The organism is Gelidibacter algens, from assembly GCF_001678675.1.
Classification (GTDB): domain Bacteria; phylum Bacteroidota; class Bacteroidia; order Flavobacteriales; family Flavobacteriaceae; genus Gelidibacter; species Gelidibacter algens.
The window spans coordinates 1-57,671 of sequence record NZ_LZRN01000015.1 but is presented as its reverse complement, the minus strand read 5'-3'; the positions used below and the strand labels follow the sequence as shown (position 1 = coordinate 57,671).

Below are 57,671 nucleotides of genomic sequence, written 5' to 3'. Positions count from 1 at the left end.
AATTGCAATGATGAAAGATGAACATGAAGCTGAAGGCGAACGTTTTGAAGTGATAGCGAAATTGACTAACAACTACACGCCTCCCGCTGATGCTTGTAATACGTACAAAGTAACCTATGCTATGTTGGACGAATTTGAAAAAGACCTGCATGTGCACATTCACCTAGAAAATAACATTTTGTTCCCAGGAGCTATCAAGCTGGAGCAATCTTTTAAATAATTTTTATTTGGTTTTGATTGTTGAAGTTACACTTCCTTTTCGTTACTTAATCTGCTGCGAGCTCTTATCTATTTCTATGAGGGAAAAATTAGCATCAGTATATTGAGAAACGATGGGAAGTGTTCTTTCTATCAATAATTAGTAACTTTGTACTGCCAAATCTAAATTAGATGCAAAAGAAACTCATTGGTGTATGTCTTATCAACTTTTTGATAGCCGCTTTAATGGGTTTAACATTGCGTTACTTCTTTGTACACCCGGTAGCATTTAATTTCAGGTATTTGACGCATGCACATTCTCACGTTGCAATGCTGGGCTGGGTATATTTAATGTTGTACCTTCTGATTGTACATTATTTCATTCCCGAGAAAAAACCCATTTACAACAAGTTATTTTGGTTGACTCAATTTACCGTAGTCGGCATGATGATTAGCTTTCCTTTTACAGGATATGCGGCCGTTTCCATCACTTTTTCATCCCTCCACATTTTCTGTAGCTATTATTTTGTGAGCCTGGTCTGGAAAAACCATAAGGTTACCTCCCCTCTTGTCCGCTATTTACTCAAGTCGTCTTTGGTATTTATGGTCGTATCGACTATCGGTGTTTGGTGCCTCGGTCCTGCAGCAGCAATTTTGGGACAGGCTTCGGCCTTTTTTCAAATCGCGATTCAATTTTTCTTGCATTTTCAATTTAATGGTTGGTTTATGTTGGCCGTATTGGCCGTGTTTCTGCACCAATTCCCTATCGATAACCAAGCCTTGTTCAAACGGTTTTTCAATACGCTTATCGCCGCTACCGTTCTTACCTTTGCCTTGCCAGTTAGCTGGTTTGCATTTCATCCGCTATTGCTTTATATCAACGGACTGGGCGTTTTATTGCAACTCTTGTCCGGCTATTATTTCATACTGTTGCTCAAACCGTATTGGCCAAAATTTTGGTCAGGAATTTCAAACGTGACCAAAGCGATGTACACTCTGGCATTGGTATCTTTTATCTTAAAGATTATTTTACAAACGGCGTCTATTGTGCCCCAAGTTGCTGAAATGGCACACCAATACCGTAACTTCGTTATTGGGTTCATCCATTTAATGATGTTGGGTGTGATCAGCGGATTTTTATTTGCCTTTTTATTGCAGAACTATTCAAAATCTAAAAACACTAAAAGCCTCAGTTTTGGGATTTACGCCTTTATATTAGGGTTCGTCTCCACAGAAGTATTACTCATCCTACAAGGTGTCTATTACTTTTTAGGACTGGGGATGTTGCCACACTATTATTTGATCCTGCTGTTATGCAGTATCTTGTTGCCTTTGGGCATCTTATTTTTCATTTTAAATCTCAAAAATTATGACACCAAAACCTTTAAAACGACATAAAGCACTTCAACCTTTGAGCAGAGAGCACCACCAGGGCCTTTTACTGTCTTGGAAAATTAGAAGTGGCTTCAGCAAAAACATCGAAGTAGAGCGCATCAAAACCTATGCAGATTGGTTTTATGAGAACCATTTAATTCCGCATTTTGAACTTGAAGAAACCCATATTTTTCCAATATTAAATGAAGACCATGAGTTGATCAAACGCGCGTTAGCAGATCACAGACGCTTAAAACGCTTGTTTACTGATGATGAAGACACGCTTAAATCCCTTCACAAAATTGAGGAAGAATTAGAACAACACATTCGTTTTGAAGAACGCGTCCTTTTTCCAGAAATCCAGAAAGCCGCTACCGAAGACCAATTGGCCCTCATTGCCGATATTCATCATGAAGAAGGCTTTGTGGACAAATTGGACGACGAGTTTTGGCGTTAGTTTACTGGATGATGTAGGACATATTCATATAAAAGTTTCGGCCCTGTCTCGGGATATTATTCCAATCGGCATACGTAGAATAGGTGGTATCCAAAATATTTTCTATACCGTATTTTAGGACAAATTTATTGTCTTGAATAGTCATTTCATTTCCCAGGTTGAGATTTAGAACAGCGTATGATGGCGTTTCATCTTCGCCATAAAAACTGCTGTAGTGACTTTGATTTCCATTCCCTTCCAATTGAATGGCGGCATTGAATTGTTTTGCGGAATAATTAACTTCTGCCAAATAGGAAATCGGTTTTATCAATGGCAAGTTTTTGTTATTACTGCCGCTTCCATAATTATAGCCCACGGTTCCATTAACTGAAAATGCGGGCGACAATTTATAAGATGAGTTGACATACACATCAAATATACTGGCATTGTCAAGCGCGTTATATATGCGGACCCCATTGGCACCAATAGTCATTGGACTCAAGGTTTGATCAATGCTTCCAATAATATAATCCATGATATAAAAATAAGAAGTCTCCACTCCTAAATGAAAATCCCCATCGTGGTAGTTGGCTTGAAAATTAACCTCGAAAGCTTTCTCATTATTTAACGTTGGGTTTCCGATATAGTCATAATTATCAAAACTATTGTAGAGGAAAAATCCGTAACCTTCACTTACAGATGGTGCTCTTTCACCATACCCGGCACCAAAAGACACATCATAATGATGTTTTTTGAACTGGTAATTAGCTGTGAAACTTGACAACACTCTGTTTTTAGTATCCCCAATTTCGGGATAAAAAATTTGAAGACTTTCCAAACCTGTTTCTATGGCTATTTTATTTTGATGAAACCCAACGCGCATGGCTGCTGAAATGGAGGCATTGTCATTAAATGCATACACATCTTTGGCATAAATACCAGAATATAGTGTTCTTATATCAGGCCACGTATACATAAACATTGCAGACTGGTTGGGATCATTTGGGTACATGGTCATTTCTGCCAATGAGCGATTGTAGAATCCGTTGAGATTGACTGAAAGTACGTGTTTATTAGCGTTCATTGACGCTTTACTATAAAATCCGTAAGTGTCGCTCCACCCTGGCATATCCATCTGAATAGGCACATCAGGACGTTTGGAATCGTCCATAATATGCGTAATGGTGTTGAAATACAGTTTAGATTCTAAAGACTGTACAAAGGTCGAATCATTCTCATACTTATGGGTGACTGCTGTGATTAGAGCTTCAGCAAGTGAAACATCCATAGGCAACGCAGGATAACCAACATCTGTAGCTTTGTCATAAATAACAGTGGCTTCCAACGTATGTTGATCATTCAATTGATACCCACTTTGCAGGGATATGTTATATTTATGGAATTGTGAATACAATACTTCTTGACTGTTACCAGCATCATAATTATCCGACTTCCGATAAATACCATCCGCATTAATGTAAAAACGGTTCCCAGAATATTCAAGGTCCAAACCTCCTGTTTTATAATTGCCGTTGGTTTCGTAACCCAAATCGATACTAGTTTTTAATCCAGATTGGTGAAATTTAGAATTTGGCAACTGCAAATCAATCCCCCCACCAATGGTGTGTCCATTTTCTGAACCCGATTGCCCAGAACCAACGCTTACTTTCTGTAAATTGGATACATCTACATAAGAGGTAATCGGATCCATTTTATCAGTACACGCGCCAAAAATTTGCATGCCATCAATAGTCACGTTCAAACGCTCACTGTTCATGTTGTTCATGGACGGTTCCCAAGCGTAATTACCACGTTTGATCATGGTAATTTTATTCGACTTTTCTAAATAATCATCAATACTTGACAAGGTTTTTTCCTGACGGTAATTGCTTAATTTACGTCTGCCAACCAAAGTGATTTCATCCAATTTGGTCGTATCTTTTTTAGTAGTATTGATCTCTTCTTGAGCGAACGTAACTCCGCTAAAAAGCACCCCAATCATCACTATAATGAGCTTTTTCATTGTTGTAGTTGTTATAAAGCTATCTTATCTGTCAGTTCCGAAATTTCGGAAGAGAATAATCTCAGTTTGAAATGGTTTCGACTGCGCTCTTCCGAGATTTCGGATCTGACAGAACAAAGTGTTTAGATAGCTTAATTAAAAAAGAATGGGTTAAAATTCGAGCTCCAAATAGAGTGAACTTTTCGGATTTTGTTCAGTAACATTTTCCCCTTTGAGGACCTCATCAGCAGCGTTCAACAATTTCAGATTAAGCACCCAATAGCCTGTCATGGTTAAGGACAAATTACCCTCATATAGTCCATCTGTCATATTATAGGTCAAATCTGTATTGTTTGGAGAACTGTGATTTCCCATGCCTGGCATACGCGGATCCAAGGTCATTCTAAAACCCTCAACCTTTGGAAAGGACATCATGGTTTCCATTGTGTACAACCCAACTTTCAGCGTGTTAATCCCTATTTTAGGATCTTGCGGTTCCACTATAGCCATAAGATAGCGCTTACCGTCTGCACCCATAAAACTGGTCACATTTTGGTACTCACTTTGCATCACAACAATGTCTGAACTGGCCATATAATTAGTGCCATTAATGGTATAATTTATGGTTAAAGACCATCCTGAACCATCAAGATTGGCCATTTGGTAAACGATAAATCCGTCGTAAACCGTCTTCTTAGCCAGAGCTTTTGAAATATCAGATTTTGGAGCGGAATGTTGCATCGTCGGCATCTGCATCACGGGCATCCAAGATAATGTCGCATTTGTAACATAAGTGTTGGCAGCATTATCTTTTATGCGGATACTTATGGCATTATAGCCTGTTTTAAATGTGCCAGAAGCATTGAACAGTTCAATGGTATGCGTGGCATTGGTCAGTTCTTTAATTTTGACAAGATCTTCCACTTCATTAATTATTGGGTCAGTATCGTCATCAGTAGAACATGAGAGTGTCAATAGAGCGACGCAAAGAATTGGGATGATATATTTTAGTTTCATTTTTTTTGTGTATTTGGTTTAAAATAAGCTTATAACTTCCTGCTCGCTTGTTACTAACAAGCTAGAAAAGTAAAACCATAGGTTTTTTTATACCGGAAAAAATTAACTAAAGTTTGGTGGTGGCGTTTCGATGTCCTGATAGCGAAGGATAATGCGCTGTGTATATTCAAAAGGCAAATTTTGAACCCTAGCAATAATCTCATTTTGGGCTTCTGTTAGCTCTGTTTCAAACAAACAAAAGGCATCTAAAGACATGCGTCTGGTTTCTTGCGCTGGCAAGTCGGTGTTGGAATCTGGCGTGCTTTGTTTAATTTGTTTGGTCAACTGACATTTACCATTACAGCCCTGTTGATTATCTTTTTGCACGCACAAATTTTTTGCTATGATTGCTTGATTTACCATGAAATCACCAATAATCACTAGGGTATTGATATTATGTGCAAATAATATAAACACCAAAACAAAGGCCGTGATTTTATGTGCAATGGTTGCAATCATACTGCAAATTTAAACTTTCGATGCTGAGTTGTATATGACAATTATCAGCATCATGCTACAATCTCATGAAACTTAAAAATCTTTTTTCTTCGAGGTTATGGTCATGCGCAATACGGGTAGAATTACCCATAAAGACAGGGCGATAAAAGAAACAATCAAGCCGTAATTGGTTCCGAAAAATTGTTTAAAAATAGCGCCTGTGTAGCCTAACAACGCAGAGATATCCAATTTCAACAAGATTAAGGTTCTAGATAAATCTATCGGATTGAGCATGGTACCAATTAAGGACACTTTATCTAAAGGATAATCTTCAAAGCCTATCAAGACCATTAAAAAAATCCCATCATAGATAACCCCTAAAAAGAGCCAAAGCAAAATTGCATAGCCAAAACCTTTTATTTTATTTTCATTGGACAAAGCAATATTAAACGCCAAGGCTGTAAAAATCAGGGTCAGAAACGTGCCAGTAATCAACAATAAAGAAAAATCCCAAATGGCACTACTTTCAAACAGGCCATAAAACACGAATGGTAATCCCAGTCCCAATATCAAGCTCATGGATAAAGAAATGGCAACGCCTAAATATTGACCCAAGAATATGGAGGATCTTTTTAATGGCTGTGCCAAAAGTAATTCTGTAAATTCTTTATTATTGTAATAATACATCACTCCAAAAATAGTTCCTATCAAAGGAACTAATATTATAATGACATTCATGAGGGTGATGACCGCTTTTGACAAATCGTTATTTAAAAACAACAATACGATGCCAAGCAAGAGGTAGAACGCAAAATAGACGTAACTCCAGCGGCTGCGCATCAGGTCATAAAAACTGTATTTTAATATTTTAAGCATGGTTTTCGGTTAAGATGGACGCAATAGCATGTTCGAAATCTGGCTGATCGGTCTTGGTTTTTAATTCGGATATGGTGCCTTTAAAGTAAATTTTACCTTCTAAAATAAAGACAATCTCATCTGACACTTCTTCAACAAAACTCATAATATGAGAGGTGATCAAGATGGTTTTTCCTTTTTCTTTTTCAGCTTGGATCAAATCTTTTAATCGGAGCATTGAAATAGGATCCAAACCAGATGTGGGCTCATCCAAAATTACTATGGGACTATCAAACATGAAGGTTAATACCAAATTCACTTTTTGTTTCGTGCCTCCTGAAAGCGTGCCCAGTTTTTTATCCAAAAAGGGCGTCAATTTGAACAGCTCTATCAAGCGTTCATCTTCATGGGTCGGTTTTCTTAAATCCTTGATCATTTTGATCAATTCCTTAACTTTTAAATTACTTGGGAAATTCGCTATTTGGGGTAAATAATCAATTTTATGACGGTATTCTGAATTCTTTTTGATGTTTTTGCCCAATACTGAAATCTCTCCCTTATCAGGAATGACCATTCCCAAAACAGATTTGATCAAAGTGGTTTTTCCAGAACCGTTTGGTCCGAGGATTGCGAAAATTCCGCCTTCGCTAATGCTCAAATCCAACCCGCTTAATACCTGCTGCTTTCCGAATTTTTTATATAAACCTTTTATTGTTACCATGTGACTTTTTTCATTAAGGGGTTATTGTCCAACAAATCATCTGGAGTGAATACAGGCGATACTTTTTCGGAAAAATCGATAATATCTATAAACATGCTTCGCAATAAAATGATGGTTTCCGGCGTACGGTTCACGATATACGAAAATAATTTAACCGGCCTGAAAGGGATATCTCCAATGCCGTTTTTATTTAGGTCGTAACCCGTATAATTACTCCAGTAATTACGATCGAAGGTATTGTCGTTGACGTTACTATTGTAGGCCATATCAAACGAGTTATATAGAAAATTATTTTCGGTAAAAGAATTCTCATAGCAAGCGCCACGTACCTTGATGGCCCAACCATTGTTGCTAAAATTATTACGCTTATAAATGATCCTGTTTGAGCCTTCTATGTTGATGCCGATTGTATTGTCCTGAAACGTGTTTCCAATGATTTCAGCATCGTTGATTTCTTTGAGCAGCATGCCATAGGATGCACTTCCCCAATTATCCTTAAACAAATTATTATACATTTTTATCCGTTTGGAAAACATGACGGCCACACCTGCACCATTATTTGAAAATTCATTGTCTTGATACACATCGTCATTGGAGAACATAAAATGAAGTCCGTAGCGCACGTTTAAAGAACTGAGATTGTTTTTGATGGTACAAAAATCAGAAAACTCCAGATAAATGCCGTCCCTTACATGCTGAACGATATTATCCTCGATTTCCACATTTTTGCTATACCATAATTGGATGCCATTTCCAGAATTATATTCTTCCACTGCATCGCCAATAATCTTATTATTTAAGATTTTTCCATCGCTTGATCTTTCGATATAAATTCCGAAAAACAATCTTTCAAGAACTAAATTTTGGATCAAAAAATTCTTGCTGCGTTGCACTCGAACTGCAGCATAATCTTCTGTATAACTGGTTCCTACATTCATAATATGTAATCCATCGACGGTAACGTTATCGGATACAATGGTGATGATTTCACCTTTATTTTCGCCATCAATCACAGGATAATTTTTTCCGATGATGGTGAGTGGTTTATCTACAACAACGTTATGCTCTCTGTATGTACCCTTTTTAACCACAATGGTATCAAAGTCCTTGGCTTTGGCTAAGGCTGCTTTTATAGAGGAGATGGGACAGGTTTTACATACTTCCAAAGTTTGGGCAAGAGCTAAATCCATCATTAAAATGACTGTCAAAAAAACGACTAACTTTTTCATGTTGTTACTCTTTAAGATGTGATAGTAACTCTTCCCACGAATAAAGATCGCCCTCTTTATCAGCTTGCACGTTTTCAGCATCGGTTTTTTTCTCAAAAGCTGAAAGAAAGGCTCCCATAGGACTTGGAATATTTTTACTGATCAAAAATGTGGCCTTTTTGGCATCAATCAAAGTGCCTGGTTCTGAATAATTATTGGAGAGATAGAGTTCAATTTCTGAACTTTCAAATTCCTCCATAAAATTGACCATGCATTCTGTAGCATCAAATTTATAAGCTTTATTTTTTTTGGTTAACAATTTCTGCCGCATGCGTTTTATCTACAATGGTCATTTTGCAATAACTGCATCCATCGCTGCCGTAGTCTATGGGCTGTGGAGATGCATTGCAACCTAACATTAATAGTAATAATGTCAGAATTGAAATGTGTTTTAGTGTTTTCATGATTTTAGTGTTTTTGTAAGAACAGCGTTTACTGTGTGGTCCTCTTTAAGCTTGCTCTTCGTCCCAACCAAAACGCTACAAGCGTTAAGGACATCCCTACAAACATAAGGTACCCTCCTATATGAGGCCAAGAGTCCACATCAAAATTTAGTAGTTTTTGATAGCCGATTAAAGGCGGTTTGTAGCTCATGGGAGTTCCGTCAGGATTCGTAACTTTGATAATGGCATTGGGGTCGAGATTACTTCCATAATCAATTAACCAATTATTGAAATCATACATTCCCGCAACACCTAAAGCAGTCATTAAAATAAACCAACCTAAAAAGAACTTATAACTTACTTTATTAAAAAACCCTAAAATTCCAATAACAACACCTAAAATAGACATGCCAAGAATAACTTTAGGAAAAACAGAAAACTCCCACATCTCTTCGGGTTTAGGAATTGTTTTCATACCAATATAGTGGTTGAGGCCATCTATATTTTGAAGGTCGAACTCATCTACACCTTGAATACCAGTTATATAAATATCCATTCCTAAAGGATCGGGATATTGTGGGGCTCCGAGCATGATATTCCATAAAGGATATTTGAAGAGTCCGAGTAAAAGCAATGAACCGATTATCATTATAATGCCAGCCGTTTTCATCTTTTAAAGATTTAATGTTGAAATATTGAATTAAGTACTTATTGAAAAGTTACGAGTGTTTTAAATAAAGAAAGGCGAGAGCGAAAAAAAACAACCCTCGCCTTTCATAGGAAAATAAACACTAAACAAAATCTCCCTAATATTATATAGTCTAAAATTAATCACCCAAAGACCAAGATAATTCCAAGTTAGAGTCTGCTGGTGATACACGAACGTACCCTTGCATCTCTTGATGTAATGCAGAACAGAAATCTGTACAGTAAAATGGCCACACACCTACTTGTTTTGGTTCCCAAGTCAAGGTTCGGGTTTGACCTGGCATGACCAACAATTCAGCTGTATTAGCGCCAATCACAGCAAAACCGTGAGGGACATCAAAATCCTGCTCCAAGTTGGTGACGTGGAAAAATACTTTATCACCTACTTTAACACCTTCAATATTATCTGGTGAGAAGTGACTACGGATCGTGGTCATGTAAATGTGTACATTCTTACCTTCACGAACCACTTTGGTATCCGCATCACTCAATGCTTTTCGAGGATGTTCATTTTCAGCTAATCTGTAAATTTTTCTGGAATTCTTCATGATTATCTCGGCTGGAATTGCAGCTGCATAATGCGGCTCACCATGCGTTGGGAAATCTAAAAGCAATTCCATTTTATCACCTGAAATATCATACAATTGTGCAGAATGCTCCATTTCTGGACCTACTGGCAAATAACGATCTTTTGTTATTTTATTCATGGCAAACATGTATTTACCGAAAGGCTTACGAGAGTTTCCTCCAGGAATTGTTAAGTGACCTACAGAATAGTATGTTGGTTTTCTATCTAACACTTCCCAAGTACCTAATTTCCATTTTACAACTTCAGAAGAAATAAAGAAGGTGGTATAAGCATTTCCTTCACCATCAAACTCTGTATGTAACGGTCCTAACCCTGGTTGCTCTACAGAACCTGCCAAGACGTCTTCAAATTTTAAGATTGGAATACCGTAAGCATCGCCATCAAATTTCTTCTTCTCAATAGCATCTAACATTTTGGTAAAGGAGTGTACGGTTAAGTTAGCCGATAATTTACCATTACCCACAATATATTCTCCAGTTGGATCTACGTCACAACCATGAGGCGATTTAGGCGTTGGCAATAAATAAATAGCTCCTGGAACTTCTGCAGGATTCACCACACGTACTTCTTTTTTCATAGTAGATGTAGCCATATGCGTAGCCTCATCATATAAGTTGTGCGCATAATTAGCTGGCATCATGGTACCACCACCATTATTGACGTACTCTTCAATTTTTTTCCAGTTGATCGCTGCAATAAAATCTTTATCATTTTGGGAGGCGTTCACCTCTAACAAACTGTTTGCTTCTTCTGTATTGTATGTGGTAAAGAAGAACCAACCGTGAGATTTTCCACGTCCAGGGTGCGACAAGTCATAATTAAAACCTGGCATTAATATTTGGAATTTGATGTCCATATGCCCATGTTCTGGATCAACAGAGATAAAGGATAAAGCCCCTTTGAAGTTTCCTTTGTAGTCTTTAATAGGCATATCCTTTTGTGGCACTGGAACAGAAAAACGTGTTCCTGCAACCACATATTCAGTATTCTCTGTAATAAAAGAGGAACTGTGGTTACCAGCACTATTTGGAACTTCAATAATTTCTTCAGTTTCAAACGTTGTCAAACTAATTCTAGCAATACGCGGCGTGTTGTTTCCGTTGATAAAAATCCAACGGCCATCTAACTCTCCATTAGTTTGTGAAATGTCAGGATGATGTGAATCGTCCCAAGGTACAAAACCATAAGACGTTTCTAACATTGGTTTTGTCTCTTCAGAATAGCCATAGCCATTTGTTGGGAATTGAGAGAAAACCGGAATCTCCTTAAACATTCGTCCTGAAGGTAGTCCATAAACGGTAATGTTACCACTATACCCACCTGACATGAATGCATAATGCGAATCGTACTCGCCTGGTGCCACATATACCTTTTCAGCAACATTACTTGCCAAAGCGCCCGATTGACCATTTGATTTGCCCGAATTATTACAACTCGTAAAAGCGACCAAAATAGTTACCAGGGCAACAGTTGTTTTTAAAATATTTTTCATTATTTATAAATTTATGTTAGTGTCAATTATTATTCTTTTGGAGGTAGTAATACCTTATCAATAATGTGTACAATGCCATTACCTGCAGGCACACTAGCCAGTATCTTTGCGCCACCTATCATTGGCTCTCCATCTACAATTTCTATCTGCACATCCTGATTATTGGCTTGTCCTAATTTTTTGAATTTCATTAAAAATTCTTTAGAATAGTTACCAGGCGTTACGTGGTATTTCAAGATATCAGCCAAAGCATTCTTGTTTTCTGGTTTCAATAAATTCAGCACGGTACCTTCAGGTAAGGCGTCAAACGCTGCATTGGTTGGCGCAAATACCATTAAAGGACCCGCATTTACCAAGGAATTCTCCAATTGTGCGGCTTGAACTGCAGCCACCAAGGTGGTGTGATCTTCTGAACCCATAGCAATTTGCAAAACGTTGGGTTTGCCAACGTCACCTTCAATAAAGGCTTGACCTTGTCTTTCACTATTCGTTGTTTCAACAACATCGGTTTCTGTGTCGATTTTATTCTCTTGAGTATCCTTGCAGGACATAAAAGTCACTACAAAAACAGCAAGGCTTAAAAGTTTAAGGTTGGTTTTCATATGTTAGTTATTATAAGGTTCTGAAATACTCCAATATAGCTCTCGCCTCTTCTTCGGTGAGATTTTGGTTGGCCATTGGCGCCCCATTAAATTCCATCAACAATTCTCTTGCAAGAGGATCTTCTTGAATCATTACTTCGGGATTTAGAATCATGTTCATCACCCATTCTGGTGTTCTGCGATTCAAAATTCCTGTGGGAGATGGTCCAATGTACTTTTTGTCAACTTTATGACATGCGGTACACATTTTTTCATAAACGTCTTTCCCGTGAGCGACCATCTTTTGGTCAATTTCTGGAGCAAGCGTTACGGACGTAATGGGCCCAACACCTTTGTTGGTAAGATCTACTCTTTCAGATGCAGCTACTTTGTTTTCAACTTTAGTAGGTTGCTTTTCAGGTGTGCTTTTTTGGTATGGATCTGTGGTCTTTTTTTCTCCATCACCACAACCCACAACCAATGATACTGCTAGTATCATTAAAATTTTTAGTGTTTTTTTCATTTCTTGATAGTTTAAGTTTGCGAATAAAATTTGAGCTAGATGCTTGTTTAATAGAGCACTGTGCCTATTTTTTAGTTTTATTTAACAAATTTAAACCTTAAGCATTTCAAAATATATGATAAAAATCATATTTAGGATAATATTGTCCTATTTAATAGATTTGACAAAAAATGACACATCATCAACGAAATCCTTATTGGAATCCTTGTCTGCAGATTGTTAGAAACAAAAAATCCTTCAAGAAGATTATTACCATAATTTCTCGAAGGATGATGTCATGACTTGATCGAAATTTTCAGTATAAAATTTCCGACAAAAGGTCTTATTTACTGTACGTGAACAATTTTGGTTTAAACACAAACATGGCCCAGCCCCAATTCGTAGTGTTGTCTTTGTTACCACCTTTCAAAACTTCCATAGTTCCTGTAGCAAACATTTGAGAATAGCCCAACTGGAAATCAATAGTATCTGCAATTTTATAGCCCAAGGAGAAATCAATTTCGGTGCCTAAATAATTGTCTTTTTCATTGCCCAAATTGTCTACAACTGTTGCTGCAGATGAAAACACATGTGGGACGAGTTGCAAGGTCAATTTTTCCTTTTGATATTTTATAGGAAGATTGACATCCAATAATCCGACAGAATTAATATGGTTGCCCACATAAAAATAATCCATCCAACCGTTGAATTTATGATTGGTACCAAACAGCGGATTGAATGCTTTAATATCTGAATCTGTTGTATTCATATCTGTACCGGATAAGTACTCTGCTCCTATGCCCACATTAAAGTTTGATGCTACTTGATAATGCAGATTTCCCGCCAAATTATAGGCACTCAAGTCTCTATCAGCAATTTGTCCTGTTTGAAAGTAGACGGATGCATCTGCTTTCAACTTATTCTTTCCAAAATTTAAAAAAGCACCATAAGTTTGGTTATAATCCACTTCTTGATCGCCATCTTTATCAAAGGTAAATCCTGTATTTAGCGCTAAAAGACTCAAATTTAGATCATCAAATTTTGTATGGTACCACGCATATTGAAATGCCTTGTAGTTATTGACATCATAATCCGTTTTAAAAAGGGTTTCATCTTCTTCATTTAAAGCGAGCCCCACATCCAATCTGTTTTTGGCATTAGGTTGGTAAGTGGCAATAAAAGCATCATGGCTTCGTCCTGTTTGTGCCCAATCTACATTTCCAAAAATCCGCGAATCATCATAAATAATTTCCTGACGTCCCATTTTAAAGCTAAGTAGCGAATCCAAACGGAAAGATGCCCAAGCTTCATGGATAGCCGTTCCATTTGCATCACTGGCAGACAAGGTGTTGACGTCTCCCCAAACCCTAACATTTTGCAAAGAAATATACGCATTCAGTTGTTCGCTGCCATAATTGAAGTTAAGACGCGAGCGTTGGGATACAAAAGTGGCGGCATCAACATTATCTGGAATTAAGGTTTTAAAACCGTGACGGTATTCAAAACGTGGTTTCAATTCGAGATTGATGTCAAATTCTTGGGCAAAGGCTGTGTGACCCAAAATGCCGAGACATGCTAAACTGATTATTTTTTTCATGGTTTTTGATTTTAAAGGATCAACCTATACAGGTTTTGATTTTGACGTTGATGCGATTGAAGATTGGGAAGTTATTTACTTGCAATTGCTTTTTTGATATGCTCCACCGTGGCATCAGAATTAACCCCAAGCCCTTCTTGTTGAAATACCATCTCCCCATCTTGATTAAACACACTGATAATGTTGGAATGTGAAAAATCCAATGGTGAAATTTTCTTATAATTCACGGCCATTACGGCTGCAAACTCTCTCGTATTGTCTTCAGAAGAACGTAAAAATAACCAAGGCGCTGTATCCATAACATTTTCTTCAGCAAAAGCTTTTAACCGTTCTGGTGAATCGGTTTTGGGATCGATACTCACGAAAACCATCTTTAGATGGTCTTTGCCATCTTTAGGCAGTTGCGCTTCAATGTTTCGCATATCGGCCACCAATCTTGGACAGGCCGCTTTGCATGAGGTATAGATCATGACCATCACCAAGACATCGCCTTTAAGCTCTTCAAGTTGAAGGTCCTCTCCATTTTGGGTGGTCCAGGTTGAGGTCAGATTAAAAATCGAGGTTTCCGAAATCACATCAGAAGACATTTCCGTTTCCGTTACCGTTTCAACAGCTTCTAAATCCATATTACAAACCGGACAACTTCCAGGCTCTTCATAGGTTTTATCGCCTTCACATGCCATTGGGCATTGGTAAAGTGCTGTGTCTTTGGAGGTGTTTTTTTTACAGGCACTGAATGAGATCAAGAGAATGCTGCAGAGTATAAAAAATATTTTTTTCATGATTATTTAGTGTTTTCAGCGTCTGTCGCACAACGAAAGCCGAGATTTTTGATGGCGTAATTCGCTTTGATGCTGCCTCTAAAGGCATAGCGCATAAATGCTGCATAATTCATCAAATCTGTAGCTCCGAGAGAAGCGCTTCCGCAGAAGAGATTGTTATCTTTCTCATTGTCTTTACGAGACTCTCCGGAAAGTAATACTGAGTTAAAATCAGAGGTCCATTCCCAGACCAAGCCATGTAAGTCATAGACACCCCAGTAATTTTTCGGGTTTTCTCCAATCTTATTTTCATTGGATCGTGGCGCTTCGTACCATGACAAAATTTGTTGGTTGTAAGATTTTTTTATGCGTGCATCCTTGACGGTTTCATCGGCCATGGCGGCATATTCCCATTCATCCATAGTTGGCAAACGTTTGCCCTGACAGTCGCAATAGGCTTTTGCCGCAAACCAACTCACATAGGTAACCGGACTGTTGAGCAATTCGCCATCTTTAAGCTCAAGATCATTTTTCCAGTTTCTTAAATAGGTAGCATCTGCAAAGATTGCTTTGGCTTTAGATTTTTGCCATTTTGGATATTCCCTGACAAAATCGAGATACTCGCTATTGGTTACAGGATACACATCCAAATCAAAATCTTTGACTTCAACTACAGTGGAATCCCTTCCGTATAACGGAATATAACGTGCGCCTTCTATACGCACCATGCCTTCAGACTGTCCATAACTAAACATATGGAAAAGAATCAAAACAATGGGCAATCTGAAGATTTTAGTACGCATTATTGGATGTTTTTAATTAATAATTTGTTGTTTTTAGTTTCTAGCCTCTAGCTTCTAGCTTCCAACTTCTAGCTTCCAACTTCTAGGTTCCAACTTCTAGCTTCTAGCTTCTAGCTTCTAGCTTCTAGCTTCTAGCTTCTAGCTTCTAATTTATGGTTTCAAGTTCAATCTCATCTTCAATTTCAAATTCGATTTCAAATTCAATTTCAACTTCAACTTAAATTTCCATAATTATGATTATTTGCCACTCACTTTTTTGACCATTGCAGGTGTAACCACTGTTTTGTTGTTGCCCCAACTGTTGTATACATACGTCAACACGTTGGCTACTTCTTCTTGAGAGATCATTTGTTTGGTCATGATACTGTTGTATTTCACGCCATTAACTGTAATTTCACCTGTTAAGCCGTGAAGTACAGCGCCAATAGCTCTGTCAACATTAGCATTTAGATAATCTGACTTTGCCAAAGGAGGGAATGCATTTGCAATACCTTGTCCTTCTGCTTGGTGACAAGCAATACAGGTTTGACCGTAAATTTGCTTTCCATATTCCATTTGCTCAGCGAACGATTTTGCAGGTATATCAGATTCTTTAATTTCATCTGTAGTAGGCATTGTTTGGATCCCAGGACCTTCAGGGACATAGATATTATCCATCAACTCTCCAGAAAATATTTTCTTATCTTTTTCTCCTTCTACTTTCAACATACCTAAAGCACCTTTATTAAAGGCTCTAAAAATAGAGTGATCCACTAGAATAAATGTTCCTGGCACTTCAACCTTAAATTCAACTATGGCCGCGCCTCCAGCAGGAATCAAGGTAGTTTGAACGTTGGTATTCACCAAATCGCCACCTTCCACATAAACTTTGTCGAAAATTTCACCGATGACGTGAAAGGACGATACCAAACCGGGTCCACCATTACCGACAAATAATCTGACAGTTTCTCCAACTTTAGCTGTTAAGGCACCGTCTCCGGTTAAAGCCCCAACTTTACCATTAAATACAACATAATCTGCATGTTCATCTACTGCTTTCTGCATGTCAAATGGCTGTAATCCACGTTCTCCATTGGCACCTTTAGTGTAGAAATCACCTTGCATTACGTAATATTCCTTATCTACAGGAGCTAAACCACCTTCTGGCTCAATTAAAATTAGGCCATACATTCCGTTAGCAATATGCATCCCTACAGGAGCTGTAGCACAATGGTAAACGTATAAACCAGGATTCAACACTTTAAATGAGAATACTTTTTCGTGACCTGGAGCAACAAAAGAAGATTCTGCACCACCACCTGGTCCATTTACGGCATGCAAGTCAATATTATGTGGTAATTTATTATCTGGGTGATTTTGTAAATGGAATTCAATTTCATCTCCTACACGAGCTCTGATAAAACTACCAGGAACTGATCCTCCAAATGTCCAATACACATAGTCGACACCATCAGTCATTTCTCCTACCTGTTCTAGGATTTCCATTTTTACAATTAGTTTTTTGGCTTTACGCTTCCCAACTGGTGTTGGCACGTGAGGGGGCGCCGTTAATTCTGCAATCATCTCTCGACTGACTGGAATTTCTTCAGCTGAGGCATATTCGGTTTTCTTGTCATCAAAACAACTGAACATTAATAATAATGACAGCAGTGAGACTGATTTTAATAGTGGTTGTGATTTCATGTTGTAAATTGTTTATAGGTCAAAATTAGCGAGATCAAATAAAATAATATATGACAATTATCATATTTAGGACTTTTTTGTCCTAATTTAAAAAAAGTCAAAAAGAAGCTGAACCTCGGTTCAGCCTGCTAGTTTACAAATAAGATTATATTAAATTTTAAAGGTCATGACGGGTAAGTTGGCGTGGTTTGCCAAATCTTCAGAGATGCTGCCCTCAAAAAAGTGTGCCAAGCCTTTTCTGCCATGGGTGGGCATCATGATCAAATCTGCCCCCACAAGGTTTGAAAAATTGAGAATTCCCTTTTCAATGGAATAATCTGATACGTAGTGTACATTATTCAATTGGTTCATATTGCCATCGGCCTTCATTAAGAAATTGGCAACTTGTTGTTCCATTTCTGCGGTGCTCTTAAAATTCTCACCAGATACATTGACATATAAGAGATGAATTTTGGAGGAATCCTGCAAGATTTTTGAAGCTTTAATGTATGCACTAACGCTTTCATCTGAAAAATCTGACGCAAAAACAACGGTCTCAAAGTTGAGATTTCCGGGTTTTTGCTTAATCACCAAGACAGGTATTTTTGAATGGCGCACCACCTTTTCAGTATTGGAGCCTACAAAAACCTCCGTAAAACCGCTAACACCATGAGATCCCATGATTATCAAATCGGCATTATGTTCTTCTGCTACTTCACTCACCTCACTAAACACCTTAAAATGTTTGACAATGGGAGTAATTTTTAAGTCCTTCCAGATAATCCTTGTTTAAGAATTCTTCAAATTTTTGTTCGGCAAGTTTTAGAAAGAACAAAGCTTTCGGTTTCTGTCCGTCATCAGTTGCTGTCAACAGTGCATCAGACATTTCTAACATGTGCAAGGCCAAGATTTCTGCATTATTCTGTTTTGCCAAAATAGCGGCTGCTTCAAGAGCATACTCAGAATATTTTGAAAAATCAATTGGTACAATTATTTTATCCATAGTAGTAGGTTTTAATTAGTAGTAGTTATTAATTCTAAAAAAAAGGTACTGATATATAGGCAAACATACAAAAGAAAGCTCATGATTACCATTTAATTAATATTGTGGTCCCATTATACCGTCATTGAGAACAATTGGGTTTGTGGCTGTTTGCGTCTCAAAAGCAAATCGAAAGCCATACAGATGTTTCTTACAAAGGGCTTGCCTTCTTCTGTAACGGTCAATTTTGTGCGATTGCGTATTAACAAACCATCACTTTCCATTTCTTCCAAACCACTAAGTACTTCTGGTAGTTCTTCAAAAAAGAGTCCGTTATCATCCCATGAGGTCTCAAATTGACACATTAAATTAAGAATGTGCTGCCTAATGATCAAGTCTTCAGAATTTAGGATATGCCCTTTTACAACTGGAATAATCCCTTCGCCTACCAAGTGGTAATATTCTTCAATGTTTTTGACGTTTTGTGCAAATCCGTACCAGCTATCACTAATAGAGGAAACGCCCAAACCAATCATTCCCCTAGTCTTTGAAGCGGTATAGCCCATAAAATTGCGGTGGAGGGTTTTATTTCCCATAGATTGGTACAGAGAATCTGACGCCAGTGCAAAATGGTCCATTCCAATTTCATGGTACCCTGCTTCAGAGAGTAATGTTTTCCCCAATTCGTATTGCTGACGCTTGGAAGTACCGGAAGGCAAATTGCTTTCATCAAAGCCGCGTTGCCCATTTCCTTTTATCCAAGGCACATGAGCATAGCTGTAAAAAGCAATTCTATCAGGTTTCAGCGATTTTGTTTTAGCGATGGTCTCTCTCACATGTGCTTCGGTTTGAAATGGCAATCCGAAAATAATATCATGGCTTACAGAAGTATACCCAATAAATTTGGCCTGCTCTGTTACGCGTTTCACATTCTCAAAAGGCTGAATTCTGTGAATGGCTTTTTGAACGTCTTCATTATAATCCTGCACGCCAAAACTGACCCGTCTAAAACCGAGGTCATAAAATGTTTGTAAGTGTTCTTCTGTGGTATTGTTGGGATGCCCTTCAAAACTAAACTCATAGTCCTTGGCCAGGGTGGCACGTCTTAAAAGACTATTGATCAGCAAATTTAAATTTTCAGGAAGAAAAAAAAGTGGGTGTACCACCGCCCAAATGCAATTCTTTGATTTTTGGCCTTGAAGGCAGCAGATCACAATAGAGATCCCACTCTTTTATTAAGGCATTTATATACGGAATTTCAACACTGTGCTGCTTTGTGATGCGCTTATGACACCCGCAAAAGGTACACAGACTCTCGCAAAACGGCAAGTGGATATAGAGGCTTAAACCTTCTACCTCATTGCTTTCTTCAAATGCTTTAAGAAGTGAATCTTTCCATTTATTCATTGTAAATGTTGTCGTATCCCAATATGGAACCGTAGGATAGCTCGTATATCTGGGACCGGCTACATTGTATTTATCAGTTAGAGACCTCATCATTGTAGTTGCTTAATTTTAAGCCAAAATTATCTTAAATACGCTATAAATAATATGATATAAGTCATGTATTAAGGGCGTTTTAAATTAATTTTAAAATTCTAAGAGGGGTAGACAGTTTGGTAAGATTCTTTATTTTCTATTCAGACGCTTGCATTCCTCTTAATTAAAACTAACTTTAATATTTTAACATTAAAACCATAACCCATGAAAAGATTATCAATTATGCTTATTGCTATTGTGGCCTTAGGCATGTCCACCTCTTGTAAAGATGACAAGAAGGAAGCCAATTCAGATATGAACGAAGAAATGCCAATGGAAACGAAGACCGTCGAAACCAAGAAAATACAAGTCGACTTAGAATCGAAAAGTGGCAGTAACGTAGAAGGCAACGCTGTATTTACTGAAGAAGACGGTGTTGTGACAATGGTTGTTGTAGTTAGCGGACTTAAGGAAGGTGAGCACGCGATCCATCTTCACGAAAAAGCAGATTGTTCAGCAGATGACGGCACTTCTGCAGGAGGCCATTGGAACCCAACCAACCAGCCACATGGCAAATGGGGAAGTTCAGAAGGCTACCATAAAGGAGATATAGGTAATTTTATGGCTGACGCCAACGGTAACGGCACCATTACTATGACCACTGATGAGTGGTGTATTGGTTGTGGAGATTCTAACAATGATATCGTAGGAAAAGGAATTATTATACATGAAGGTATTGATGATTTTACCACACAGCCAACAGGTGATGCTGGAGGCCGCATAAGTTGTGGTGGCATTATCCAATAAGTCTACATTGAACATTTTAATAAATCGAAGCCGCTTTTGAAGCGGCTTTTTTTCTTTCCATATATTAACTACTTTTGGCACATCAAAAAAAATAAGATGCAATTAGAATTATTGATCTCAAAATTTCAGAATAAGGACGAAAAGGCTTTTGAAGAACTCTATACTATGTACGGCAAAAGTATGCAGGGTGTTATTTACAATATTGTGAGAGATCATGATATTGCAGAAGAAGTAATGCAGGACGTTTTTATAAAAGCTTGGAATAATGCCAGTAGCTACTCGGCAGAGAAAGGAAGGTTTTTTACCTGGATCTTGAACATTGCCAGAAATGCGGCAATTGACAAAACGCGATCCAAGGCTTTTAAGAACTCCAAAAAAAACCTCGACGCTGATTATTTCGTAGATATTTTGCAACACAGTGACAGTTTAGATGATAAAACGGATGCTATAGGTATCAAAAAATTTGTGAGCCAGCTTGCCAAAAAATGTATAGAAGTTATTGAGCTTTTATACTTTAAAGGCTATACCCAAAAGGAAGCTTCAGAAACTCTTGATATGCCTATTGGCACCATTAAAACACGGAACAGAAATTGCATTAAGGAATTAAGAACTATTGTACTCAAATAACATGAATATAACCGCTTACATAGAATCTGGAATTTTAGAGCTATACGTTGCAGGTGCGCTTTCAGCAAACGAAAACAAAGAAGTGTATGAGCTTATGCGTCAGCATCCAGAAGTACTTCAGGAAGTTTTGGAGATAGAAGCTGCTATTATTAAGTTAACCGCCGCGACCTCTCGCCAAACCACTAACGGATTATTTGAAAAAATACAGCGCCAATTAAACACTAAAACATCAGACACAGAAACCAAAGTAGTTTCCATTGCCAAACCTAAATACAATTGGTTGACGTACTCAGGTTGGGCAGCAGCCCTTGTTATTGGTGCAGGATTATTTTGGACAGTCATACAGAATAATACCTTAGAGTCTAATTTAACTACTGCTGGCATAGAAAACGCCTATTTGGAAGCGCAAATTGCCAACTCCAAAACAGATCTTGCCGCTACCAAAAATTTGTTGAACATCTTACGAGATAAGAACATCATCTCTGTGCCTTTAGGAGGTCAGGGTGATTTTGCAAACACGTACGCCAAAGTATATTGGAACAAGAACGACAACAGCATTTATTTAGATGCCCAAGGATTACCGGAGGCTCCTGAAGGGAAGGTGTACCAAGTTTGGTCACTAAAACTAAACCCTTTAACACCTACCAGTTTGGGTACTATTGATGATTTTAATGCCGATGATAATAAAATCTTTGCCATTGCCAACGCTAATGATAGTGAGGCCTTTGGGATTACTTTAGAACCAGCGGGCGGCAGCGAAACCCCAACCATGGAACAATTGTACACTTTAGGGGTTGTTGCAGCTTCGGCACCATAAGCTTTTTTTGTTTTGATATCACTAGCACCAACGTATTGTTGGTGCTTTTTTGTGCGTAAAATTTTTTAGGTGCGGATAGACGCCATGTTCTCATGACGTTTGAGATAAGTATTATAGAACCTAAAATGGTTCAAGAAGACTTGATTATTTTTTTTATTTTTATTCATATTGACATATTGTGATTTCTGGAGAGTTTACATGGAAAAAAGAATCCTCCATGTTAGATCCTGGCCACAATCTAATAACTTTTGGACACTCGGTTTCAACTTAACCACATGACTAAAAAAAGAATTATAGGATTGGTATTATGGTGTTCAGGAATTGCGCTTTATTTCGCATTAGAGAATGACGCTGCCAGTCTCATTTCGGGTTTTTTAGTTGCTTCCAGCATATTTTTCCTCACCGCCAAAGCAACATAGGCAACTTTAGAAGGTAACACAATTAACTATAAAACCTCTTTAAAACAGGAAAGCACCTAACCATATTGCTATAGTTAAGCACTTTCCACAAACAAAAAACTCTAAAAAACAACCACAACACCTTGTGGTCTCTTTACAAAAATGAGCAGCGCTCATCTTTGTTAGTGTTACTATTAATGCTCTCAAATTAACAGTATTAAATAATCGTTGGCCTAAAATTTTATAGGCACAAGTGTCTATACCAAAAAAGGGTTGCTTGGTGTCAATTGGATTTCCACTGCAAAGCGTGTTGCCTATTCTGAACGTTTACTCCTAGAAGATCAGTTTTAAAGTTGGCTCACTTTTTTCGCCATGATTGGGCCCAATTCATAAGCACTTGACACTAAATCTGGCTTGAGCTCTTTTACTTTTTCGAGATCTCCTGCAGCTTTTAAAATTTCTGCGCTGTGGTATATCGCCATGGGCTCTGAGGTTTGTTCCAAAACATATTTTTTGGTTAGCGCCAATGCCTCTTTTAACTGACCGTTTTTAAAATAAGACCAGGCCAGCAAATCATAAGAATGTGGTGTAGGCCTATTATCAACTTCGATCTTAGCAATGGCAATCGCCTCTTGTAAATTCTGGTTTTCTTGAGTGTACAATTGCACATTATAGTAATTGTACATGTCTCCATAAGCTTCATTTTTTACCGCATTGTTATATAATGCAAGCTGTTCAGCTTTGGCTGCCATGTCGCCTTTAAACTCATAAATTTGAGCTTTCAATAAATAATAATCTGGCGCATGATAATCTTTCATCACCGTATTGAGGATACGTAAAGCTTCATCAGGATTTTTTTCATGGGAATAAATAATCCAAGCGATTCCTTTCTTAGCGTAAGCATCGTTCGGGTCAAGTTCCAAAGCCATCAAAAAATGATTGTAGGAATCATTGATTCTACCGGCATGACCATAAAAATCAGCCAAATTGGTATAAGCCCATTGTTTAACGCCTTTTAGGTTGGAAGATTCTGCAACCGCTTTAGCTTTTTCCAGATAGGTAATGGCAGCATCCAAATTTCCTTGGTGGTCACTCCATTTGGCCAATCTGATCAGATAATCAAAATCTGACATGTTTTCAAAACCTTCAAGATATGACTTCGCCAATTTATAGTTCCCTAATTCTAAATGCACATCAAATAGCATTTTTTGAGTGCCTTCAAGATTATCACCATTCAATTCGGCTGTTGTCAACAGCTGAAGGGCTTCTTTGAATTTATGCTGTGAGATATAGTTGGCGGCTAAGCTTTTTAATGCTCCGGAAGATTTGTAATTGTTTACTTCATTAAGCTCTATAAGGTTTTTTTCGGCCAATTTTAAATAGTCTATTTTTCCTGTTGCGGCAAACATTGTAGCATAGGTGTTTGCAATTTGACTTGAGTAAGAATAGGGGTTATAAGCCTCTTCTGCTTTTGTAGTCCAAAAGTCGAAATCCTTTTGGGCATCCATCATATTTTTATTGTCGGCAAGGTCCAAATACCTATTGTAATCTGAGGTATCCGTGACTTTTTTGGATGATGTGTTGCAACTACTTAATATAACCATAGAGCAAATTGCTAAGATATATGTTGAGTTCATGAGGTTGTTGTTTTGAGTTTTTCTTGTGTTTTTTGTCTTTTGTAAAAAAACCCTGAAATAGCATTTCACCATTTCAGGGTTGAGTCATTTTTATTGGTGTGGTGCAGCCAAGTAAGGAAATGAAGTTGAGAATGGTTTGTCATTCGTATCTACATTATCACTTGTGACACCGCCATTATCAGCACCCATTGGGCCACCAAAAATCAATAGCAATTCTGTATCGATCACATCATCTGCCAAAGCACGACCTGTCAATACATTAGTGCCGTCAAAAAATGTGGTTTTTCCGTCTAAAGTAACTGTTAGCACATCTGTAGCCAAGGCGCCTGTAAAGGTTGCGGCATCCATACCTAAAGCATTAGTGGTATAGCCAGCATTCAGAGCTAATAATTTACTTTGAAAAGCAGATTGAAAAGCAGCACCTTGATTAGAAGGCACAGTGGCGTTAAAAGCATCTTTGTTTCCTGTTGATACAAATACCGTATTGATTGCTGGTCTTGCCATTTGATCTTCTTGGGTGTAAGATCCTGAAAAGTCAGGGCCTGAGGTTTCCATGGCGTCATCATCATTACTGCAATTGTAGGCAGTAAGAGAAATAAGTACTGCTATTGCAGCTATTTTTATGTTGTTGAAATTCATAATATTTGTTTTTAAGAGTTTATTGTTTTCTTTTCGATTCTACCCATGAGTTGATGCTTCCTGTACCACCAATCATTGATTTTGGTACTTCCACTACCACTGACATGACATTGGTACCTTTAAACTTGTCTGTTCCTGGATTGTTAAATCCATCAGCATCACCTGCTAAAATAGCATTGAACTGATCAAAGTCAAAGAAGAACGGATCATCTCGCGGACCAGCAAAAAAGTTCATCCCTGCGTTGGTAGCTACAATGGCGTTTGTGCCCGCAGGTGTAATATCCACACTAGAGGCTGTTGCCATGGTACGAATAGTACTGCTCATGCCTGTTTGGGCTGGAGCAACTGGACCAAAGAAATACATCTTTCCATTTCTTGAGGTTGCCTGAATAACTAAATCTTCAATAGCATCTCCATCGGTGTCGATGTTAATTTCCAACATTGTGTTTTCATCAAACTTTGCATTTTGTGTTGCTGTAGGCGATAATAGGCCCTGAACATTCGCTACAAATACGATGTTGTCGGTGTTTTGCCCTTGAAAGGCATAAAAGTCGGTGATGTCATTTGCACCACCAGTTACTGCAGGCGCATCAATGTGATCTGCTGCAATTGTGAAGAAGCCAGCTACCGCAATAACTGCTGCCCCTAATAAAATTTTTGATTTTTTCATAATAATGGGAATTTTGTTAATTATTAATGTCTCTGCCCATACCTACGGAAGAATTAAAGAAGTGGTTTTGTTAAAAGTTTGTTAACACAAAACAGAGGGCCTTTTTAATTTTAAAAGTATCTTTGCGCACTAATTGATTGATGACTATGAATCCCTCTGCGTCTGGCTGGATTAAAAAATTACTGAAAGAAGTTTCAACTGATGAAACTTTTTTGAACACCAGTCTTGAAGGCTTTTATCAAGACCTTAAATATTGTGGTTTTATATATGGCAGCAATGTGGATGCCGTAAGTCATGCGATTCCGAAAAATGATTTGACAGATGAAGAATTGTGCAAGGTCAATTTGATTTTGGCTTTCTTTTATTTTTACAAAAAAAATCCTTCCGAAGAAAAATTTATAGAAACCGTCATCAATTTTTACAGTGCCATTACCGTAAGCAAAACCTCTATTTTCGATTCTATTTTAGGAAAAAAGAAATCAGCCGCCTTATTGGAAGCACTCATTGACAAGCGTGTCCATATAGATGATAATATTTTTACCAAGAATTTCAGTTATTTTATAACCAATGCCCTGTTGTTTGTAGATGTGCTTGCCTATCAACGGTTTTTAGACAGCAATGCAGTATCAGACCAATACTTACAAGATATAGAAACGGCTATAGAAACCGTTGTAATTGAAGTTTTTGAATCTAAGCTTCAGAAAAGCAACTATGACTACAGTTTGACAAAACTGTTCAAACTCTCCAGACGCTACCAAGCCAATGCCCCACTGGATTATGGAAATGCCATTTTTACGCTCAAAACATCATTAGAAAAGCGGTACATTATTGACATTGCCTGTATGGCCTCATGGACCGATACGAAAATTGACCAAAGCGAGAACGCATTCCTAACCGAATTTTGTAATCATTTGGATCTCGATCGAGCAGTTTTGAAGCAGTCCATTTTAGATATTGATACCTTTTATAATTCTAATAAAAAAAATATAGCAGCACTTGGTTCTAAAAATTTTGTGAAGAGTTTTTATGACAACTCCAGCAAGATGGTGATCAAGCTGATTAGCAGAAACAGCAAACGGCTATTGAAAGAATTGAAACAGAGTAAGGAGCTGATGGTACTTTTAACGAAATCGACCACAAGGGAATTGACCGAAGCAGAACACAAAAAAGTTCAAGTGCAATTGCTGGATATTTTTAAATCCATACCAAGTTTGGCCATCTTTTTGTTGCCTGGAGGCGCCATCTTACTGCCTTTGTTTATTAAGTTTATTCCAAAGTTGTTGCCATCGGCGTTTGATGATAATCGGGTTGATGATTAGTTATTCCAGCCAATCCTTAAAGTCTTTAACGCGTTCTCTGGCAACAATTACCTCATGCTCCATAAAGGTGTTCAATTTAATTTGCAGACGGGAGTTGGTATAACTGATCATATCCTTAATAGCATTGACATTGATATAAAACTTTCTGCTGACCCTGAAAAACATAGTGGGGTCTAAATCTGGCTCCAACTGGTCCAAGCTGACATCTAAAAGGTAGTTTCTGCCGTCGTTGGTATAGGCATACGTGCCTTTATTTTCACTGTAAAAACATTCAATATCTTCAGTGGCAATCAATTTGAGATGCTGCCCCACTTTTACGGAGAACCGCTTTTTATAGGTTCTGTCCAAAGGATTGACCAACATACTTTTGATGTCGTTAAAATCGATCATTACTGGTTGTTGTGATGGCAATCGTAATTTAAATTTTGCAACGGCTTTTGCCAAATCAACTTCATCAATAGGTTTCAACAAATAATCAATACTGTTCAATTTAAAAGCTTGCAGCGCATATTCATCATAAGCGGTGGTGAAAATAACGGCCGAATTGATCTCTAGAGTATCAAAAATTTCAAAAGACAGGCCATCGCTCAATTGAATATCCAAAAATATTAGATCAGGATGTGTGTTCTTTTTAAACCAGGCTATGGCTTCTTCAACAGAATGTAGCATGGTGTTGGTCTCAATTTCAAGAGTGCCCAACATTCGTTGCAGGCGGCGTGCTGATGGTTTTTCGTCTTCTATAATGATTACGTTCATTGGTGTGGTTTTTTGAATTGCATAGATACTGCTGTCAGGCCTTACTCCCATTTGCTCTCACGCTCCTTTTCCATTAATTCTTTGATCTTTTTTTCTTCCCAGTTCTTCCCGAGTACCACATATGGCATAAAAACCGAGAGTCCGTGAGCCAAAAGTCCGATGCCCCAAAAGAAGAGCGTCGTAAAATTATGCCATTCAAAATAACCTTCACCTGGGTCCAACTCTTGGACATTAATCACAAAAATCATCAAATTAATCACCACATATACCAAAAGGTGGCTGTAAAATCCGGTAATTTTTTTAACGCGCTTTTTAGCTCTGTCATAACGCTCCTGCTCAAAATGATTTGGTTCCATTAGTTCCATGTTTTAGTGTTTTGTTCTTTTGCCAAGATTTCTTTTATTTTACGTTCTTCCCAGGCTTTTCCGTAACCGAATACGCCAAAGGCATGAAAGATGAGTCCCATTCCCCAACCCAACATTGGGAACCAAAACCATTGGTAATTCCAAGAAGTTTTATAATTGATGAATATTAAAAACGGAATGACCACACAATAAGACACTACGTTTCCGAAGAAGCCTTTAATCTCTTCCACTCTCTTTTTAGCCCGATAATAAGCCTCTTGTTCATCATAAAGATATTTCGTTTCCATGATTGAAGTTTGTTTGGTCAAGATGGGTATTTTCACTTTAAAGACTGCTCCTGATTCGTCAATCAAAACATTCCTTTTGGTCAGAATACCATATCTATTGACTATATTTTGAAGTCCTACGCCCTTCCTGGTTTGAAGGACTTCCTTTTTTTGCAAATTATTCTGCACCACTAAATAGTTATCTTCAATTAGAATTTTAATGTGCAAGGGTTTGGACTCACTTACCGTATTGTGTTTAATGGTATTTTCCAACAGTAGCTGTAAGGACAAAGGCACTACTTTAGCATTCGGATGATCAGCATAGTCTGGGATTTCAAAGTTGATACTGTTTTCAAAGCGCATTTTCAGAAGGTTCATATAGGTTTTGGCAAACTCCAATTCTTCTTCTACCGGCACCAATTCCTTATCTTTTTGCTCTAAAACATACCTGTAAATTTTTGATAAAGACACGGTAAAACGCTGTGCATTATCAGGATTTTCTTCAATTAAGGATGTTAGAACGTTTAGGCTGTTAAACAGAAAATGCGGATCAATCTGATTTTTTAAGCTTTCAAATTGCGCATTGGCCGTGTTGGCAATCACCTTTTGCTCTTTTATTTTATTCTGCTGATAACGGTTATAGAAATAGACAAAATGAAACGTAATCACAATAGTTAGAGTAATCCAAAGTCCGAAACTATAGTTGCCCCAACGTTGCGATTGCAAAAAGTCGATCCATGAAATTCCTTTATAGATACTATATGTGAAGCCATTTAGAATAAACAACCCGATCAACGATATAACCGCCGAACCAAGAACCCCAATCACGATCCGTTTAAGACCTTCTTCTTTTTTCCAATTGAACTTTTCCAGATAGGCAAAATAATAATAATTGGAATACCCTAGCAGAAAGGCATAAAGCTGATAAAAGCCAAAATCAACAAAAAAGTCATTTAGAGTCTCATAGTCAAACCCCTTTGACAACAAATTGCCTATCACATAAACAGCACAACCAATAAAAAAGGTGAGGTATATGGTTTTTATCGATTTGCTCATCACACGCTTGGTATAAATTGTAATATTAGTTACAGGATTTTAGGATGGACTCCGCACGCTCCCGTCCCCAATTGGGATAGAATGGTTTTTCCGGTTTAAAGTTAGCAAAAAGTTCTTTGGCTTTTTCTACATCTTTACAAAACGGCTTTGTATCTTGACCAAAATAACGAGCGCTGCCCATATTCCAATCGGCTCTATTGAGCACCACCATTGGGTTTTCTGGCGCAATCGCATATGCTTTATTATATAAATCTGATATTTTGGCCGAATACTTCATCCCATAAGTCATCCCATCAAAAGCGACCCAATTGGTAAAAATTTGTGCCTGCATCACCAATATATCCGCATTGTCTTTTTCGATTGACATGGCATCATTGAGATAGTTTTGCGCCTTTTCCAATTGTGCTTTTACTTTATCGGCATCCTTTTCTTCCCAGGTTTTTAAACTGTTCAGTTGCGCTATATAGTAGTTTGGCAACCATTGCTCAGGTTCAGCAGCGGCGATACGCTCAAAAAGTTGTTCAGCTTCCGTCCAATTATTGTTTTCCCAAAGCTCAAAAGCCTTTTGCATGCCTTTGTCATAATTAGTCTGTGCTGAAATCATTCCGGTGAGGAACACTGCGATAATAATAATTAAATGTTTCATAAGATTATGGTGTAATGATTAGTAAATAATTTGACATTGTTAGTGTTACAAGCAAATATCGGTTTATCGTTGGGCTCCCTAAAAACTGTATGACTCAATTGTTAAATGCGGAGGATGAATTGTAAACATAAAAGATTTGGTCAAAATGAGATTACTTTAGATTTTACAGTGAGAATCATAATAAAAAATTAAGATTCCTATTCATTATTTGTATAATTCACAAAAATTTAAGAATACCACAGGATGGTATTGAATTTATAATTAAAAAAAGTATATTGTTGTACCCGTTGCTATAAAATAAATTCAACGAACTTTTAGATAGAAAAGCATCACATTCACATTTTATAGATCGAACCTAACATTTTAAAGGAGCATATATTGAAAGAACAACACCACAAGTGGTACTCACCAACACTTAGCAAGGACATTGAAATGCTTGTCTTTGGACATTCAGGATACCCTGTTATACTTTTCCCAACTACTATGGGAAAACATAATGAATGCAAAGACATGAAACTTGTAGAATCTGCCAGGTGGTTTGTTGAGCAAGGTAAAATCCAAATTTACTGTCCAGATGGCATTAATGAACTGAGTTGGTATAATAAAAACATACATCCTTCACAGCGCGCAAAAAACCATGAGTGGTATGATCAATTTATATTAAATGAACTAGTCAATCCTATTTGTAATGAAAAGGGACTCCATAAAGTTGCCGTTGCAGGACCAAGTTTTGGCGGCTATCAGGCTTCAAACTTTGCGTTTAAACATCCAGAAAAAGTGAGCCATATGTTTAGTATGAGCGGTGCGTTTGATATTAAATCTTTTGTAGATGGCCATTATGACGATAACGTATTTTTCAACAACCCTATAGATTATCTTCCGGGTAATAACCATCCTGATTTATGGAAGATGAAAATAATACTTGGTGTGGGTGAATGGGATATTTGCTTAGAAGCGAATGAAAAGATGGCAAAAATACTTAGAGACAAAAATATTCCATTTTGGTACGATGTCCGTAAATGGGCAAAACATGACTGGCCGTTATGGCGCGATATGTTTCCAGAATACCTTTCAAAACTTTAATTAATCCAAATAGACAACCAAAATATACAAATATGAAAAAAATAGGCATCCTTTTCGGAAAAGAAAATACATTCCCTCAAGCTTTTATAGATCGGGTGAATGAAAAGAAAGTGAAGAACATTGTTGCTGAGGCAGTGTCCATTGATATGGTAGAACAAGCCAAACCGACAGATTATGCGGTGATCATTGACCGGATATCCCAAGACGTTCCGTTTTACCGTGCCTATCTAAAAAATGCTGCCATTTCTGGAACTGCGGTGATCAACAACCCATTTTGGTGGAGTGCTGACGAAAAATTCTTCAATAATGCCTTGGCCGAAAAAGTGGGCGTTCCGGTGCCTAAAACCTTTATTCTACCTACCTCCCACCGTCCGCCAGATACCGATGAAAACTCTTTTCGCAACATGAAATTCCCATTTGCCTGGGAGCGCATGTTTGATACTATTGGCTTTCCGGCGTATATGAAACCTCATGATGGTGGTGGCTGGAAGAGTGTGTATCGGGTAGTGAATGCTGAAGATTTATGGAAAAAACACGCGGAGACCGAGCAATTGGTGATGATGCTTCAGGAAGAAATAAATTTTACAGAATATTTCAGATGTTATGTGTTGGATACTGACAACGTCCATATCATGCAATATGAGCCCAGAAATCCACATCATTTGCGCTATGTGATTGATGGGCCACCCGTAAAACAAGAATTGTTGGATTTAGTAAAAAAATACGCCATCCGGTTGAACAAAGCCTTGGGTTACGATTTTAATACCGTCGAATTTGCGATTAGAGATGGCATCCCTTATGCTATCGATTTTTGCAATCCGGCGCCAGATGCCGATATCAACTCTGTGGGTCAGGATAATTTTGATTGGATTGTTGAAAATGCCGCCAATATGGCAATTGCAAAAGCAAAACAATTTAAAAAAGATAAGATGAACCTGACGTGGGGCACCTTCGTAAAAGATCAGATTACTGGTAAAAGAACGACTTTTAAATAGAGACACTCAAGCTTTTCATTCCCGAAGTTTCGCGATTGAAAATCTAGAAGGTTTCAAATAACTAACCTTATCATATGAAATTCACATTAGGAATTGAAGAGGAGTATCAAGTGATCTGCCCAAAAACACGAGAATTGATATCTCATGACCAACTTATTGTATCTGAGGCTGCCAAAATCTTAAATGAGCAGGTAAAGGCTGAAATGCATCAAGCTGTTGTAGAAGTTGGCACCAATATTTGTAATGACATCACTGATGCTAGAAAAGAACTCACCCACTTACGAAAGTCTATTGCAGACATTGCAGATAGTTTAGGCTTTAAAATAGGAGCTGCTGGCACCCATCCCTTTACAAAATGGGAAACCCAGCTCATTACTCCCAATCCGCGGTATGATGAAATTATCAACGAACTACAGGATACGGCGCGCTCCAATTTAATTTTTGGTTTGCACGTGCATGTTGGCATAGAAGACAAGCAATTGGCACTGCATTTAACCAACGCCATGCGCTATTTCTTACCACATCTTTATGCTTTGTCCACCAATTCTCCGTTTTGGGAAGGACGAAATACCGGTTTCAAATCGTTTCGTTCAAAAGTATTTGACAAATTTCCGAGAACAGGAATTCCTGGCATTTTCCAAACGGTTGCAGAATATGAGCATTATATAGACATCCTGATCAAGACCAAATGTATTGACAATCCGAAGAAAATATGGTGGGACATTCGCATCCATCCCTTTTTTCCAACCTTGGAAGTACGCATTTGTGATGTGCCAATGACCATTGAAGAAACCCTAAGTATTGCAGCCTTAATTCAAGCTTTGGTAGCCAAGCTTTACAAGCTCAGAACGCAAAACCTCAACTTCATGCTCTACCATCGCGCATTGATCAATGAGAACAAATGGCGCGCCAGTAGATACGGACTTGATGGCAGCATGATTGACTTTGGCAAGGAATGTGAAGTGCCAACCAAAGATTTAATGATAGAATTGCTTGAATTTGTTGATGACGTGGTGGATGAACTCGGTTCCCGTAAGGAAATTGAACACATCAAGACTATGATGAAAAATGGTACAGGAGCAGACAGACAGCTCGCCGTTTACAATGAAACCAAGGATTTGACTAAAGTGGTCGATTACATTATTGAACAGACCGTTTTAGGAACTTAGAAAAATTGACATGCTTAAAGAAAAATTTAAAGTAGCCATTCTCGATATGAACAACGACCAACCCAACCAAGGGCTACGTTGTATTGCTGACATAGTGAGAGGTTTTGAAGATGAAGTTGATTACACCATATTTAATGTCAGGGGCGCACTAGAATTGCCAGACACCTCCTATGATATATACATTTCCAGTGGCGGTCCTGACAGTCCGCTTGAAGATGGCCCATGGCGTATCCCCTATCTTAATTTAGTGCAGGAATTGTGGGATTTCAATAAAAACTCCGAACACCAAAAGAAATTTATGTTTTTTATCTGTTATTCGTTTCAGGTGGTATGTGATTATTTCAAATTGGGAGAAATGAAACCCAGAGGCAGCACATCCTTTGGAGTTTTGCCCATCCATAAAACAAAAAGAGGCTTAAAAGACCCGCTTTTAAAAGGCTTGGACGACCCTTTTTATGCCGTAGACTCCAGAGATTGGCAATTGGTACAACCTCGGTTAAAGACTTTTAAAGAACATGGTGCTTCCATTTTAAGCTTAGAAAAATTACGCTCCCATGTTGATTATGAACGTGCCATTATGGCTGTTCGTTTTTCTCCAGAATTTGTGGGTACCCAATTTCATCCTGAGGCTGACCCCATAGGAATGAAAGCGCATTTTTTGGCAGATGCCAACAAGCACCGAGTGATTGCCAATTTTGGTGAAGAAAAGTATGATGATATGATGGATAAAATGGATGATCCTGACAAGATTATGAAAACCCATAGAATTATTCTACCACAGTTTATTCGTAGCGCCATGAAACAATTAGCACCAGAACTAATCTCATAAACACTATGATTGCCTCCTTACGCAACGCATTTAACGCCCAATTTACTGAAGAAAAGTACACCCAGTTAACGGACGATATTGCCAAACAGTTCAACTATGCTCCAAAATTTAAGATTGCGGAGACGCCTGTGTTTATTCCCAGAGCATTGAAAGAACAGCTGGTGGCTGCCTGCGACGATATTATGAAAGTGATCAATCAGCCAAATTTTAAGGAGTTGACTGAAGGTGCTTTTTTTAACGAGCGTATGAAGGTACCCAATGAAGATGCGCATTCTAAATTTTTACAATTGGATTTTGGGGTGTGCTTGGATGCTGAAGGCAAATTGACGCCTAAACTGATCGAGTTGCAGGGTTTTCCATCGCTTTACTTTTTTCAGGAATTGTTGGGCCGTATGTATCGAAAGCATTATGACGGAATTCCTGAAGATTTTTCGCAACATCTCAACGGATTAACTTCTGAAGAGTATATAGAACTGCTGCGCCAAGAAATTGTTGGGGATACGGATCCTAAACAGGTTATTCTTTTAGAAATCGAACCTGAAAAACAAGCGACGGCCATTGATTTTTATGCAACGGAAGCGTTGTTGGGGATTAAAGTACTATGCATTTCCAAACTGATTAAGAAAGGAAAGCAGTTGTTTTATTTGGATGATAACGGCAGCGAGATCCAAGTTAAAAAAATCTATAACCGTATTATTTTTGACGAGTTGGACCAACGCCCAGATCTCAAAAGAGCATTCGATTTTAAGGACGACGTTGATATTGAATGGATTGGACATCCCAACTGGTTTTTCAGAATCAGTAAATACACCATGCCTATACTGGAAGGCGATTATGTGCCAAAATCCTATTATTTGGACCAGCTTGAAACCATCCCGACAGATTTAGAAAACTACGTCCTAAAACCACTGTATTCTTTTGCTGGTGCCGGTGTTCAGATTCATGTGGATAAAGCTATGATTGATGCTGTAGAGGATAAATCCAATTATTTGTTACAGGAAAAAGTGGCCTATGCGCCAATTATTGAAACCATGGATGAACCGGCAAAATGCGAAATCAGGATGATGTTGCTTCATAACAGCAAAACAAACACAACCCAAATTGTCAGTAATTTGATGCGTTTGAGTAAAGGCGAAATGGTGGGCGTTAAATACAATAAGGACAAGACTTGGGTTGGTGGCAGTACTGGGTTTTTTGAACCTTGATTTTTATAGAACGCTGATGACGTGGATGGCGGCTTATGAAGTGCACTGATCAGTCTCTTCCATTTTTAGAGAATTGGCGATATATCTTTAATAGCTAAAATTGACAACCTACCTCGATTTTATTTGGAACGCTGATGACGCAAATTTTTTATGATTCTGACTGATCTACTTAGGTCTTACTAACCGCTGAAATCTGCTTAATGAGCATCATCAGCGTTCTATCAGAATTACAAACTCTTATCAGGCGCAGGAATGCTCGCATGGAAATCTGACGCAATACGTTTTGTATACGTGTCCAATAACTCCATCACCCGATCAGCACTATCAGAAACCACAATCATCCCGATATGCCATTTTTTGTTCATGCGCCAAGCAATCTCAGCATCGTTAAAACTCGAGGTATCTGGATTCTCAAATCTGCTTAAGGACACAACGATGCCTGCATACTGATTTTTTGGCTTTGGCAACTTATAGTTTTCCTTTCTTAAGGTCGCTGATTCAATTCTGGCCCATTCACCCCAAAGGTTAATGCCCGAAGCAAGTTCTACCATCTCCGCTAAATTAGCACCGCCAACTCTTGATGAGGTTTCCAGAAAGAACAATTCGCCGGTATCTTTAGAAGCTATAAACTCAGTATGTGAAGCGCCAAACTGCATCCCGAACGCTTTCATAACATCAGCATTCATTTTGGTCAATGCTTTTTCAATTTTAGAACCCATTTTACAGGTTGCTGATCTGAACACGCCACCACCATGGGCGACTTCCAAAGGGGTATCCAAATATTTGCTCACTCGTGAAAAGACGACTTTTCCATCCACATTCAAACCGTCCACATGATACACATCTCCAGGCGCAAATTTTTCAATCAGATAATTATCACGTTCATCTTGCAGCGCATTCACAATTTGCCACAACTCTTCCCTATTATTAATTTTCTTGATGCCGGTTGCAGAGGCTTCCAAACGGGGTTTTAATAACCATGGCCCGCTCATACTGTCTGCGTATGCATTGATGTCCTCATCATGGAACAGCGCGGTAAACTCTGGCACCTTAACGCCTTCTTCCTGAGCTTTCATGCGCATGGCCAACTTGTCTCTAAAATAATGCGAGGTGGTCCTTCCCATTCCGGGCATTCTGAAATGTTCTCTTAAAAGCGCTACTTTTTCAACATCAAAATCGTCTAAAGCCACAAACCGATCAAATTTGATGGTTCTAAATTTATAGGCGATACCTTTAGTAACGTCGTTTTGATTCCAATTTTCAACATAAAACACATCATCGATTGCTTCCCAAGGCCACATCTCATGTTCCAGCTTCTTTTTGGTCAATAAATACACATTATTGCCTTCAGCCTTACAGCTTTTAATGAAATCAGCGCCTTTGTGGTACGTGGTGACACATAGAAAATTGAGTGGTCGTTTTGTTGACATGATGTTATGGCGTTTGATGGCTTATGATTCTAATATTTCAATTTAATTGAAAGTTATATAGGCAGAAGCACGATGTTAGATGATCTAATTTCTCACACAAAATACAAAATAAACGGCTAGTTCTTGGAAATAGATTTGATATAATTTACAATTAGTTGCACCCCGAATCCGCTGGCACTTTTCATTTTAGAATACGGAGAATCGCCAAAAGATACTCCGGCAATATCCAAGTGCATCCAAGCGTCATGGCTTTCGGTAAAAGCCTCCAGGAATTTGGCAGCGGTGATGGCACCTGCGATGGGTTTGCCACTAAAGTTGCGCAAATCAGCAATATCACTGTGCAACTCACTCTCAAAATCTGAAAACATAGGCAGTTGCCACACACGTTCATTGGTTTCGAAACCTATTTTTGAGACGTCTTGCGCCATCTTTGTGTTATTGGTAAACATTCCAGCGGCTGTGTAGCCCAAGGTCTGTACCACGCTCCCTGTTAAGGTGGCGAGATCTATCACTTGCTTTGGTTGAAATTCTTTTATAATATAATTCAAACCGTCTGCCAAAACCAATCGACCTTCGGCATCGGTGTCAATAATTTCAATGGTCTTGCCTGAATAACTGTTGATGACATCTCCAGGTCTGTAGCTATTGCTATCCACTGCATTTTCCGCGGAGGCGACCACGCCCACAATGTTGATGTTGAGCTTCAGTTTGGCCACGAGCTCTACAACACCCAGAACCACTGCGGCACCACCCATATCACTTTTCATGTAGTGCAAATTGGCGGATGGTTTGATGGAAAGGCCACCGGTATCAAAGGTGATGCCCTTGCCTACCAAGCCAATATCAACCGCACCGCCCTTTTTTGGCATATATTCCGTCACGATAACTACAGGCGGATTCACACTCCCCTGCCCTACGGCCATTACGGCGTCAAAACCTTGTGCCTCCAATTCCTTTTTGTGCAACACTGTACAGGTGTAGTTGGAATCATGAGCAGATGCTTTAGCCCATTGTCCTAAAAACTCAGGTGTTTTTTGATTGGCAGGTGCATCTACTAACGTTTTTATTCTGTTGATAGTGGCTCCAATGGCTTGTGCTTCTTCAAGAACACCACTAATATCTTTTACATTTACAATTTCAAAAGTAATGGCATTAACATCTTCTTTTTTAGATTTAAAAGTGCCAATAGCATACCCCGACATTTCGAGGCCGATGACCATCTTTTGCAGTTCCGCCTCAGAAAAACCTTCGGTAACGACCTGAACAGGCCCTTTCCAATATTTTTTATAATCAAAGCTTAGCTTCCGAAAAGCCTCGTCAATTTTTACGGCATCTTTTTCTTCCCCAAGACCCAAGAGATAAACTCTGTTGCCTTCATCACCATAGAGCATTTGGACGGTAGAAAATTCGCCATCAAAATCAGGTTCGTTGACCTTAATAAAGTGCTGAAGCTTTTCTAACTGTCCTTTTCTGCAAGACACAATAACATCGTGATGGGCATTAACTTTTGAAACGTGTGAGAATATCATAATTTACTGGTATTGTCTTATTAAATTTATCTGTCTTTCTCAAATATAGAAGGCTCACAGAACATTAGCAATTGTTCTTTATTCTTTATTCTTTTTTCCTAATTCTAGAAGCAAAACCGAATCTGTGCCTTTTTAACCGTTGTTGACCATTCAATTGAAATAGAGCCATTTCACGGCTTTAGGGAATTCGTGTTTCCAATACACTTCAGCATGCACGCCGATTTCATTGAGTGAAAATTTAAAATCTATCGCATGGTTTTCGACCATCTTTTCTTTTAAAATAGCTTCCAGTTTTTGGGCATTTCCCAGATGCTCCTTACTTTCCATACCTCCGGAATAAAGGTAAATTTTCGACTCTTCCAACGGCTGAAACGACTTGGTATAGTTGAAAATGGTTTTTGATATCCACAGACTTGGTGAAAAAATCATCATTTTGCCAAACACACCCGGATTTGACAACCCTGCGTGCAAGCTGATCAATCCACCCATGGAGCTCCCACCAATCCCTGTATTTTGAAAATCGGTGAGCGTCCTGTAATTTTTATTGATATAAGGTATCAATTTTTCAATCATGAACTGGATGTAAAAATTGCCTTTCCCTTCGCCATAACGGGGGTGATAATACGGCAAATACTCATTGATCCGCTCATGTTCTCCATGATCTATCGCGATAATGATGATATCACTAAAGCCTTCTTGCGCCAATTTTTCCAAAGACATATCAATGGCCCAATCGCCAAATGGCGCCATAGGATTGAACAAATTCTGTCCATCCTGCAAATATAGCACCGGATAGTGCTTATCTGTGTCATAGTAATTATAGGGAAGTAAGGCTGAAATTTTGCGTGTGGTCTGAAAATACGGGATTTCATACGCTTCTTCGATAACCTTTATAATGGGTCTAAACTCCGTCACTGTCATTTTATCTTTTATAAAAAACGAAATTACATTTTTATGGTTTTATAAAACCGAAATTATGATATAATGTTAAGAAAGATCTCATCATGTATTGACATATATTCTTAAAAAGGATCAAAATTTCACTATTATTTATTGTGATAAGTCGAGCTGACTTGAGCACTATATTTCAATTGTGAAGCTTTAAGATCGGTTCTAAATTAGATTATTTAGAAATGATGTTAGGATATAAAATTTATATTCGCCCACTTAAAGCACGGACGATAATCATAATCGTTTGAAAAAGAGCACGAAGAGATTTTGATGCTCTTGTATGATAATTATATAACATAAACAGAACCACTAACCAACAACTTAAACTAATGAGATGTATTAAAATTACCGCTTTATGTATTGCAATTTCAACCTTGACCAATTGCGCATCTGGCTACAAATTGATTGCGCCAAAATCTATTAATTACATTTCAACCAATGAAATTGACAATGTAAAACTTGAATACAAATACGATTTACTTGATAAAAAGTACGCTAAAAAAGAAGTGAAGAAAGGGGTTAAACTTGTGGCCATAAAAATAACCAACAATTCTGACCGAGATTTAATGTTCGGCAGAGATGTCAAACTAACATATGCCAATGGCTCTGAAATTTATGTGATGGAGAATGAAAAAGTTTTTAAAACACTAAAGCAAAGTCCAGCTTCCTATTTGTTTTATTTGCTTTTAACGCCAATGAATTTGTATACCTCAGAAACCAGTTCAAGAGGATATCAAGAAACCACGAGCTCTTTTCCAATAGGTTTAATACTAGGACCTGGATTAGCTGGTGGACATATGATTGCTGCTAGTAGTGCCAATAAAAAGTTTAAAACTGAAATGCTAGACTATAATATAAACGGAACAGAAATTAAAAAAGGAGAAACAAAGTATGGATTGATTGGAATTAAGGCCGATTCTTTTGATTCATTGAAATTGAAAATTGAATAAGAAGTTTTAACAAGCCCTGTGTAAGCCCTGGCTTGGTCCGTAACTACTTAGAAAATCTTCCACGCCAAAAAAGCGTGGAAGGTCCAATTTACCAAAGCCAGTCCAAAGCCAGTTTTTATTTAAAGAAGTTCGTGCCCAGACACATGTCTCCCGATAGGCACGCACCACGCCTCCAGACATACATTAATCTTTCCTACAAGCTTGTAGTAAATTTTATTTTGATTTATCAATGACAATCAATTCTAATGAGGCTATTTATGCAAATAGTCGATATGATATAAATTTGGATTCTACCAGAGCAAAAGAAATTTGCATACAGACTTGCATTTTACCGCCCAAATTTTTATATTACTGTGTCTATAAAAAATCACAGTATAATGATGAATACTATGCTTTTCAAGTTTTTTTCTCGAAATACCGAGCATTCTGAAAATTCCCAGATTTCCCGAAAATTTTCACAGCTCCTTTTTTGCCTGGCTATAAGCCTCCTATGGCTGCCGTCAAATGGGTTTGCTCAAACAAAATGCCCCGCCATTAACGTAAAAATTCAGAATATAAGTAATAATACTGGGGTTATCGCCTGCGCGATTTTTGAATCCGGTGAAGGTTTCCCCAATAAATTCCTTCAATTCGCACCTAAGATCATGATAACACAAATAAGCGGGACTGATGCGAGTTTTGAATTTTCAGATATTCTACCGGGAAAATATGCCATTGCCGTGATCCATGATAAAAACCGAAACGGTGAACTTGATACTAATTTCTTGGGGATACCGACAGAAGGTTATGGTTTTTCTAGTGGGGCAGAGGTAACCTTGAGTGCTCCTTCTTTTTCTGACGCCGAATTTACATATGATGGAGGAAACCTACAATTGTCTATAGCTCTTAGCTACTAAAAATTTAAAATCACCCAATCCTTTTGTTGGGAATGATTTGAAAGCAGGAACAAAAAAAAATCCAAATCCTATCCGAATCTGCTAGAATGAGAAACGGAACTGTATTTTGGTAATCACCTCCTGTAACCAAAAAAAACCCAAAGAAAGTACTGCTCTGACAAAAAATCTGATTATTTAATAAAAAGTTTCCGCTTCTTAAATATCCTAAAAGATTACTATGGCTAACAATGGTAATCGTTCCAAAACCCAATGAGAATTTTACTATCCATATCCATGAAGCCCTTTTAAGGGCTTTTATTTTGTTTGCAATAGCTTGTTCAGTTAAATTTTGGTGGACTCAAATTGAATTTCAACGTGTTTTTATATTTGATTTTTTTTGAGGATTGTGGCAGAAAACTCCAATATGTCCCACAATAATCCGTAGTTGGACGTATAGCATAGTTGGGGAGAAGGTGGTACTTTGGGAGTTGCAAGTGTGAGCCCTTTAGATAGACTTAGCACTGACAAACATTAAACCAGATTTAAATTAGGCAACATTGTGTTTGACGTTTGGGAGATATAATTTATATTCGATGAAGTTGAGCGCCACAATGTACACATGTCCCTCCAAATGGGATAGTATTTGGTATGTTTGGTGCTTGTATATACAAGTTGTAGTGCATTTAAAAAAACATCGGGAATAAATGAAAATAAACGGATTTAGACTTTTTCCAATCCATATTGCGGTTAAAGACTTGTCGTTTATGATAATATATTTTGTGATAATGAAATACAATCTCACCAATGAAACTTATCTTCCCGAAACGATAAGTAATTTTCCTGGTGTGCCCGATATGAGTTTATGGAATATGATTTCAGTTTCAGTATTTTATAATTTGATACCGATGATCATTAGTTTGTGCTTATACTATCCTATTGTGTACGGAATGAAAAATCTAATCGTAAAAAATAAATTACGCCTGATTTTGACAGGTTTTGTTTTGACATTGACCACACCAATTTTACATATAATCTTGAGCGATTGGAAACATAATGATTATTATCAATTGTCAGCAGAATTTATTGCATGGATTTTATGCTTTTTACTCTCAATCGGATTTTATTATGTTGCGAATAACCGAAATGACAAAAGTGCGGAATTAGTGAAAAGCAGCGGATAAAAACGTACTACAGCCGTGTATAAGCCATTGCTGGGCTTGTGTCAATCTGAAAAATTGCTTCGCCAGTTCGCTTCTCTCGGGTCTTGGGAATTTTACAGCGGAGTTTTGTACTTTTAATGGCTCGTCCTTTAACACGAAATGGCTCATCCAAATCAATGCCGTGCAACATTTGACCAAAACTGCCTGTCATTTAATAAATCACATTCAAAAAAATGATCTGAATTATGATAATATTAATTGCAAAATGGGTAGTGATATTTTTCGGTAATTTTTATAATTTTCATTGGATTTATTATGCTTACTAATCCAATAAGAGCGAGGAACACCTTAAGGAAAGCCGGTAGTACAAATATTATAAATTATGCAGAAATAACGCTTCGATTGATTCCAGCAATAGCTTTGATAGTATGCTCGGAATTATCTAAATTTCCTATTGCGTTTAAAATTTTTGGATGGATAATGCTCATAACATCTCTGATACTTTATATTGTTCCGAGAAAATTACATCACAGATTTTCAATGAAAAGTGCGGATATGCTCAAACCATTTTACTTTCAATTAATTTCACCCTTAGCATTTCTTTTTGGCGGATTAATTCTATATAACGTATTTTGAGTAAAATTATAGATCCTTAAATTTCAATTTGCTATAGCAAATCGAATAGAATTGCAGTCTGAATATAAAACTTAGACAATACTTGCGAGCGGATAAATTATCACACCAAAATGAAATGCGGAGAACCATAGCCGAAATTGATCAGAATTTTGAGTGGCTCGTTTTAGATTTCAATGCGTGTTTAAATTTGATTTTCTGGGTGGATTTTGGCACGAAATTCTAACATGCCTAAAATGATGTGGTCGGTGGGTTATTTTACGTAGTTCTAGGTATAGGAAAGTTGCGGAGAAGGCAGTATTTTGTATGTTGCAATTGGGAGTGCTATAAATAAATCTAACTATCTACTGAAATTAAGATCAATTTCAAATGAGATGCCCTTCAATTGCATATTAAGAAGATATAATATATATTCGATGAGATTATGTCGCAACAGTGCTGATATACCTTTCAAGAGGCTTAGAATTTGTTGCTGGCACACACTCTCGTAACCATTGTAACCAATACAACAAAAAAATACCAAATGAAAAACATTCTGATTTTACTAGGTCTGCTTTTAACAAACGTATCGTTTGGGCAAGAATCTGCTAACGGATTAAAAATGATCTCTGACTATTCTTCTGAAAATTCAGAAATTCGAGACATTTTACAATTCGAAGGAATCGAATATTTAAAATTAAAATTCGTCGGGAAAGAATTAAAGGATAGAAGTTAACATTTGACTGTAAAAGAGATCTGGGATGGAAAAATAGTTCGAGATACGACAGTATTTAACAGCAAAACTATCGGAATAGAGCAATTTGAAAAAGTAAATGATACGGTTTTAAATTTGAAGATTATTTCTAAATTGACGCACAAGAACAAATTAAGAATGACTTTTAAATTTCCGCGTTTTTCAATAACCAAAGAATATGACGCCATAGATACTGATGAATACAGCTTGCGAAATATTGCGGAGGAAAGCAAAATGGAAATAGGATATAATAAAGAGTTCTATTTGTTAGCATATATTCTACCTTATGAAAGAGAAGATGGCTCAAAATCTTGGTGCGAAGTTGGAACTAGTGGAAAGGACATTGAAAAATGGGGAGAGAAATTTGGAATAAAACATTATTTGCTATTTGAAATGGAATTTGAATAAAAATGGCTTACACTAACTAAGCATTCTTGTGGTCAGTACGACTCCGTTAGCCCTCGCTCATTATAAGTCCAGTATCCCAATAAAACCTCAACCCATAAATCCAAGGTCACCAATTTCAGGTACGGTATGTCATGTCTATTTCATTTGTATGTGCTAAATTTGGCATCTAAACTTGATAAAATGCATTGTGCATAAGCCTTACAAATAATTTAAAATAACTGGTTAAGATGACAACAAATTAATACCCTTCCCCTTCTGCTATCACCTTCAACACATTACTTCCTCTGAACCAGAACCATTTATTCAACCTACACACACAAAAACCAAAGTCAATTGGCGTGTGCACTTGCCAATTAAAACTAACCCCACTTTATTATATAACATACGATGACCACAAAATTTCTATTAGCTGTCTTTCTTTTTATAATTTCAAATAGTATTGCTCAGAATAAAATGGAGCTAACGTTACATGACGGAAGTGTTTTGAAGGGGTTTGGCAGAATCAAACTAGATGAGCGTATATTATTTAGAACATTAAAAGATGCTGATAAAGAATTTTATGACTACACGACCGTAAAAAAATTGACGATGTCTATAGATGGCTAAAACAACATTATGAATACAAAGTTATTGAAGGCTGTGGCGGCGTTAGGTGCGTTCAACTTTTGGAAAGAGTGAGCGAAGGAAAAGTGAATTTATATCAAGATTTTGTAAGTAGCACTATGTATGTTCCAAATATGGCCGCCGGCGGTGGGTATGGATTTGCGGGCTCCTCAAGTACACTGTATTATATCTCAAGAGGGGGTAGTGATACCGTCATCAACCTGCGCGCTTGCAATACCTATTCGAACAGGTTTAAAAAAATGGCCAACGACTATTTCAAGGATTGCAATGATTTAATTGACAAAATTAATTCAAAGTATTTTGATCGCTACGGCATACAATCTGTAGTGAACTATTATAATGAAGATTGCAATTAAAAACGTCTTGTAAGTGTCAAAGCCGTTTCACATCCGCATAAAATTTTAAAATCTGAAGGTTCTCGAACGCTTTCCATTAGGATCGGTAGTGGTGACCTGCTTGCTATTTCTCCCCAAAAGCATGACCATCAACATCTTAATAAGTATCAGATAGCGTTTGGGATCCAAATTTTCGTATTTTTAATGGCAACAACGAAGGGATCTGCTTGCCGATAGTCAAGCGAAACAGTTCATCCGTCTGCGGGACCACCAGGGACACTTAAACGTTATGACATTAAACTATGCCACGTGCTAAAACCATAAAAAACGTTATTGAGGAGCTTGATGTTATTATCAATGAGAGCATCGCGACCAACAGCAGGATGGGCTTGTTTGCCTATATCTACAGACGTACCACTGCCGAGATTGCTGCCGAGATTGCTCTTGGTCATTTTAAGGATAACCAGAACTTAGAACTATTGGATGTCGCATTTGCCAACTTATATTTGGATGCTTACAAGGCTCATAAAAGTAACCAAAACGTCAGTGCTTCCTGGGCTTTTGCCTTTAAACAAGTGGATGAGCCCTTGACCATTGTGCAACATATCATGCTAGGGATGAACGTACACATCAATCTCGACCTTGCTGTGGCCACAGCAAACATCATGTCTGGGAGGAAGATTCTTGATATCGAGGACGACTTTAATAAAGTAAACGACATTCTCCTTCAAATTACCAATGAATTGCAGGACCGCCTCAGTCGAGTCTCGCCCTTAATGTTTATTTTAGACGTACTTGGGGAAAACAAAGATGAAAAGATTATTGATTTCAGCATGCGTAAAGCGCGTCAACAATCGTGGAATGCTGCAAACCTACTCTGGTCATTAGAAGCAAACCAGAGCAGACCAGCCATAAATAGCATAGACCAACTGGTTCTTAAACTTGGCGAATGCATCAAAACGCCTAGAACACGAACGGTTCGGTTTTTTCTCAGGCTTATTCAAAAGTTTGAAACGAAACGCGTAAGCAGTATCATTTCTAAATTGAGAGCAGATGGGGTCAATACACAAATAGTCCTATGAGCACTATATTTCATTTCAAAACCTGAAACGGATTAAATGAAAACCTAATATTATTAAACATTTCTCGGAATTAATAGCCATAAGATGAAAGAAGTATTCATTTCCTACGCCCATGATAACCTCAATGACAGAGAGGAATTGATTAAACACTTAACTGTTTTAAAAAGGCAAGGGTTAATTAGTGACTGGAGCGATAAAAAATTAATTGCAGGGGAAGATTGGGATCAGGTAATCAAAAAGAAATTGGACGATGCCGATATTGTGGTGTTCCTGGTATCATCTGAGTTCTTAGCATCTGATTATATCAATACCTTTGAAGTTGAAGAAACGCTAAAAAAGCACCACGAAAATACCGTTCAAATATTCCCCATCATATTGAATAATTGCATGTGGCAACAAACTAAATTGAATAGTTTCCAAGCAGTTCCCAGTTATGAAGGTAGACTAAAACCAATAAGTGAATGGGCCGATAAAAACAAAGCTTACTACACTGTGAGTATTGAGTTGATGAGATCTATTAAAGGCGATATTTCTGACGACTCTCATCTCACTAAAATATATGACTATAAAAAAGCAGTGTCCAAATGGGAACGTAAGGCTAACAATGAGAACTCACCCCTATCACTAGATCATTTATTCAAACTTCTATTAATTACCTTTTTAATAGTCTCAGGAATAGGGTTGTTTTTATAGCTTCTTTTTTATGTCAGGTACAATTGAAGATAGACTCCCCGTTATAATAATTTCTTTTTCTTTTACCACAGTTAGTATGGCTGCGTATTTCATTTGGCATTTTATCGAATTGAAATACCTACGAAAAGAATTAAATAATCCAAATAATTAACAAATGAAAAAAGCAAAAATATTGGTAATAGTCTCATTAACAATCTGCTTGTTTGCCATGGTTTTAACCGCATTCTTCTATGTAAGGCAGAAACAATATGCTACGCAATTGGACATCCTGAATAAAGAACTGGAACATTCTAAATTAAAACTTGATGATACCAACACCAAACTCTTTGATGCCCTTAAAGAGATTAGCTCATACGTCCCAGATTCTATTGCTTTAAAAAGTGAAACCATAAATCGAACAAAAAATCTGGAACTTGAAGGATTGGTACAAAATATCTTTTCTCCCATCAAAAGTCAACGGCTTTCATCTACAGAAACACTTACAACAAAATGGACAGAAGATGAGACATTAATTCCTTATTTACTTGATTATTCTAAAGATAGGTTTGGACAAGAAAGTTATAACATGAGCGGCATTATTAATGCAATTGTAGTCTTGAACAGGATGAAAGTAGAATTGCTTGAGCAAAATCGAGACAAGGTCTCAGAATTTATCAACCATGTTGAACGCTTGGAAGATAGAAATCAAACCCAAGGCTATTTAGAAACTTTAAAAAATAGAATGAACTAAAGATTTGATTAATTGATTGAAGTTTTCACCATCAACTGAAGGAGTTCACCTCTGCCTATCATTAAATTGTTATAGGGTTCACAGTCCAACTTCTCAATCGCTCTTTACACCAATTGAAACTATTTCGTGCTTTATGAAAAGGCAACAGATATCTCCGTTCCTTTTCTAATTTCCGAAAGGAATGGCGCTCAGTGACTCGTCCTGATATTGACTACAAATTCTAAACACTTATGTGTAAAAATGGCGATGGTACCCCAGAGGTAACGGTCCATCAAAACAGGAAGCCTGGTTGTTTCCAACTTTCTTCGCAAATGTTCTCTCGCCATGCAGCACCCCCCAAACAATTTCACAAAGCCTATAGTTTCAATTTCAAGAAATAGTTAGCAATACTGCGTGTTATTGTACAGATTCCACTCAAAAAAGACAAATCAACCACTAAGCTGAACGGATTTTTACATAAACTGCTTTTTTAAAAAAAAATTAACAGATTATGTTAAATCAGCTATTTAAATTCAAAAATAATAGCGAAAACCCTCAATTTATCTTATATTATAAGGACAGATACATAAATATGATAAAAAAATTGACTGAATCGCAGGATCTTTTTGAAAGAAGAAAAAAGATCGTTGCAAATGGTGTCGGCGTGTTTAATACTGCTACAGTTAAAGACGCCAAAGGTGCTATTATAACAGATGCAGATGGCCACGAACTCATCGATTTTGCAGGAGGAATAGGCGTTGTCAACGCCGGGCACTGTCCTGAACCTGTTGTAGCGGCCATCCGTGAGCAAGCAGGAAAATATCTTCATACAAGCTTTAATGTGGTCACTTATGAACCATACATCGCCTTATGTGAAGAACTCGCAGAAATCTTACCACATGGTGAAGAAACGAAGGTTATGCTGGTCAGTACAGGTGCAGAAGCGGTAGAGAATGCTATTAAAATCGCACGTCAAGCGACTAACAGACCGGCAATTCTTTGCTATACTGATGCATATCATGGTCGAACGATGATGGCCATGACACTCACGAGCAAAATAAGTTATAAATATGATTGCGGCCCTTTCGCACCCGAGGTCTATAGACTTCCCTTTCCAAATTTTTATAGATACCATGGCACAAGAACCATGGAAGAGTTTGTGGAAGACGAACTTAAAAGGCTCCATGAAAGTGCACTCAATCTTGTGGACGTCAAAAACGTTGCCGCAGTTATTATAGAACCTATCCAAGGTGAAGGTGGTTTTAATCCCATTCCTCAAAAATATTTGGAAGGACTAAGGGCATTTTGTGATGAACACGGCATTATGCTTATTATGGATGAAGTCCAAAGCGGGTTCTGTAGAACGGGCCATTGGGCCAGTTGGCAACATTATGGGGTACAACCAGATATCAGTACCTATGCGAAATCATTGGGGTCTGGCCTTCCCATTGCTGCTGTACTTGGTAGAGCTGAAGTTATGGATGCCGCAGCTATAGGCTCTATTGGAGGCACCTATATTGGCAGCCCTATCTGTTGCGTCGCTGCATCGGCGACCATTAAATATATGAAGGAGATCAATTTAAATGAAAAAGCAATCAAAATTGGTCATATCATCATGAACAGGTTAAAAGGTTTAATGAAGCAACATGCTGAAATTGGTGATGTAAGAGGTGTTGGTGCCATGATAGGCATCGAATTCGTAAAAAATGATGACCATAAACAGCCCAATTCTGAAATATGTTCCGAAATCGTAAAAGGCTGTGCCGAAAATGGATTGATTGTGCTAAGTGCTGGAACCCATAAAAATATAATTAGGATTCTTTCGCCTTTAGTCATAACAGAAGGAGAATTAGAAAAAGGCTTATCCATTTTGGAGGCTGAAATTAGTAAAGCAATACAAAAATAATATATGAGACCATTCGCAATTGCAGGAATACAAATGAAAGTATCGGCTGTCGCATCCAACGTGGAGATGATGAAGCTAAAATTAAACATTACAATGAGTCTATATCCTTGGGTAGAGATGGTAGTTTTTAGTGAATTGTGCGCCTATGGGCCACTAACCCACACCGCAGAAGCTATTCCAGGGAACTTTGAACGGGAAATGCAGGCCATGGCCAAAAAACACGGCATCTGGCTTTTACCAGGATCTGTTTTTGAGAAAAGTGAAGGCCATATTTATAACACGGCCACGGTCATAAATCCTCAAGGAGAAATTGTTACCAGATATAGAAAAATGTTCCCCTTCTTTCCATATGAAGTTGGTGTAACCCCAGGATCTGGTTTTTGTGTTTTTGACGTTCCGGATGTTGCCAGATTTGGTATTTCTATCTGCTATGACATGTGGTTTCCTGAAACCGTGCGCACACTAGCGGTAATGGGAGCGGAAGTTATTCTGCATCCCACAATGACAGGCACCATTGACAGGGATATTGAATTATCTATCGTACGGGCAATGGCAGCGGTCAACCAGTGCTACTTTTTTGATGTTAACGGATTAGAGTCTGGAGGAAACGGGAGATCACTGGTTTGTGGTCCAGATGGCCGTGTCATTTATCAGGCAGAGGGGAATGAAGAAATTTTTCCTCTAGAATTGAATATAGAGAGAGTTAAACGAAGCCGGGAACTGGGTGTTCTCAGACTGGGGCAACCCTTAAAAAGTTTTCGGGACCATATTGGCGAGTTCGGGATCTATCAACAGGGTGCGCATCTGCCCTACCTCAATTCGCTGGGGCCACTCATTAAACCTACTAAGGTTGATGCCCTGGCAAAACTCAAAATGCAAGAACACGATTATGAACCACCAGCCAATCCAACCGGTTATAAAGGATTTGGAGAGGTATAAAACTGAAAACTATGGGAGGCGTATCACCAAAGAAAAATAAAGAAGAAAAAAGGGTAAAGGATTTTATCAGCTGGTTTGAAATCCCTGCCGTCAATTTCCAACAGGCTGTAGATTTTTACAATCATATTTTCAATATGGAAATGGAGAAAAATCATGAAGGTAATTATGCAATGGCTTTTTTTCCTGCCGATAAAGGTATAGGAGGCGCTATAGTTGCCGGGCCGGGTTCTACACCCAGTGATACGGGAACGTTGATCTATCTTAATGCGGGTAAAGATTTAACCCAGGTACTGAAACGTGTTGAACCGGCAGGAGGCCGGATTATAATGTCTAAAACGCTCATCAATAAGGAGTCGGGTTATTTTGCCCTTTTCATCGATTCTGAAGGCAATAAACTTGCCCTACATTCAAATACATAAAAATTTATGCCAGATATAAAACAGCTTCGCTCCTATCATTATAATGTTGCACAACTTCGATTGGAGCTATGGAATACCTTAAAAAGTCAATCCATTAAACTTAAAAATTGCAACCGGGGAGCTTCAGAAGAAAAAGATCTGAAGAAAAGTCTTCACCTCCTTCTGAAGGAGCTAGAAAGTGTGGAAAGTTATTTCGCCTTTCCCGGAGGATCGTGTTTACATGGTCTAAACGAAATGTTGGATAGGCAGGAACATACCGCATTGGCGCATAAAATAGCTGAAATCACCAAAAATTTGGTAAGCGATAAGTACCGAAGTAATCCAGATTACTTTGAAGATGAAGATCATGGTGTTGATACTTCAGATAAAGGAGAGCATCAAGAGGGTGTGAAAAAAAATTATTTTGAAGTTTTATTTGTTGAAGATATTTCCGTACAGGAAGAAAACAAACTCAGAAATGATCTTAGGGGCATTCGTGGTGCCAATGAGCAATTCAATTACGGGATTGTAGTACAGCGGACATTTGAGGATGCTTTGATTGCCTTACACTTTAATTACAATATTCAAGCTGTGGTGGTGCGTTATGCGCCGCCCTATCATTCCAAAAAAATAACACCCACCTTAAAACCTTTTATCCATAATGTTTTGAAGCTCGATTTAGCTTCCAAACCTACCTCAGAACTGGGTCCAATATTAGGTACGCTTGTTAAGAAATTTAGGCCTGAACTTGATACCTATTACGTTACAGATACCGCACTGGGCAATCTTAAAGACAGTACCCTAAAAAGTTTCAAAAGGATTTTTTACAGAACTGAAGATCTGCAGGAATTGCACCTTACCATTTTAAGGGGCATCGGCGAACGTTATGAAACGCCTTTCTTTTCTGCCTTAAAGGAATATAGTAAAAAACCAACCGGCATCTTTCATGCCATGCCAATTTCAAGGGGGAATTCCGTTTTTAAATCCAGATGGATCAATGATTTCGGGAGCTTCTATGGCCGAAATATGTTTTTGGCAGAAACATCTTCTACAACCGGTGGTTTGGATTCCTTACTTCAGCCAACGGGATCTTTGAAAAAGGCACAAGAGATGGCCAGTGATGCTTATGGATCTCTAAATACCTTTTTTGTAACAAACGGCACTTCAACAGCCAACAAGATTGTAGTGCAGGCGCTTGTAAAACCAGGTGATGTGATTCTTATTGACCGGGACTGCCATAAATCGCATCATTACGGATTGGTGTTATCAGGTGCCTATCCTGTTTATTTGGATTCGTATCCTATTGAAGAATATTCAATGTACGGGGCAGTTCCTTTGGAACAGATCAAAGAAAAATTACTTCGGTTAAAGGACGCAGGAAGATTAGACCTTGTAAAAATGTTGCTGCTTACCAACTGTACGTTTGACGGACTGGTTTACAATGTTGAAAAGGTCATGCAGGCAATCCTCGCCATTAAACCCGATATGGTCTTTTTGTGGGATGAAGCCTGGTTTGCTTTTGCGGGATTTACCTATAATTACAAACAAAGAACTGGAATGTTTGTCGCTCAAAAACTGTGTGAAAAATACAGGAGCAGCGCCTACAGGGAAGAATATGATGCCCATATCAAGAATCTGAAAAAAGATGACATTCCAAGTCTTCCTGATCCTGATAAAGTTCGAATCCGTGTATATTCCACCCAAAGCACCCACAAAACGTTAAGCAGCTTCCGTCAAGGCTCTATGATCCATATTTGGGATGAAGACTTCCGAAGAAAGAGCGAAAACACCTTTATGGAAGCTTATATGACGCATACCTCGACCTCTCCAAACTATCAGATGCTGGCTTCATTAGATGTGGGTAGAAGACAAGTGCAGTTTGAAGGTTATGAACTTGTAGAAAAAAGTATAGAAATGGCGATGGTGCTGCGCGCTAAAATAAATGATCATCCACGACTCAACAAATATTTTGATGTATTGACGGTAAGTGATTTTATCCCAGCGGAACTGCGACAATCCGGGCTTTCTGAATATTACACGCCTAAAGAGGGCTGGAACAGGATGGAAACTGCCTGGGAGAAAGATGAATTTGTGCTGGACCCAACCAAAATAACCCTGCATGTTGGTCGTACAGGAGTAGATGGAGATACTTTTAAAAATAAATACCTTATGGATAAATTTAATATCCAGATCAATAAAACCTCCAGGAACACGGTTTTATTTATGACCAATATTGGTACTACCAGAGGCAGTGTAACCTATCTCACCAATGCCTTGCTAAAAATTGCAGATGAATTGGATAATGAACTACGTTCTTTAAACGCAAATGAAAATAAGATCCGCCAGGATAAGATTTATTCTTTGACAAAAGATTTCCCACCATTACCAGATTTTAGTTATTTCCATCAGTCATTCCAAGCAGTTCCAGGCGTGCCGGGAGGTGATATTAGAGAAGCTTTTTTCTTGGCCTATAATGAAGAAAATTATGAATATATGCCATTGGCAGAATGCTTGCCTGCTATGGAAAACAGCAGAACTTTGGTCGCCTCTTCCTTTATTATCCCTTATCCACCAGGATTCCCGGTACTTGTTCCCGGCCAGGTAGTCAGCAAGGAAATTATCAAGTTTTTAACCGCATTGGATGTTTCAGAAATCCATGGGTATCGCGCCGATTTGGGATTGCGCATTTTCAAAGATAACATACTGAACAGGCAAAAGACCGTCACCTCCATGGGTTCCATGGGAAATAACAATAAAAAGAAATTAATAAAATAAAATCAACAATTATGGATTCTAAAAAACCAAATACTCCCAAATCTAAAGAGACAACAGACAAAAAAGCGAAATCTCCTCTAAAAACAGGAACAGATCGGACAAAGATTCCAATAAGAGGCACTGCTGAGCAAGGTGAAAAACAAACGCCAGCAAATTCAAAGACGGAAAAAGCCATGCCAAAATCGGCTGCAAAACAGTCTAAAGCAAAGGCTAAACCTGCAAAGGCTAAGCCTGCGAAGGCTTCCAAAACAACAGCAGACAAGAAAAACGCTGCAACGTCTTCTGCTCCTGTAAAGAAGGGATTAACTGTAACGAAAGGATTAAAGGGAGTTTCAGATATCCGTAGATCTTTTCATAAAAATGAGGAACCCTTATATTTTATCAGCGCCACCAATTTCAACCTTTTAGGCGCCGATGAGTGGATTAAAGGCTTCAAATTCATCACCTATATTGAATGTTTTGACGGACTGCATCCCAACGTGTTTTCTCCAAAACAAGAAATTCCGCATGATGATTTTGATGGCATTGAAGACATCAACAACTATTTACTTCAACACCCCGAAGTGCAGGATTATCTAAAAACAAGATCTGTTGATGGCAGGGCTGGCAAAGCAATGTTTTTAATGTTTAATGAAGAAACCGAAAGGCTGGCTGAAAAATTGGGTCTGGAGATTATGTTCCCCAGTGCCGAAATGCGAACTTTTTTGGATAATAAAGTGAACACAAACAGAATTGCCGAAAGAGCCGGAGTAGCCTGTGTTCCTTATGTACTTTCAAACGTAAAAGATTATAAACACCTTACTAAAGTATCCAAAAAACTTGGCACCCAACTGGTGATACAAACCCCTTTTGGCGATTCAGGACATACCACATTTTTTATCTCCAATGAGGAGGAATATAAAAAATATGCAGAAGAAATTGAAGCGGAAGATGAAGTGAAAATCATGAAGCGTATTCGCTGTAGAGGATCTGCAATTGAAGCCTGCGTTACCCGCCACGGCACCATTGTAGCGCCGTTGATGACTGAACTGGTAGGTTTTAAAGAACTCACGCCCTATGAAGGTGGCTGGTGCGGCAATGAGATTTATCCAAATGCGTTTACCCCAGAATTAAGGCAGAAAGCAATCGAGAATACCCAACTTTTCGGAAATCAGTTAAGGGAAGAAGGCTATAAAGGCTATTTTGAGCTTGATTTTCTCATAGATCAGGATAATGGCGAAATTTATCTTGGTGAGCTTAATCCGAGAGTAACAGGAGCGAGTTCTATTACCAACCACGCGGTTTTTGCCCTTGCCGATGCGCCACTGTTTGTGTTCCATATTCTCGAATGGATGGATATTGAATACGAACTGGATATTGAAGCGATTAACAAGCGTTGGTCAGATCAGGACAACTTAGATGGATGGAGCCAGCTCATTGTAAAGCACACGGAGGACACGATAGAATACGTTACCGATGCACCAAAATCAGGTATCTGGAGAATGTATGATACAGGGCATATTCAATATGACCGAATGGATACACACCGTAGAGCCGTAGAAAATGAAAATGAAGCTTTCTTTTTGAGGATCTCCAGAAAAGGAGATTACCTCTATGAAGGCGCAGATATGGGTATTTTGGTAACCAGAGGGCGTATGATGACCGATGAATTTGAACTGAACAACAGAGCCAAACACTGGATCAAGGCCATCCGTTCACAATATAAATCTGAAATGGTTGAGGATAAAAAGAAACCAAAACTCTCCGGAACTTTAACGAAATAAAAAGTTAATTACACAACACGTCCTGATTATTCAGGGTATTTTGCTCGATCTATTATGAGGTATAATTGATGTAAAAACAGATTTTTGTATATCCGCTTTTAATGATTGTATTAAAAATCTCGTCAGGCAATCCGAATTTTTGTTTGCCCCCGCCCTAAAGGGAGCAAAAATTCTCTATAAATAAATAGTTTTAGAATAAGCCACCCTTTAGTCCCGAGCCTTCGGGAGGGGCAAAAGCTTATTCGGCAATAAATTGAACAATATCAAATAATTATGCTTGAATACGGTCATTCAAGAATAGATTTACAAACACTAAAAATATGCAACTACATTTTACAGCAGTATCTGAACCTGGAGTACCGGGTAAGAAATGGCAAAAACTATATCATACACATTGGGAAGCTTATAAAGCTTGGCTAATTTCAAAAGGAAATGCTTATGAGCCCGATTTAAAAACCTCGCAGGAAGCACTCAAAAAATACATGCCCGAAATGTGGCCAACTTACGAGCGACTGTGCAAACTTGCAAATGCCGATGATGTGGCGGCAAGATTTTTAACGGGTTTTCAACCCCCAGCTTACATTAGTGCCTGCTCTAACGCGGTATTATCGGGAGCGGAAATACAGCTAGTGCGCAATTATGATTATCACCCAAATTTAATGGAGGGCACACAGTTAATGAGTTCCTGGAATGGTAAAAAAGTAATTGCAACAAGTGATTGCTTGATTGGTGCTGTAGACGGCATGAATGAAGATGGGCTTGCCATTTCTCTCACTTTTGGTGGAAGAAAAGAAGTAGGCGTTGGTTTTGGGATTCCTTTTATTTTGAGATACGTGCTTGAATTCTGCAGCAATGTAGAAGAAGCCGTTGCAGCATTGGTGAGGGTTCCTTCCCACATGTCTTACAATGTTACCGTTGTGGACAAAACCGGAGCTTTTAAAACGGTTCAACTTGCACCAGATAAGAAACCTGTGGTAACCGATGCAGCGTTTACAACCAACTTTCAGGGAACTGTAGACTGGCCTGAGAATGCAGCGTTCAATAAAACAGTGGAACGCTCTGCCTTTCTTGAAAAATTGTTGGCCAAAAAAGACTTAAAGGCATCGGCAATTGCAGATGCTTTTCTTCAGAAGCCACTTTACAATACAAAGTTTAAGGAAGGTTTCGGAACTTTGTTTACTGCAGTTTACCAACCTGCAAAAGGCGTGGTGGAAATGCGCTGGCCTGATGAAAAAGTTACTCAAACATTTGAAGATTTTCAGGAGGAATATAAACTCATTCAATTTGAAGAAGCTGTCATTGGGTCAACTCAAGATACTGCTTGGGCAAGCGTTCCCTCCGGAACACCTGAAACAACTCCACAAGAAGCCGTTGTTCCAAATACTTCAAAACCAAATTGGCAGGAAACCGTCAACGAAACCCTCACGAATGCCAAGGCACATGCCTCTAAAGCAAAAGACCATGAAAAATCAGAATTACTCGATGATACGATGGTTCATAGAGGAGAAATTTCTTGGGAAATAGTGGCTGATTATTGGGCCAATGTGGGCAAAAGTTATTGGGAAAAATGGCAGAACTAAAAATACCAACGTTCTAAAATTCAAAACAGGCATCAGCATTAGTATTCAAATCAATAATGTCGTTTAACTTAGAAATACAGAGTGCTACTTCTTACAACAATCAGCGTATTAGCAAATTTAATGCTCTCTAAGCGATGAGCGGGATGAAAAATTAATCAAAAGCAAAAGGTATTTGAGTCTCGGGGAACATCATGGCAAATGATGCAGATAATATAAGCGCTGCGGGCTATTTAGTTAACGAATCGGTAAAATCTGACCCGAGATCACCTTCTGGATGAACTATAAAACCGTGCTACGGAAGAGAGATTTCAAATGATGGTGCGATGGAATTTGTCAATCGGAAAACGGTTTTATAAACCTAGGCTTTACATAATTCATGGGAATTAAGGATTTGCTATATTAGCGACATAGGGCGGATATAGACAATTATCTATATCCAATTGTTACCCAACATTTGAGACAACCATTATTCATAGCCTTAATTTCATTTTTTCCTGCAAAAATAAGGATGAGTGTTGTCCTAAATTTTAAGAAAACCTAGTATGTTTAAAAAATATAATGACCTAGACAACGAGAATACATATTCTGATTTAGAAAATGATGCTGATAAATTGTTTCTATTCTCTAAAAATTTAGGACAATATGAATCAACGTTATAATTTTGCATATAAACCCAATCATTCGATTTAATGAACAAAATATTACTACTCATCCTATCCGTTTTTTTTTTTCAATGCAAAGAGCAAAATAGCTTAATAAAAGAAACCGATAAAGCAAAAATCGTAAGACAAGATTCAATAATTGAAAAGTATTTAACTAATTGTGCTAAAAACTATAATTATCGATGTTGACGAGAAATATATATTAAAATGGCATCGAAGCGAAACAAGTAAATTTGAATTGAATTACTTTGACCGAATTGTAGAGATAATAAAGGAACACAAAAATATTGAGTTGCAATTGAACTAATACTAATCATAAAATAGACAAAAGAATATAATTAAAGAATAAATTTTTAGGGTTACCG

The 57,671-nt window shown here is 38.0% G+C and carries 58 protein-coding genes and 1 pseudogene (1 of these 59 running past the window's edge); 29 read left to right on the top strand and 30 right to left on the bottom strand.

Features of this window, described 5'->3' with window-relative positions; genetic code table 11:
- From ric to A9996_RS09215, 3 genes are all read left to right on the top strand, one after another.
- Nucleotides 1-220, top strand: partial view of an iron-sulfur cluster repair di-iron protein gene (gene ric / locus A9996_RS09225; RefSeq protein ID WP_066433545.1) — the final stretch only. It extends 512 nt beyond the left edge of the window; 220 of the gene's 732 nt are visible here — the last part of the coding sequence; its start codon lies off the left edge, out of view; its stop codon occupies nucleotides 218-220.
- Nucleotides 221-390: 170 nt separating this feature from the next.
- Entirely contained in the window at nucleotides 391-1,596 is a 1,206-nt protein-coding gene (locus A9996_RS09220) for a hypothetical protein (protein ID WP_066433543.1), read from the top strand.
- A complete protein-coding gene (locus A9996_RS09215) occupies nucleotides 1,568-2,029 on the top strand; it encodes a hemerythrin domain-containing protein (protein ID WP_066433541.1) in 462 nt (153 codons plus the stop codon). Before A9996_RS09220 ends, A9996_RS09215 begins: the two co-directional genes overlap by 29 nt.
- A 1-nt stretch (nucleotide 2,030) precedes the next feature.
- Here the strand turns inward: A9996_RS09215 and A9996_RS09210 are convergent, their stop codons facing one another.
- The 19 genes and pseudogenes from A9996_RS09210 to hemN form a co-directional block, all read right to left on the bottom strand.
- Nucleotides 2,031-4,031 carry a TonB-dependent receptor plug domain-containing protein gene (locus A9996_RS09210; protein WP_066433535.1) on the bottom strand — a complete coding sequence of 667 codons (2,001 nt, stop codon included), beginning with the start codon at nucleotides 4,029-4,031 and terminating at the stop codon, nucleotides 2,031-2,033.
- A gap of 150 nt (nucleotides 4,032-4,181) precedes the next feature.
- Complete coding sequence (locus A9996_RS09205; protein ID WP_066433532.1) at nucleotides 4,182-5,027, bottom strand: hypothetical protein; 846 nt, start codon at nucleotides 5,025-5,027, stop codon at nucleotides 4,182-4,184.
- A gap of 102 nt (nucleotides 5,028-5,129) precedes the next feature.
- A complete protein-coding gene (locus A9996_RS09200; RefSeq protein WP_066433515.1) occupies nucleotides 5,130-5,525 on the bottom strand; it encodes a hypothetical protein in 396 nt (131 codons plus the stop codon).
- A 72-nt stretch (nucleotides 5,526-5,597) separates the two neighbouring features.
- Nucleotides 5,598-6,380: an ABC transporter permease gene (locus tag A9996_RS09195; protein ID WP_066433513.1), complete on the bottom strand. Its 783-nt coding sequence runs from the start codon at nucleotides 6,378-6,380 to the stop codon at nucleotides 5,598-5,600.
- Complete coding sequence (locus A9996_RS09190; RefSeq protein ID WP_066433511.1) at nucleotides 6,373-7,080, bottom strand: ABC transporter ATP-binding protein; 708 nt, start codon at nucleotides 7,078-7,080, stop codon at nucleotides 6,373-6,375. The genes A9996_RS09195 and A9996_RS09190 overlap by 8 nt, the downstream gene beginning before the upstream one ends.
- On the bottom strand, nucleotides 7,074-8,309 hold the full coding sequence (locus A9996_RS09185; RefSeq protein WP_066433509.1) for a nitrous oxide reductase family maturation protein NosD: 1,236 nt from the start codon (nucleotides 8,307-8,309) through the stop codon (nucleotides 7,074-7,076). Before A9996_RS09185 ends, A9996_RS09190 begins: the two co-directional genes overlap by 7 nt.
- A 4-nt stretch (nucleotides 8,310-8,313) precedes the next feature.
- Nucleotides 8,314-8,607, bottom strand: coding sequence for a nitrous oxide reductase accessory protein NosL (locus A9996_RS09180; RefSeq protein ID WP_248912337.1), 294 nt, complete (start codon nucleotides 8,605-8,607; stop codon nucleotides 8,314-8,316).
- Nucleotides 8,588-8,752, bottom strand: a complete 165-nt coding sequence (locus A9996_RS20555; RefSeq protein ID WP_248912336.1) for a hypothetical protein — start codon at nucleotides 8,750-8,752, stop codon at nucleotides 8,588-8,590. Before A9996_RS20555 ends, A9996_RS09180 begins: the two co-directional genes overlap by 20 nt.
- A 28-nt stretch (nucleotides 8,753-8,780) precedes the next feature.
- The gene (locus tag A9996_RS09175; protein WP_066433507.1) at nucleotides 8,781-9,401 is read right to left on the bottom strand and encodes a hypothetical protein; all 621 of its coding nucleotides are present in this window, start codon (nucleotides 9,399-9,401) and stop codon (nucleotides 8,781-8,783) included.
- Between the two features lie 157 nt (nucleotides 9,402-9,558).
- The gene (nosZ, locus tag A9996_RS09170; RefSeq protein ID WP_066433504.1) at nucleotides 9,559-11,520 is read right to left on the bottom strand and encodes a Sec-dependent nitrous-oxide reductase; all 1,962 of its coding nucleotides are present in this window, start codon (nucleotides 11,518-11,520) and stop codon (nucleotides 9,559-9,561) included.
- A 29-nt stretch (nucleotides 11,521-11,549) separates the two neighbouring features.
- A complete protein-coding gene (locus A9996_RS09165) occupies nucleotides 11,550-12,122 on the bottom strand; it encodes a fasciclin domain-containing protein (protein ID WP_066433500.1) in 573 nt (190 codons plus the stop codon).
- A 10-nt stretch (nucleotides 12,123-12,132) separates the two neighbouring features.
- Nucleotides 12,133-12,624 carry a c-type cytochrome gene (locus tag A9996_RS09160; protein WP_066433496.1) on the bottom strand — a complete coding sequence of 164 codons (492 nt, stop codon included), beginning with the start codon at nucleotides 12,622-12,624 and terminating at the stop codon, nucleotides 12,133-12,135.
- Between the two features lie 322 nt (nucleotides 12,625-12,946).
- Entirely contained in the window at nucleotides 12,947-14,200 is a 1,254-nt protein-coding gene (locus tag A9996_RS09155) for an alginate export family protein (protein WP_066433493.1), read from the bottom strand.
- Between the two features lie 71 nt (nucleotides 14,201-14,271).
- The gene (locus A9996_RS09150; RefSeq protein ID WP_066433483.1) at nucleotides 14,272-14,982 is read right to left on the bottom strand and encodes an SCO family protein; all 711 of its coding nucleotides are present in this window, start codon (nucleotides 14,980-14,982) and stop codon (nucleotides 14,272-14,274) included.
- A 2-nt stretch (nucleotides 14,983-14,984) separates the two neighbouring features.
- The gene (locus tag A9996_RS09145; RefSeq protein WP_066433475.1) at nucleotides 14,985-15,764 is read right to left on the bottom strand and encodes a formylglycine-generating enzyme family protein; all 780 of its coding nucleotides are present in this window, start codon (nucleotides 15,762-15,764) and stop codon (nucleotides 14,985-14,987) included.
- Between the two features lie 237 nt (nucleotides 15,765-16,001).
- Nucleotides 16,002-17,447 (bottom strand): copper-containing nitrite reductase, encoded by a 1,446-nt coding sequence (nirK, locus tag A9996_RS09140; RefSeq protein WP_066433472.1) that lies wholly within the window; start codon nucleotides 17,445-17,447, stop codon nucleotides 16,002-16,004.
- A gap of 150 nt (nucleotides 17,448-17,597) precedes the next feature.
- Nucleotides 17,598-18,161 carry a universal stress protein gene (locus A9996_RS09135; RefSeq protein WP_346210596.1) on the bottom strand — a complete coding sequence of 188 codons (564 nt, stop codon included), beginning with the start codon at nucleotides 18,159-18,161 and terminating at the stop codon, nucleotides 17,598-17,600.
- A gap of 1 nt (nucleotide 18,162) precedes the next feature.
- Complete coding sequence (locus A9996_RS20950) at nucleotides 18,163-18,429, bottom strand: universal stress protein (RefSeq protein WP_346210595.1); 267 nt, start codon at nucleotides 18,427-18,429, stop codon at nucleotides 18,163-18,165.
- 113 nt (nucleotides 18,430-18,542) lie between these two features.
- Nucleotides 18,543-19,908: pseudogene (gene hemN / locus A9996_RS09130) on the bottom strand (oxygen-independent coproporphyrinogen III oxidase).
- A 204-nt stretch (nucleotides 19,909-20,112) separates the two neighbouring features.
- Between hemN and A9996_RS09125 the strand changes: the two are divergent.
- From A9996_RS09125 to A9996_RS19875, 4 genes are all read left to right on the top strand, one after another.
- Nucleotides 20,113-20,694 (top strand): superoxide dismutase family protein, encoded by a 582-nt coding sequence (locus A9996_RS09125; RefSeq protein WP_066433470.1) that lies wholly within the window; start codon nucleotides 20,113-20,115, stop codon nucleotides 20,692-20,694.
- A gap of 96 nt (nucleotides 20,695-20,790) precedes the next feature.
- Complete coding sequence (locus A9996_RS09120; RefSeq protein WP_066433467.1) at nucleotides 20,791-21,321, top strand: RNA polymerase sigma factor; 531 nt, start codon at nucleotides 20,791-20,793, stop codon at nucleotides 21,319-21,321.
- A gap of 1 nt (nucleotide 21,322) precedes the next feature.
- Nucleotides 21,323-22,138 carry an anti-sigma factor gene (locus tag A9996_RS09115; RefSeq protein ID WP_066433460.1) on the top strand — a complete coding sequence of 272 codons (816 nt, stop codon included), beginning with the start codon at nucleotides 21,323-21,325 and terminating at the stop codon, nucleotides 22,136-22,138.
- A 275-nt stretch (nucleotides 22,139-22,413) separates the two neighbouring features.
- Entirely contained in the window at nucleotides 22,414-22,557 is a 144-nt protein-coding gene (locus tag A9996_RS19875; RefSeq protein ID WP_157487201.1) for a hypothetical protein, read from the top strand.
- 326 nt (nucleotides 22,558-22,883) lie between these two features.
- Here the strand turns inward: A9996_RS19875 and A9996_RS09110 are convergent, their stop codons facing one another.
- The 3 genes from A9996_RS09110 to A9996_RS20835 form a co-directional block, all read right to left on the bottom strand.
- A complete protein-coding gene (locus A9996_RS09110) occupies nucleotides 22,884-24,173 on the bottom strand; it encodes a tetratricopeptide repeat protein (protein WP_066433622.1) in 1,290 nt (429 codons plus the stop codon).
- A 90-nt stretch (nucleotides 24,174-24,263) separates the two neighbouring features.
- Nucleotides 24,264-24,812 carry a DUF4331 family protein gene (locus tag A9996_RS20840; protein WP_066433457.1) on the bottom strand — a complete coding sequence of 183 codons (549 nt, stop codon included), beginning with the start codon at nucleotides 24,810-24,812 and terminating at the stop codon, nucleotides 24,264-24,266.
- Nucleotides 24,813-24,831: 19 nt separating this feature from the next.
- A complete protein-coding gene (locus A9996_RS20835) occupies nucleotides 24,832-25,482 on the bottom strand; it encodes a DUF4331 family protein (protein WP_066433455.1) in 651 nt (216 codons plus the stop codon).
- A gap of 146 nt (nucleotides 25,483-25,628) precedes the next feature.
- Here A9996_RS20835 and A9996_RS09095 point away from each other — a divergent pair, with 146 nt between their 5' ends.
- Nucleotides 25,629-26,801: an LETM1-related biofilm-associated protein gene (locus A9996_RS09095; RefSeq protein WP_066433452.1), complete on the top strand. Its 1,173-nt coding sequence runs from the start codon at nucleotides 25,629-25,631 to the stop codon at nucleotides 26,799-26,801.
- Here A9996_RS09095 and A9996_RS09090 read toward each other — a convergent pair whose 3' ends face one another.
- Genes A9996_RS09090 through A9996_RS09075 form a run of 4 tightly spaced genes read right to left on the bottom strand, consistent with a single transcriptional unit; the run spans nucleotide 26,802 to nucleotide 29,890 of the window.
- Nucleotides 26,802-27,557 carry a LytR/AlgR family response regulator transcription factor gene (locus A9996_RS09090; RefSeq protein WP_066433619.1) on the bottom strand — a complete coding sequence of 252 codons (756 nt, stop codon included), beginning with the start codon at nucleotides 27,555-27,557 and terminating at the stop codon, nucleotides 26,802-26,804.
- A 41-nt stretch (nucleotides 27,558-27,598) separates the two neighbouring features.
- The gene (locus A9996_RS09085) at nucleotides 27,599-27,913 is read right to left on the bottom strand and encodes a 2TM domain-containing protein (protein ID WP_066433616.1); all 315 of its coding nucleotides are present in this window, start codon (nucleotides 27,911-27,913) and stop codon (nucleotides 27,599-27,601) included.
- Nucleotides 27,913-29,244, bottom strand: coding sequence for a histidine kinase (locus tag A9996_RS09080; protein WP_066433449.1), 1,332 nt, complete (start codon nucleotides 29,242-29,244; stop codon nucleotides 27,913-27,915). The genes A9996_RS09085 and A9996_RS09080 overlap by 1 nt, the downstream gene beginning before the upstream one ends.
- Nucleotides 29,245-29,269: 25 nt before the next feature.
- Nucleotides 29,270-29,890, bottom strand: a complete 621-nt coding sequence (locus tag A9996_RS09075) for a tetratricopeptide repeat protein (RefSeq protein WP_066433444.1) — start codon at nucleotides 29,888-29,890, stop codon at nucleotides 29,270-29,272.
- 378 nt (nucleotides 29,891-30,268) lie between these two features.
- Here A9996_RS09075 and A9996_RS09070 point away from each other — a divergent pair, with 378 nt between their 5' ends.
- The 5 genes from A9996_RS09070 (at nucleotide 30,269) to A9996_RS09050 (ending at nucleotide 35,171) form a co-directional block, all read left to right on the top strand.
- A complete protein-coding gene (locus A9996_RS09070) occupies nucleotides 30,269-30,973 on the top strand; it encodes an esterase family protein (protein WP_066433441.1) in 705 nt (234 codons plus the stop codon).
- Nucleotides 30,974-31,005: 32 nt separating this feature from the next.
- Complete coding sequence (locus A9996_RS09065; protein WP_066433439.1) at nucleotides 31,006-31,968, top strand: ATP-grasp domain-containing protein; 963 nt, start codon at nucleotides 31,006-31,008, stop codon at nucleotides 31,966-31,968.
- Nucleotides 31,969-32,042: 74 nt separating this feature from the next.
- A complete protein-coding gene (locus A9996_RS09060) occupies nucleotides 32,043-33,137 on the top strand; it encodes a carboxylate-amine ligase (RefSeq protein ID WP_066433437.1) in 1,095 nt (364 codons plus the stop codon).
- A gap of 10 nt (nucleotides 33,138-33,147) precedes the next feature.
- On the top strand, nucleotides 33,148-33,966 hold the full coding sequence (locus tag A9996_RS09055; RefSeq protein ID WP_066433436.1) for a type 1 glutamine amidotransferase: 819 nt from the start codon (nucleotides 33,148-33,150) through the stop codon (nucleotides 33,964-33,966).
- A 5-nt stretch (nucleotides 33,967-33,971) separates the two neighbouring features.
- Nucleotides 33,972-35,171 carry a hypothetical protein gene (locus tag A9996_RS09050; protein WP_066433435.1) on the top strand — a complete coding sequence of 400 codons (1,200 nt, stop codon included), beginning with the start codon at nucleotides 33,972-33,974 and terminating at the stop codon, nucleotides 35,169-35,171.
- Nucleotides 35,172-35,398: 227 nt separating this feature from the next.
- On the opposite strand, the gene A9996_RS09045 is transcribed toward A9996_RS09050, so the two are convergent.
- The 3 genes from A9996_RS09045 to A9996_RS09035 all read right to left on the bottom strand — a co-directional run bounded on the left by A9996_RS09045 (nucleotide 35,399) and on the right by A9996_RS09035 (nucleotide 39,051).
- Nucleotides 35,399-36,601, bottom strand: a complete 1,203-nt coding sequence (locus A9996_RS09045) for an ATP-grasp domain-containing protein (protein ID WP_066433431.1) — start codon at nucleotides 36,599-36,601, stop codon at nucleotides 35,399-35,401.
- Nucleotides 36,602-36,717: 116 nt separating this feature from the next.
- On the bottom strand, nucleotides 36,718-38,130 hold the full coding sequence (locus tag A9996_RS09040; RefSeq protein ID WP_066433429.1) for a leucyl aminopeptidase family protein: 1,413 nt from the start codon (nucleotides 38,128-38,130) through the stop codon (nucleotides 36,718-36,720).
- A 150-nt stretch (nucleotides 38,131-38,280) separates the two neighbouring features.
- On the bottom strand, nucleotides 38,281-39,051 hold the full coding sequence (locus A9996_RS09035) for an alpha/beta hydrolase (RefSeq protein WP_066433425.1): 771 nt from the start codon (nucleotides 39,049-39,051) through the stop codon (nucleotides 38,281-38,283).
- Between the two features lie 359 nt (nucleotides 39,052-39,410).
- Between A9996_RS09035 and A9996_RS09030 the strand changes: the two genes are divergently transcribed.
- From A9996_RS09030 to A9996_RS09020, 3 genes are all read left to right on the top strand, one after another.
- Nucleotides 39,411-40,031 carry a hypothetical protein gene (locus tag A9996_RS09030; RefSeq protein ID WP_066433423.1) on the top strand — a complete coding sequence of 207 codons (621 nt, stop codon included), beginning with the start codon at nucleotides 39,411-39,413 and terminating at the stop codon, nucleotides 40,029-40,031.
- A gap of 377 nt (nucleotides 40,032-40,408) precedes the next feature.
- Nucleotides 40,409-40,927, top strand: a complete 519-nt coding sequence (locus A9996_RS09025; protein WP_066433420.1) for a DUF2141 domain-containing protein — start codon at nucleotides 40,409-40,411, stop codon at nucleotides 40,925-40,927.
- 764 nt (nucleotides 40,928-41,691) lie between these two features.
- Nucleotides 41,692-42,087 (top strand): hypothetical protein, encoded by a 396-nt coding sequence (locus A9996_RS09020; RefSeq protein WP_066433418.1) that lies wholly within the window; start codon nucleotides 41,692-41,694, stop codon nucleotides 42,085-42,087.
- 7 nt (nucleotides 42,088-42,094) lie between these two features.
- On the opposite strand, the gene A9996_RS20235 is transcribed toward A9996_RS09020, so the two are convergent.
- A complete protein-coding gene (locus A9996_RS20235; RefSeq protein ID WP_066433396.1) occupies nucleotides 42,095-42,277 on the bottom strand; it encodes a hypothetical protein in 183 nt (60 codons plus the stop codon).
- A gap of 945 nt (nucleotides 42,278-43,222) precedes the next feature.
- On the opposite strand from A9996_RS20235, the gene A9996_RS19620 reads away from it, so the two are divergent.
- The 13 genes from A9996_RS19620 (at nucleotide 43,223) to A9996_RS08955 (ending at nucleotide 56,644) form a co-directional block, all read left to right on the top strand.
- Complete coding sequence (locus A9996_RS19620) at nucleotides 43,223-43,414, top strand: hypothetical protein (RefSeq protein WP_146608904.1); 192 nt, start codon at nucleotides 43,223-43,225, stop codon at nucleotides 43,412-43,414.
- Nucleotides 43,415-43,417: 3 nt separating this feature from the next.
- Nucleotides 43,418-43,840: a hypothetical protein gene (locus A9996_RS09005; protein ID WP_083993901.1), complete on the top strand. Its 423-nt coding sequence runs from the start codon at nucleotides 43,418-43,420 to the stop codon at nucleotides 43,838-43,840.
- Between the two features lie 387 nt (nucleotides 43,841-44,227).
- A complete protein-coding gene (locus A9996_RS19870; RefSeq protein WP_146608905.1) occupies nucleotides 44,228-44,446 on the top strand; it encodes a hypothetical protein in 219 nt (72 codons plus the stop codon).
- Between the two features lie 68 nt (nucleotides 44,447-44,514).
- A complete protein-coding gene (locus tag A9996_RS09000) occupies nucleotides 44,515-44,820 on the top strand; it encodes a hypothetical protein (RefSeq protein WP_146608906.1) in 306 nt (101 codons plus the stop codon).
- Between the two features lie 281 nt (nucleotides 44,821-45,101).
- Nucleotides 45,102-45,881: a DUF5995 family protein gene (locus tag A9996_RS08995; protein WP_066433389.1), complete on the top strand. Its 780-nt coding sequence runs from the start codon at nucleotides 45,102-45,104 to the stop codon at nucleotides 45,879-45,881.
- A gap of 84 nt (nucleotides 45,882-45,965) precedes the next feature.
- Nucleotides 45,966-46,574, top strand: coding sequence for a toll/interleukin-1 receptor domain-containing protein (locus A9996_RS08990; protein ID WP_066433381.1), 609 nt, complete (start codon nucleotides 45,966-45,968; stop codon nucleotides 46,572-46,574).
- A 154-nt stretch (nucleotides 46,575-46,728) separates the two neighbouring features.
- Nucleotides 46,729-47,304, top strand: a complete 576-nt coding sequence (locus A9996_RS08985; RefSeq protein WP_066433378.1) for a hypothetical protein — start codon at nucleotides 46,729-46,731, stop codon at nucleotides 47,302-47,304.
- A 571-nt stretch (nucleotides 47,305-47,875) separates the two neighbouring features.
- Entirely contained in the window at nucleotides 47,876-49,189 is a 1,314-nt protein-coding gene (locus A9996_RS08980) for an aspartate aminotransferase family protein (protein ID WP_066433612.1), read from the top strand.
- A 3-nt stretch (nucleotides 49,190-49,192) separates the two neighbouring features.
- The gene (locus tag A9996_RS08975; RefSeq protein ID WP_066433376.1) at nucleotides 49,193-50,128 is read left to right on the top strand and encodes a carbon-nitrogen hydrolase family protein; all 936 of its coding nucleotides are present in this window, start codon (nucleotides 49,193-49,195) and stop codon (nucleotides 50,126-50,128) included.
- 11 nt (nucleotides 50,129-50,139) lie between these two features.
- A complete protein-coding gene (locus A9996_RS08970; protein ID WP_066433375.1) occupies nucleotides 50,140-50,547 on the top strand; it encodes a VOC family protein in 408 nt (135 codons plus the stop codon).
- A gap of 6 nt (nucleotides 50,548-50,553) precedes the next feature.
- Entirely contained in the window at nucleotides 50,554-53,301 is a 2,748-nt protein-coding gene (locus A9996_RS08965; protein ID WP_066433369.1) for an aminotransferase class I/II-fold pyridoxal phosphate-dependent enzyme, read from the top strand.
- A gap of 11 nt (nucleotides 53,302-53,312) precedes the next feature.
- Nucleotides 53,313-55,064 carry a biotin carboxylase gene (locus A9996_RS08960; RefSeq protein WP_066433368.1) on the top strand — a complete coding sequence of 584 codons (1,752 nt, stop codon included), beginning with the start codon at nucleotides 53,313-53,315 and terminating at the stop codon, nucleotides 55,062-55,064.
- A 320-nt stretch (nucleotides 55,065-55,384) separates the two neighbouring features.
- On the top strand, nucleotides 55,385-56,644 hold the full coding sequence (locus A9996_RS08955) for a C45 family autoproteolytic acyltransferase/hydrolase (RefSeq protein WP_066433366.1): 1,260 nt from the start codon (nucleotides 55,385-55,387) through the stop codon (nucleotides 56,642-56,644).
- The last annotated feature ends 1,027 nt before the right edge of the window (nucleotides 56,645-57,671 follow it).

Excerpts from the sequence above, each read along its gene's own strand:
- A9996_RS09220 (WP_066433543.1), top strand. The coding sequence starts at position 391 with ATGCAAAAGAAACTCATTGGTGTATGTCTTATCAACTTTTTGATAGCC.
- A9996_RS09215 (WP_066433541.1), top strand. The coding sequence starts at position 1,568 with ATGACACCAAAACCTTTAAAACGACATAAAGCACTTCAACCTTTGAGC.
- A9996_RS09210 (WP_066433535.1), bottom strand. The coding sequence starts at position 4,031 with ATGAAAAAGCTCATTATAGTGATGATTGGGGTGCTTTTTAGCGGAGTT.
- A9996_RS09205 (WP_066433532.1), bottom strand. The coding sequence starts at position 5,027 with ATGAAACTAAAATATATCATCCCAATTCTTTGCGTCGCTCTATTGACA.
- A9996_RS09200 (WP_066433515.1), bottom strand. The coding sequence starts at position 5,525 with ATGATTGCAACCATTGCACATAAAATCACGGCCTTTGTTTTGGTGTTT.
- A9996_RS09195 (WP_066433513.1), bottom strand. The coding sequence starts at position 6,380 with ATGCTTAAAATATTAAAATACAGTTTTTATGACCTGATGCGCAGCCGC.
- A9996_RS09190 (WP_066433511.1), bottom strand. The coding sequence starts at position 7,080 with ATGGTAACAATAAAAGGTTTATATAAAAAATTCGGAAAGCAGCAGGTA.
- A9996_RS09185 (WP_066433509.1), bottom strand. The coding sequence starts at position 8,309 with ATGAAAAAGTTAGTCGTTTTTTTGACAGTCATTTTAATGATGGATTTA.
- A9996_RS20555 (WP_248912336.1), bottom strand. The coding sequence starts at position 8,752 with ATGAAAACACTAAAACACATTTCAATTCTGACATTATTACTATTAATG.
- A9996_RS09175 (WP_066433507.1), bottom strand. The coding sequence starts at position 9,401 with ATGAAAACGGCTGGCATTATAATGATAATCGGTTCATTGCTTTTACTC.
- nosZ (WP_066433504.1), bottom strand. The coding sequence starts at position 11,520 with ATGAAAAATATTTTAAAAACAACTGTTGCCCTGGTAACTATTTTGGTC.
- A9996_RS09165 (WP_066433500.1), bottom strand. The coding sequence starts at position 12,122 with ATGAAAACCAACCTTAAACTTTTAAGCCTTGCTGTTTTTGTAGTGACT.
- A9996_RS09160 (WP_066433496.1), bottom strand. The coding sequence starts at position 12,624 with ATGAAAAAAACACTAAAAATTTTAATGATACTAGCAGTATCATTGGTT.
- A9996_RS09155 (WP_066433493.1), bottom strand. The coding sequence starts at position 14,200 with ATGAAAAAAATAATCAGTTTAGCATGTCTCGGCATTTTGGGTCACACA.
- A9996_RS09150 (WP_066433483.1), bottom strand. The coding sequence starts at position 14,982 with ATGAAAAAAATATTTTTTATACTCTGCAGCATTCTCTTGATCTCATTC.
- A9996_RS09145 (WP_066433475.1), bottom strand. The coding sequence starts at position 15,764 with ATGCGTACTAAAATCTTCAGATTGCCCATTGTTTTGATTCTTTTCCAT.
- nirK (WP_066433472.1), bottom strand. The coding sequence starts at position 17,447 with ATGAAATCACAACCACTATTAAAATCAGTCTCACTGCTGTCATTATTA.
- A9996_RS20950 (WP_346210595.1), bottom strand. The coding sequence starts at position 18,429 with ATGGATAAAATAATTGTACCAATTGATTTTTCAAAATATTCTGAGTAT.
- A9996_RS09125 (WP_066433470.1), top strand. The coding sequence starts at position 20,113 with ATGAAAAGATTATCAATTATGCTTATTGCTATTGTGGCCTTAGGCATG.
- A9996_RS09120 (WP_066433467.1), top strand. The coding sequence starts at position 20,791 with ATGCAATTAGAATTATTGATCTCAAAATTTCAGAATAAGGACGAAAAG.
- A9996_RS09115 (WP_066433460.1), top strand. The coding sequence starts at position 21,323 with ATGAATATAACCGCTTACATAGAATCTGGAATTTTAGAGCTATACGTT.
- A9996_RS19875 (WP_157487201.1), top strand. The coding sequence starts at position 22,414 with ATGACTAAAAAAAGAATTATAGGATTGGTATTATGGTGTTCAGGAATT.
- A9996_RS09110 (WP_066433622.1), bottom strand. The coding sequence starts at position 24,173 with ATGAACTCAACATATATCTTAGCAATTTGCTCTATGGTTATATTAAGT.
- A9996_RS20840 (WP_066433457.1), bottom strand. The coding sequence starts at position 24,812 with ATGAATTTCAACAACATAAAAATAGCTGCAATAGCAGTACTTATTTCT.
- A9996_RS20835 (WP_066433455.1), bottom strand. The coding sequence starts at position 25,482 with ATGAAAAAATCAAAAATTTTATTAGGGGCAGCAGTTATTGCGGTAGCT.
- A9996_RS09095 (WP_066433452.1), top strand. The coding sequence starts at position 25,629 with ATGAATCCCTCTGCGTCTGGCTGGATTAAAAAATTACTGAAAGAAGTT.
- A9996_RS09090 (WP_066433619.1), bottom strand. The coding sequence starts at position 27,557 with ATGAACGTAATCATTATAGAAGACGAAAAACCATCAGCACGCCGCCTG.
- A9996_RS09085 (WP_066433616.1), bottom strand. The coding sequence starts at position 27,913 with ATGGAACCAAATCATTTTGAGCAGGAGCGTTATGACAGAGCTAAAAAG.
- A9996_RS09080 (WP_066433449.1), bottom strand. The coding sequence starts at position 29,244 with ATGAGCAAATCGATAAAAACCATATACCTCACCTTTTTTATTGGTTGT.
- A9996_RS09075 (WP_066433444.1), bottom strand. The coding sequence starts at position 29,890 with ATGAAACATTTAATTATTATTATCGCAGTGTTCCTCACCGGAATGATT.
- A9996_RS09065 (WP_066433439.1), top strand. The coding sequence starts at position 31,006 with ATGAAAAAAATAGGCATCCTTTTCGGAAAAGAAAATACATTCCCTCAA.
- A9996_RS09060 (WP_066433437.1), top strand. The coding sequence starts at position 32,043 with ATGAAATTCACATTAGGAATTGAAGAGGAGTATCAAGTGATCTGCCCA.
- A9996_RS09055 (WP_066433436.1), top strand. The coding sequence starts at position 33,148 with ATGCTTAAAGAAAAATTTAAAGTAGCCATTCTCGATATGAACAACGAC.
- A9996_RS09050 (WP_066433435.1), top strand. The coding sequence starts at position 33,972 with ATGATTGCCTCCTTACGCAACGCATTTAACGCCCAATTTACTGAAGAA.
- A9996_RS09045 (WP_066433431.1), bottom strand. The coding sequence starts at position 36,601 with ATGTCAACAAAACGACCACTCAATTTTCTATGTGTCACCACGTACCAC.
- A9996_RS09040 (WP_066433429.1), bottom strand. The coding sequence starts at position 38,130 with ATGATATTCTCACACGTTTCAAAAGTTAATGCCCATCACGATGTTATT.
- A9996_RS09035 (WP_066433425.1), bottom strand. The coding sequence starts at position 39,051 with ATGACAGTGACGGAGTTTAGACCCATTATAAAGGTTATCGAAGAAGCG.
- A9996_RS09030 (WP_066433423.1), top strand. The coding sequence starts at position 39,411 with ATGAGATGTATTAAAATTACCGCTTTATGTATTGCAATTTCAACCTTG.
- A9996_RS09025 (WP_066433420.1), top strand. The coding sequence starts at position 40,409 with ATGATGAATACTATGCTTTTCAAGTTTTTTTCTCGAAATACCGAGCAT.
- A9996_RS09020 (WP_066433418.1), top strand. The coding sequence starts at position 41,692 with ATGAAATACAATCTCACCAATGAAACTTATCTTCCCGAAACGATAAGT.
- A9996_RS20235 (WP_066433396.1), bottom strand. The coding sequence starts at position 42,277 with ATGACAGGCAGTTTTGGTCAAATGTTGCACGGCATTGATTTGGATGAG.
- A9996_RS19620 (WP_146608904.1), top strand. The coding sequence starts at position 43,223 with ATGAAAAACATTCTGATTTTACTAGGTCTGCTTTTAACAAACGTATCG.
- A9996_RS19870 (WP_146608905.1), top strand. The coding sequence starts at position 44,228 with ATGACCACAAAATTTCTATTAGCTGTCTTTCTTTTTATAATTTCAAAT.
- A9996_RS08995 (WP_066433389.1), top strand. The coding sequence starts at position 45,102 with ATGCCACGTGCTAAAACCATAAAAAACGTTATTGAGGAGCTTGATGTT.
- A9996_RS08990 (WP_066433381.1), top strand. The coding sequence starts at position 45,966 with ATGAAAGAAGTATTCATTTCCTACGCCCATGATAACCTCAATGACAGA.
- A9996_RS08985 (WP_066433378.1), top strand. The coding sequence starts at position 46,729 with ATGAAAAAAGCAAAAATATTGGTAATAGTCTCATTAACAATCTGCTTG.
- A9996_RS08980 (WP_066433612.1), top strand. The coding sequence starts at position 47,876 with ATGATAAAAAAATTGACTGAATCGCAGGATCTTTTTGAAAGAAGAAAA.
- A9996_RS08975 (WP_066433376.1), top strand. The coding sequence starts at position 49,193 with ATGAGACCATTCGCAATTGCAGGAATACAAATGAAAGTATCGGCTGTC.
- A9996_RS08970 (WP_066433375.1), top strand. The coding sequence starts at position 50,140 with ATGGGAGGCGTATCACCAAAGAAAAATAAAGAAGAAAAAAGGGTAAAG.
- A9996_RS08965 (WP_066433369.1), top strand. The coding sequence starts at position 50,554 with ATGCCAGATATAAAACAGCTTCGCTCCTATCATTATAATGTTGCACAA.
- A9996_RS08960 (WP_066433368.1), top strand. The coding sequence starts at position 53,313 with ATGGATTCTAAAAAACCAAATACTCCCAAATCTAAAGAGACAACAGAC.
- A9996_RS08955 (WP_066433366.1), top strand. The coding sequence starts at position 55,385 with ATGCAACTACATTTTACAGCAGTATCTGAACCTGGAGTACCGGGTAAG.